Consider the following 57671-nt stretch of genomic DNA (forward strand, 5'->3'; position numbering starts at 1 on the left):
CCGTTCGCCACTAATCCCCTCCCGAAGGAGGTTCATCGTTCGACTTGCATGTGTTAAGCACGCCGCCAGCGTTCGTCCTGAGCCAGGATCAAACTCTCCGTGAATGCTTCCCCGTGATCGGGGCGAACACATCACGAGAGCGGAACCAGGAAGAGGAATAGTCTCCCCGGTTCACAGCGTCCTCGCTGTGTTTTTTCAAAGGAACCTCGACCATCCGTGCGGATGGACGGGGTATCAACATATCTGGCGTTGACTTTTGGCACGCTGTTGAGTTCTCAAGGAACGGACGCTTCCTTCGTACTCACCCGCAGAACATTCTCTGGGGCTTTCCTCCGGGCGCTTCCCTTCGGTGTTTCCAACCCTACCAGATCCGATTTCCGTTCCGTTCCCGGTTCGGAATTCATTTCCGGTGGCCGTTGGAGGGCCTTCCGCCTTTCGGCGCATCCGACTTTATCAGAGATTCTGAGTCGGATTTCCCGCTCCGTTGTGGAGACCTTTCGAGCACACATCGGTGCACCGGTATCCCTCGGGCGGAGACGCCAACCTACTGGAGCGGGGCGGCCCGATGCAAATCGAGGGCCTGCCCCGCTCCGGAGACAGCCGACGAGCCGTCAGACCTCCACGACCACCGGCAGGATCATCGGCCGGCGGCGGTAGGTGTCGGAGACCCACTTGCCGATCGTGCGACGGATGAGCTGCTGCAACTGGTGGGGTTCGGCGACTCCGTCGGCGGCGGACTTCTGGATGGCTTCCTCGATCTTGGGGATCACCGCGTCGAAGACGCCGTCCTCGATTCCGGAACCGCGGGAGTGGATGTTCGGTCCGCCCACGACCTTCCCGGTCGTCGAGTCGACGACGACGAAGACCGAGATGATGCCTTCCTCACCGAGGATGCGGCGGTCCTTCAGGGAGGCCTCGGTGACATCGCCGACGGAGAGGCCGTCGACGTACACGTATCCCGCCTGGACCTTGCCGCTGATCCTGGCCTTGCCGTCGACCAGGTCGACGACGACGCCGTCCTCGGCGATCACAATGCGGTCCTTGGGAATGCCGGTGAGGGCACCGAGCTCGGCGTTGGCGCGGAGGTGGCGCCACTCGCCGTGCACCGGCATGAGGTTCTTCGGCCTGCAGATGTTGTAGAAGTACAGCAGCTCGCCCGCCGAGGCGTGGCCGGAGACGTGGACCTTGGCGTTCCCCTTGTGGACGACGTTGGCGCCCCAGCGGCTGAGCCCGTTGATCACACGGTAGACCGCGTTCTCGTTGCCCGGGATCAGCGAGGACGCCAGGATCACCGTGTCGCCCTGCACGATCCGGATCTGATGGTCTCGGTTGGCCATGCGGGACAGTGCCGCCATCGGCTCGCCCTGCGAGCCCGTGCAGATCAGCACGACCTTGTCGTCGGGCAGGTCGTCGAGCGTCTTGACGTCCACGACGAGCCCGGACGGCACCTTGAGGTATCCGAGATCTCGGGCGATACCCATGTTGCGGACCATGGACCGGCCCACGAAGGCGACCTTGCGGCCGTACTCGTGGGCCGCGTCCAGGATCTGCTGCACACGATGGATGTGGCTGGCGAAGCTCGCGACGATGATGCGCTTCCGGGCGTTCGCGAAGACGCCGCGCAGCACGTTCGAGATGTCCCGCTCGGCGGGGACGAAGCCGGGGACCTCGGCGTTGGTGGAGTCGGAGAGCAGAAGGTCGATGCCCTCCTCGCTCAGGCGTGCGAAAGCGTGCAGGTCCGTCAGACGTCCGTCCATCGGGAGCTGGTCCATCTTGAAGTCGCCCGTGTGCACGACCATGCCCGCCGGGGTGCGGATGGCGACCGCGAGCGCGTCCGGGATGGAGTGGTTGACCGCGATGAACTCGCAGCCGAAGGGGCCGACGTGCTCATGCTGCCCCTCCGCGACCTCGAGGGTGTACGGACGGATGCGGTGCTCCTGGAGCTTGGCCTCGATCAGCGCGAGGGTCAGCTTGGAGCCGATCAGCGGGATGTCCGGCTTGAGGCGGAGCAGATAGGGCACACCGCCGATGTGGTCCTCGTGACCGTGCGTGAGCACGATTCCCTCGACGTCGTCCAGGCGGTCCACGAGGGTGGTGAAGTCCGGCAGGATCAGGTCCACGCCGGGCTGCTCCTCCTCGGGGAAGAGGACACCGCAGTCGACGATCAGGATCCGGCCGTCGTACTCGAAGACGGTCATGTTGCGGCCGATCTCGCCGAGACCGCCGAGTGGTGTGACCCGCAGGCCACCCTTGGGGAGCTTCGGCGGAGCGCCGAGTTCGGGATGCGGATGACTCAAAAGACTCTCCTCACGACGCGCGCCACGTACCGCTTGGGCACGTGGCGCGCATGACATTCGTGCACTTGCTGTTGTCGTCCGGTCGTTCGTATTCAGTTGGACGTATTCAGTTGTGAAGTCTGTGGTTACAGCTGTACCCCGCCGGCCGCGAGATCGATCTTCAGCTGGGCCGTCTCGGCCTCGCTGAGCTCGACGAGCGGGAGCCGCAGCGGGCCCGCGGGCAGGCCCTGGAGGGCGAGCGCGGCCTTCGTGGTGATGACGCCCTGGGTGCGGAACATGCCGGTGAAGACGGGGAGCAGCTTCTGGTGGATCTCGGTCGCCTTCTGCACGTCGCCGGCGGTGTAGGCGTCGACCAGGGCACGGAGTTCCGGGGTGACGACGTGGCCGACCACGGAGACGAAGCCGATGGCGCCGACGGACAGCAGCGGCAGGTTGAGCATGTCGTCGCCCGAGTACCAGGCGAGTCCGCTGCGGGCGATGGCCCAGCTGGCACGGCCGAGATCGCCCTTGGCGTCCTTGTTCGCGACGATCCGCGGGTGGTCGGCCAGGCGCACGATCGTTTCGGTGTCGATCGGGACGCCGCTGCGGCCTGGGATGTCGTACAGCATCACCGGGAGTCCGGTGCTGTCGGCGATGGCCGTGAAGTTCCGGTACAGGCCCTCCTGCGGGGGCTTGTTGTAGTAGGGGGTGACGGCCAGTAGGCCGTGCGCGCCTGCGCGCTCGGCGGCACGTGCCAGTTCGACGCTGTGTCGGGTGTCGTTGGTGCCGACCCCGGCGATCACGTGCGCCCGGTCGCCCACCGCCTCGAGGACGGCCCGGACGAGCTGGTCTTTCTCCGCGTTGCTTGTGGTCGGGGACTCACCGGTGGTGCCGTTGATGATCAGGCCGTCGTTGCCTGCGTCCACCAGGTGGGTGGCGAGCCGCTGCGCGCCGTCGAGGTCGAGCGCGCCGTCCGCCGTGAACGGCGTGACCATGGCGGTGAGGACCCGCCCGAAGGGGGTCTGCGGAGTCGAGATCGGTGCCATGGGTAACACGCTACTCGCTGCTCAGCGCGGAGGGTCCCCTTGGGGGACGTGACGTATTCCTGCTCAGTGGAGCCCGGCACTGCCTGCTCGGGGGTTCAAGCAGTGCCGGGTCCGTTTGATCAGCCTAGATGAACTTCTCGAAACGCCGCAATACGGACACCGAGTAAGGCTGACCGCACATCTGTGCCTTACGGGGCCACCCGACCATTGGCATTGAAGGCCGCGTAGGTCAGGGGCATGAGCTTGGCCCAGTGCTCCTCCATCCTCTCGCCGACCATCTCGATCTCGCGCTGCGGGAAGGACGGGACCTTGGCCATCTCGTGCTGGGTGCGCAGCCCCAGGAAGTGCATGAGCGAGCGGGCGTTGCAGGTCGCGTACATCGACGAGTAGAGGCCGACAGGCAGGACCGAACGGGCGACCTCGCGGGCCACACCCGCGTCGAGCATCTCCTGGTAGGCCTCGTACGCCTGGCGGTACGAGTCCTCCATCACCCGTCCGGTCAGCTCCTGCTGGGCCTGGGTGCCCTCCACGAAGACGTACTTGCCGGGACGGCCCTCCTGCACCAGTTTGCGCGACTCGTCCGGCACGTAGAAGACCGGCTGGAGCTCCCGGTACCTGCCGGACTCCTCGTTGTACGACCAGCCGACCCGGTGGCGCATGAACTCGCGGAAGACGAAGATCGGGGCGCTGATGAAGAAGGTCATCGAGTTGTGCTCGAAGGGGCTGCCGTGGCGGTCCCGCATCAGGTAGTTGATCAGCCCCTTCGACCGTTCCGGGTCCTTGGAGAGCTCGTCCAGCGACTGCTCGCCCGCGGTCGATACCCGGGCCGCCCACAGCACGTCGGAGTCGCCGGCGGTGTGCTTCACCAGCTCGACGGTGACATCGCTGCGGAAGCTGGGCTTGATGTCGTCGGGGTTCCGGGTCACCGGCGGGGGTCCTTCCAGTCGCGTCGCACGGGCGGCGACCATTCTCTACGGTCGCTCGTTACAACGACGAGCGGGGGCGGAGCGTCCCGGTTCCCGCCCCGGTCGATTCGCTGGATTCGGGCACCAAACTCCGGTTATACGCGTCTGTACCGGTAGCCGCGTTTCGTCACACACCCCGAGGGGGCTCCTCCATGTTCCGCCGGCGAGAAGCCGTTCCGTTCGCGTTCGTCGCCGAGGCCGACCGCTTCCGCAGCAACGTGGCCCCGCCACCCCGGCGGCGGCCCAGCGCATCCCAGCTCGTCGGCCGTTCGCTGATCGGTCTGACCGTGGTTGCCGGGCTGGTCGGGTCGCTGCTCTTCGGGCTGCCGGCGCTGGAGGCCCCGGTCTCCCCCAAGGCCCCGAGCCAGGCCAAGGACGAGGGGCGCTGACGCACCCACCCCGGCAGGCCCGCCGGGAAGCACCCTCATGGCCCCCCTGGAGTGGCCGGTCTCCGATTGCCTCGGTAGCCTCACCGGTCACAGCCCCGAAGTGGTGACGAGTGAGGACCAGCCGTGCCCCTGCCCTTTCTGACGGCGGACCGTGCCTTTGACGCCGCAGACCACGATGTCGCATTGCCGTTCGATGATCACGACCTGTGGCGACGTCCGTACCGTCCCGGCCCCTGGCGGGTCGGCGGGGCGGCGCTGCTCCTGCTGCTGGCCTCGTTCGTACTGTTCGCGGCCATGGTCATCGCCTTCGCCGGCGCACTGCCCGGAGCGGCGGTCTGCGTCGGCATCGCCGCGTTGCTCATCTGCGGCGCGCTGCGCATCCTGCGCATGGGTACGTGGGTGAGCCGGCACGGGCTGCGGCACGTTGCCGTGGTCTCGACCACCACGCTGCCGTGGGCGAGGGTGAAGACGCTGCGGACCGTGCAGCAGCCGGTGCGGTGGCTCGGGCTGCCGCGCACGGTCCAGGGCCAGGCGCTGGTGCTCGTGCGGGACGGGGACGAGCCGCTCACACTGCTCACCGATCACAACGGGGACTTCCTGTCGCGGGTCGAGGCCTTCGACCGCGCGGCCGACACCCTCGAGGCGTGGGGCTCGGAGTACGGCCCGCACCGCTGAGCCGGGCCCGCCTCCTGCTCACGAGCCCCCCTCGCACGAGCCCTCTTCGTACAGGACAGCGGCCCGGGACGCACCCGGGCCGCTGTCGTGTCCGAGCCCTCCCCGACCCGCCGACCGGAAGCAGCCAGGCGCCGCTGAGCAGGGGCGATCCGACGCCCCCTGCTCAGGTCGGTCACCCGGCGAACGGGCCCCTCAGGCCCGGACGACGTCGGAGGAGCCGTATCAGGCCCCGAACGGCCTGCCCTCGTGGAGCGCGATCGCGCGCTGCATCGCCTTGCGGGCCCGCGGGGTGTCCCTCGCGTCGTGGTAGGCGACCGCGAGCCTAAACCAGCAGCGCCAGTCGTCCGGCGAGTCCTCGGTCTCCGCACGGCGCTTGGCGAAGACGGCATCGGCGGAGTCTCGGTCGATACGCCCGCCGGGCGTACGGACCAGTTCGTCGACGGGCAGTCCGTCCTCGGCCTCGAGCTCCGCCGCCAGTGCGTTCGCCTTCCTGACGAACTGGGTGTTCTTCCAGAGGAACCACAGGCCGATCGCCGGCAGGATCAGCACCGCCACGCCGAAGGTCACGGTGAGCAGGGTGCCCTGCTCGATGAGCAGCAGGCCCCGGCTGCCGACCAGGACGAAGTAGACGACCAGAACGGCGGCCGTGACGAAGTACGTGATCTTGGCGCGCACCGGGATCCTCAGCCGAGGTCGAGGTAGTTCTCGAGGCCGACGGTCAGCCCGGGCGTGTCCACCACACGGCGCACCCCGAGCAGGACGCCCGGCATGAAGCTGCTGTGGTGCAGGGAGTCGTGGCGGATGGTGAGGGTCTCGCCCTCACCGCCGAGCAGCACCTCCTGATGGGCGAGCAGGCCGCGCAGCCGTACGGCGTGCACGGGCACCCCGTCGACGTCCGCGCCGCGCGCGCCGTCGAGGGCGGTCACGGTGGCGTCCGGCTGCGGGGCGCAGCCAGCCGCGGCGCGTGCCGCGGCGATCAGCTGCGCCGTGCGGGTGGCGGTGCCGGAGGGAGCGTCCGCCTTGTTCGGATGGTGCAGTTCCACGACCTCGACCGACTCGAACCAGCGGGCGGCCTGGACGGCGAACTTCATGGTGAGGACGGCGCCGATGGAGAAGTTGGGCGCGATCAGCACCCCGGTCTCCGGTGAGGCCGCCAGCGACGTGCGCAGATGCGTGAGGCGCTCGTCGGTCCAGCCGGTGGTGCCGACGACGGCGTGGATGCCGTGGCGCAGGCAGAAGTCGAGGTTGCCCATGACCGAGGCGGGGGTGGTCAGTTCGACGGCCACCTGGGCGCCGGCCTCGACGAGGGTCTCCAGCCTGTCGCCCCGGCCCAGCGCCGCGACGAGCTCCATGTCGTCGGCGGCTTCGACGGCTCGCACGGCCTCGGAACCGATGCGGCCCTTGGCGCCGAGGACGGCCACGCGCAGCTTGCTCATTGCTCTGCTCTCTCTACGGGACAACGGGACTACGAGACTGATGTGTGCAGGCGGTCAGCCTGCTTGTCCTTCAGCGGGCCGATGACCGACAGCGAGGGCCGCTGCCCCAGGACCTCCCTGGCGACCGCGCGGACGTCGTCGGGTGTGACCGCGGCTATGTTCGCCAGCATGTCGTCGACGGACATCTGGGCGCCCCAGCACAGCTCGCTCTTGCCGATGCGGTTCATGAGCGCGCCGGTGTCCTCCAGACCGAGGACGGTCGAGCCGGAGAGCTGGCCGATGGCGCGGTCGATCTCGTCGTCGGCCAGTCCTTCGCCGGCGACCCGGTCGAGCTCGTTGCGGCAGATCTTCAGCACGTCGTGCACCTGGTTGGGCCGACAGCCGGCGTAGACGCCGAAGAGCCCGCAGTCGGCGAAGCCCGAGGTGTACGAGTACACGCTGTACGCGAGGCCGCGCTTCTCCCGGACCTCCTGGAACAGTCGCGAGGACATACCTCCGCCGAGCGCGGTGTTCAGTACGCCGAGAGCCCAGCGCCGCTCGTCGGTACGGGCGAGGCCGGGCATGCCGAGGACGACGTGCGCCTGCTCCGTGCGGCGGTCGAGGACCTCCACGCGGCCCGCGGTCCGCAGCTTCCGCCGGCCGTCGCGCGGGGCGACCGGCCGGGCGTCCGTGCGGGTCAGGGCGCCGGCCTGTTCGAAGGCTTTGCGGACCTGGCGCACGACGGTCGCGTGGTCCACGTTTCCCGCCGCGGCGACGACCAGATGCGTCGGGTCGTAATGCTTGCGGTAGAAGCGGGTGATCTGCGAGCGGTTCAGCGCGTTGATCGTGTCGACGGTGCCGAGCACGGGACGGCCGAGGGGGGTGTCGCCGAACATGGTGCGCGCGAACAGGTCGTGCACGACGTCGCCGGCGTCGTCCTCGGTCATCGCGATCTCCTCGAGGATGACGCCGCGCTCGGCGTCCACGTCCTCATCGAGGATCAGCGAGCCGGTGAGCATGTCGCAGACGACGTCGATCGCCAGCGGCAGGTCCGTGTCGAGCACCCTCGCGTAGTAGCAGGTGTACTCCTTCGCCGTGAAGGCGTTCATCTCGCCGCCGACCGCGTCGACGGCCGCGGAGATGTCGAGGGCGGAGCGCCTGTGCGTGCCCTTGAAGAGGAGGTGCTCCAGATAGTGCGTGGCGCCGTTCAGCGAGGGGGTCTCGTCGCGCGAGCCGACATGGGCCCAGATACCGAAGGTCGCGGAGCGCACGGACGGCAGGGTCTCGGTGACGATGCGCAGCCCCCCGGGGAGGGTGGTCTTGCGGACCGTGCCGATGCCGTGCTCGCCCTGGAGAAGCGTTTGGGTACGGGCGACGGCCCGCGCCTCCGAGGAGGTGCGGGCCGTCGTCCTGGCACTACGGGACGTCACTTGTCGGTGTCGTCCTTCTTCTCGCCGTCGTCGCCGGCAGCGTCCTCGTCCGCGATCACGGGGATGAGGGAGAGCTTGCCGCGCTGGTCGATCTCGGCGATCTCGACCTGCACCTTGGAGCCGACCGCGAGCACGTCCTCGACGTTCTCCACGCGCTTGCCACCGGCGAGCTTGCGGATCTGCGAGATGTGCAGCAGGCCGTCCTTGCCCGGGAGCAGGGAGACGAACGCACCGAAGGTGGTGGTCTTGACGACCGTGCCCAGGTAGCGCTCGCCGACCTCCGGCATGGTCGGGTTGGCGATGCCGTTGATCGTGGCGCGGGCGGCCTCGGCGGCCGGTCCGTCGGCGGCACCGATGTAGATGGTGCCGTCGTCCTCGATCGTGATCTCGGCGCCGGTGTCCTCCTGGATCTGGTTGATCATCTTGCCCTTGGGGCCGATGACCTCGCCGATCTTGTCCACGGGGATCTTCACGGTGATGATCCGCGGGGCGTTCGGGGACATCTCGTCCGGGGTGTCGATCGCTTCCATCATCACGTCGAGGATGTGGAGGCGGGCGTCGCGGGCCTGCTTGAGGGCCGCGGCCAGGACGGAGGCCGGGATGCCGTCCAGCTTGGTGTCGAGCTGGAGGGCGGTGACGAACTCCTTCGTACCGGCGACCTTGAAGTCCATGTCACCGAAGGCGTCCTCGGCACCGAGGATGTCGGTGAGGGCGACGTAGTGCGTCTGGCCGTCGATCTCCTGGGAGATCAGACCCATGGCGATACCGGCGACCGGGGCCTTCAGCGGCACACCGGCGTTCAGCAGCGACATGGTGGAGGCGCAGACGGAGCCCATGGACGTCGAGCCGTTGGAGCCGAGGGCCTCGGACACCTGGCGGATCGCGTACGGGAACTCCTCGCGCGTCGGCAGCACCGGCACGATGGCGCGCTCGGCGAGGGCGCCGTGGCCGATCTCGCGGCGCTTCGGCGAACCGACGCGGCCGGTCTCACCGACGGAGTACGGCGGGAAGTTGTAGTTGTGCATGTAGCGCTTGCGGGTCACCGGGGAAAGGGTGTCCAGCTGCTGCTCCATACGGAGCATGTTGAGGGTGGTGACGCCCAGGATCTGGGTCTCACCGCGCTCGAACAGGGCCGAACCGTGCACGCGCGGGATGGCCTCGACCTCGGCGGCGAGCGTACGGATGTCCGTGACGCCACGGCCGTCGATGCGCTTCTTCTCCTTGATGACGCGCTCACGGACCAGCGACTTGGTCAGCGAGCGGTACGCGGCGGAGATCTCCTTCTCGCGGCCCTCGAACTCCGGCAGGAGCTTCTCCGCGGCCAGCGCCTTCACACGGTCGAGCTCGGCCTCACGCTCCTGCTTGCCGGCGATGGTGAGCGCCTGGGCGAGCTCGTTCCTCACCGCGGCGGTCAGGGCCTCCAGGACGTCGTCCTGGTGGTCGAGGAAGACCGGGAACTCGCCGGTCGGCTTGGCTGCCTTGGCGGCGAGGTCGGCCTGGGCCTTGCACAGGACCTTGATGAAGGGCTTCGCGGCCTCGAGGCCGGCGGCGACGATCTCCTCGGTCGGCGCCTCGGCGCCGCCCTTGACGAGCTCGACGGTCTTCTCGGTGGCCTCGGCCTCGACCATCATGATCGCGACGTCGCCGTCCTCGAGGACTCGACCCGCGACCACCATGTCGAACACGGCGTTCTCGAGCTCCGAGTGGGTGGGGAAGGCGACCCACTGGCCGTCGATCAGTGCGACGCGGGTGCCGCCGATCGGGCCGGAGAAGGGCAGGCCGGCCAGCTGCGTGGAGCAGGAGGCGGCGTTGATCGCGACCACGTCGTACAGGTGGTCGGGGTTGAGCGCCATGATCGTCTCGACGATCTGGATCTCGTTGCGCAGGCCCTTCTTGAAGGACGGGCGCAGCGGCCGGTCGATCAGGCGGCAGGTCAGGATCGCGTCCTCGGACGGCCGGCCCTCACGGCGGAAGAAGGAGCCGGGGATCTTGCCCGCGGCGTACATCCGCTCCTCGACGTCGACCGTCAGGGGGAAGAAGTCCAGCTGGTCCTTGGGGTTCTTGGACGCTGTGGTGGCCGACAGCACCATGGTGTCGTCGTCCAGGTACGCCACAGCCGAGCCGGCGGCCTGCTTGGCCAGGCGGCCCGTCTCGAAGCGGATGGTGCGGGTGCCGAAGGAACCGTTGTCGATGACGGCTTCGGCGTAGTGGGTCTCGTTCTCCACCAGCGATATCTCCTCGTCTGCGTCCTCCGGCCCGCGTGGCGGGAGGACGGTGGCGGAGAAGCGCGCCTTGCGTGCGGGCCGGTCTTCGATCGAAGCACCCGGTCGACATGGCTTCCGGGGGCCACTACCGAGGACCGGCGGCGGAGGGGCGCTCCTCCTCGTTCGGTATTCCGTTTTCGGTACTGCGTCGTGCGACCAGACTACAAAGCGTCTGTGACTCTCCGCACGTACAGCAAAGGGAGCGGCCCCCTGGAAGTGGGAACCGCTCCCTTCACATCGTCCTACTTGGCGCCCGCCGCACCGCGGCGGATGCCGAGGCGGTCGACCAGCGTACGGAAGCGCTGGATGTCCTTCTTGGCCAGGTACTGCAGCAGCCGGCGGCGCTGGCCGACCAGGATGAGCAGACCACGGCGGGAGTGGTGGTCGTGCTTGTGGGTCTTGAGGTGCTCGGTCAGGTCCGAGATGCGGCGGGAGAGCATCGCGACCTGGACCTCGGGGGAGCCGGTGTCGCCCTCCTTGGTGCCGAACTCGGACATGATCTGCTTCTTCGTGGCGGCGTCGAGAGACACTCGGTACTCCTCTTGGTGTTCGATGCGCCTGCGAGTGCCCCTGGTCTTGGTCTCAGGGGAGCTTCCGTGACTCGGAGGCGAAGGCGCGATGGACGCTGCACCCAGAGCCTGCGAGGCTCCGGGGGTCGCGTACACAAACGGCCGTCACACAGAGTACCAGTGTCACGAGCCGGTCAGGGACCGGGCCCGGTCGTAGACGTCCAGCACGGCCAGGCAGAGCGGAACCAGCGTGAGCAGCACCGCACTCTCCGTGAGATCGAGCAGTCGGCCCCAGAACGGCGAGAGGCCCTTCCTCGGGACGATCAGGCCGATGGCGGTCACGAGGGCGGCTCCGGCCGCGACAACTGTGCTCAGCCAGATGGTACGGGTGTCCAGACCGCTGCGGTCCCCATACACCAGGAGCTCCCTGACCAGGTCGGACGGCGGGTTCAGGGCCAGACCGAGGACCAGTAGGGCGATCGAGGAGATTCCCGCGACGAGGGCGCAGACGACCTGCGAGGTGTAGCGGAAGAGCCGGGCTCGCAGCAGCATCGCGAGGCCGGCGGAGAGGGCGAGGAGTTGGCCCCAGACATTGCCGGAGAAACCCAGGACGGCCGCGGAGCCGACAACGACCGCGGAACAGCCGCCGACCAATCCGAGCAGCATCTCGTGGCCACGGCGCGCCTGGGCGGCGATGCGCTCGGCGTCGACGGGCTGGGCCTCGGGGATGTCGTGGGGGTCGGTGTCAAAGTCGTCCGCGGTGGCCGTCCGAGGGGAGGCGTAGCCGATGGGGAGACGGGCGAAGCGTGCCGACAGGCCCGGCAGGAAGGCGACGAGGCCGACGGCCACCGGGACGCAGACCGCTGCGGCCGTGGTGGCGGAGGCCTCGGCCACGATCAGGACGAAGGTCGCCAGCGTGCCGACAGCGGCCAGGAAGGTCGCGGCGACGAACGAGGCATCCCCGCTCGGGGTGAGGACGACCAGGGTGACCGAGGCGACCAGGACCGTCACACAGCCGATCAGGAACTGCAGTCGGCCCGGGCCGTCTCCGGGGGGCTGACCGATGATCCCGGAGCCCGCGATCAGCAGCAGCGGGAGCGCGCCGAGGCCGAGGGCCACAGCCGTGGCCCTGTCGCCGTACACCCTGGCCCGCACGCCGGAGAACGCGGTGAGCAGGAGACCTGCCGCGCCCGCGATGACGCCGGGCAGACCGTGCATGTCGTGCCGTACGGGATCGGCGAACCAGAGGACGAAGCCCACGAGGACGAGCAGCAGCACCCCGCCGAACCGTCCGGCGCCTCGCAACAGGTCGTCGCTCCACAGATGACGGTCGCGGGTGACGGCGGCGGCGACGGCATCGGAGACGTCGTCGAAGACGGCGGGCGGCAGCGACTGGGCGAAGGGCCGCAGGCTGAGCACCTCGCCGTCGAGCACCTGCTGGGCGGCGAGTGTCCGGGCACCGTCCAGGACGGTGCCGTCGCGACGGACCAGGTGGTAGCCGGTGGGGGTGCCCGCGGACTGCGTCTGCCCGGTGAGCCGGAGGATCTCCGGGTAGACGTCGGCGGCGGCGATGTCCTCGGGGAGGGCGACGTCGATCCGGCTGTCCGGTGCCACGACAGTGACGCGGCAGAAGCCGGTCGCTGCGGTCGTACTCACGTGTGGGACCCCCTGATTCGCGGTTGCGCACGATGCGCGGACACCCTACCGGTACTTGGTGCGACCACCTGCAAGTAGGATCACCGTCGCGCGGAGGGAGTCCGCGAAGCAAAGGCAGTCAACGGGGGCGCCGGAGCGGTTCGTTGCCTCCGACTTCCGTCCGTACCGAGGGATTGATGTTCCGGTGAGCCAGATCGTCGTCAAACGACCGCCGAGGTCCCTTCCCCCTGAAGTACCCGCGGAGGAACTGAAGCTGGAGTCCCCTCCCGAACTGCCGCGCGGGCAGCAGGAGGGCATGTTGATGCAGGTCCTCCCGATGCTCGGCATGGGCTCCTCCGTCGTCTTCTTCTTCATGCCGGGCGCACATCCGTTCATGCGGGTCATGGGCATCCTGATGCTGGTGTCGACGGTTGCGATGGTGATCGCCCAGATCGTCAGGTTCAGGAAGGGTACGCAGGGGCAAATCGCCGATGTCCGGCGCGACTACCTCAAGTACCTCGCCCAGACGCGACGGACGGCCCGCAGGACCGCGCGCCGGCAGCGCGACGCACAGCTGTATCTGCACCCCTCGCCCGAGCAGCTCTGGTCGGTGGTGGCCGAGGGTTCACGGGTATGGGAACGACGTGTCGGCGACGAGGACTTCGGGCAGGTGCGGATCGGGCTCGGCGCACAACAGCTGTCGACACCGCTCATCGCGCCGGACACGGCTCCGGTGGACGAGCTGGAACCGCTGTGCGCGGGGGCCATGCAGCGATTCCTGGCGGTGCACGGTTCCCTCGACGGGCTGCCGATGGCCGTTTCGCTGCGGGCGTTCTACCACGTGACGGTGTCGGGCGAGCCGGAGTCGGCGCAGGCAGCGGCCCGTGCGCTGGTGTCGCAGCTGGTAACGCTGCACTCACCCGAGGACCTGATGGTCGCGGTGGTGGCGGCGCCCGGAGCGGTGGCGCACTGGGACTGGACGAAGTGGCTGCCGCACACCCAAGTCCCCGGGCAGCTCGACGGGGCTGGAACGAGGCGGCTCTTCGGCGACGACCTGGGCGAGCTGGAGCAGCTGCTGCGCAGCCGGCTCGACGGGCGGCCCCGGTTCAACCGCGACAGCCCGCCGGTTCTCGACCAGCCACACATCGTGGTGGTCCTGGACGGCGGCATGGTGCCGCCGGACTCGCTGTTCGCAGCGGCCGAGGGGCTACAGGGCGTCACCGTCGTCGAAGTGGTCTCCGGTGAACTAGACGAGCAGCGCGGCGGGCTCTCGGTGATCGTACGGCCCGGGCGGCTGCGTCTGGAGTCGGGAACCGGCTACGCGTACGAGGGCGTGCCGGACACCATGTCGCCGGAGTCCGCCGAGGCCCTGGCCCGGCAGCTGGCCCCCTTGCGGATCGGCGGGGGCGACGACGACGAGCCGCTGCTGGCCAACCTGGACTTCACGGACCTGCTGAACCTGGGCGACGCGGGGGCGGTGGACGTGGCCCGGACCTGGCGGCCGAGGTCGACGGCCGAGCGGTTGCGTGTGCCGATCGGTGTCGGCGAGGACGGCCTGCCGGTGATGCTGGACCTCAAGGAGGCCGCGCAGGAAGGCATGGGCCCGCACGGGCTGTGCGTGGGTGCGACCGGTTCCGGCAAGTCGGAGCTGCTGAGGACGCTGGTGCTGGGGCTGGCGGTGACGCACTCGTCGGAGACGCTGAACTTCGTCCTCGCCGACTTCAAGGGCGGTGCGACGTTCGCGGGCATGTCGCAGATGCCGCATGTGGCCGCGGTTATCACGAACCTGGCCGACGACCTTACGCTGGTCGACCGGATGGGCGACGCGATCCGCGGTGAGCTGCAGCGGCGACAGGAGTTGCTGCGCTCGGCGGGCAACTACGCCAACATCCACGACTACGAGAAGGCGCGCGCGGCCGGCGCACCGCTGGAGCCACTGGCGTCCCTGGTCCTGGTCATCGACGAGTTCTCCGAACTGCTCACCGCCAAGCCGGACTTCATCGACATGTTCATCCAGATCGGCCGTATCGGCCGATCGCTGGGTGTGCATCTGCTGCTCGCCTCGCAGCGCCTGGAGGAGGGCAAGCTGCGCGGTCTGGACACCTATCTCTCTTACCGGATCGGTCTGCGGACCTTCTCGGCGGCGGAGTCGCGCACGGCGCTCGGTGTGCCCGACGCCTACCATCTGCCGTCCGTTCCCGGCTCGGGCTACCTGAAGTTCGGTACGGACGAGATGACGCGCTTCAAGGCGGCGTACGTGTCGGGTACGTATCGGACGGGCGGACCGCAGCTGTCTGCGGACCAGCTTCCGATCGAGCGAAGGACCGCCGTCTTCACCGCGGCGCCGGTGCCGGTCGTGTATGCCACACCGGACCCGGCTCATCTCGCGGCGCCGCAGAAGACCGAGGACGACGCACTCGCGGACACGGTGCTGGACGTGGTCGTGCGCCGGCTGGAGGGGCAGGGCGTGCCCGCACACCAGGTGTGGCTGCCGCCGCTGGACCAGGCGCCATCCCTGGACCAGCTACTGCCGGGGCTCGCGCGGACCGCGGACCGCGGCCTGACCGCGACGGAGTACACCCGTCCAGGTGGTCTCGTCGTGCCGTTGGGTCTGATCGACAAGCCGTTCGAGCAGCGGCGTGAGGTGCTGTACCGGGACTTCTCCGGTGCCGCGGGCCACATGATGGTCGTCGGCGGTCCGCAGTCCGGCAAGTCGACGCTGATGCGCACGCTGATCTCGTCGTTCGCCCTCAGCCACACCCCGAGCGAAGTGCAGTTCTACGCACTGGACTTCGGGGGCGGAGGGCTGTCCTCACTCGCGGACCTGCCCCACGTCGGTGGTGTCGCGTCCCGTCTGGACCCGGAGCGGGTGCGGCGTACGGTCGCGGAGGTCATGGGCGTACTGAACCGCCGTGAGGAGTTCTTCCGCTCCCACAACATCGACTCCATCGCCACCTACCGCCGCAGGCGGGCGACGGGCGAACTACCCGGTGAGGCGTGGGGCGATGTATTCCTGATCATCGATGGCTGGGGCACCTTCAGGAACGACTTCGAGGGTCTGGAGTCGATGGTGACCGACATCGCGGCCCGCGGTCTCGGCTACGGCGTGCACATCGTGATCACCGCAGCCCGGTACATGGAGATCCGGGCAGCGATCAAGGACCAGATGCTGGGTCGGCTGGAACTGCGCCTCGGCGACGTGATGGACTCCGAGTTCGACCGGAAGGTCGCGACGAACGTCCCGACGGGGGTGCCGGGCCGGGGCCAGGTGCCCGAGAAGCTGCACTTCATGGGTGCGCTGCCGCGCATCGACGACTCGAGCAGCGCCAGTGACCTCGCGGAGGGCACGGCCGCGTTCGTACAGGCGGTACGGGCGAGCTGGACGGGACCGGGTGCGCCTGCGGTGCGGTTGCTGCCGCGCAAGTTCCCCGCCGATCGGCTGCCGAAGGGGCTCGAGTTCCCTCGGCACGGCGTCGCGATCGGTATCGACGAGACCAGCCTGGAGCCGGTGTTCGTCGACTTCGAGACCGACCCGTTCTTCCTGGTGTTCGGTGAGAGCGAGTCCGGCAAGACGAACCTGCTGAGGCTCATCGCGAAGCAGATCGCCGAGCGCTACACGCCCGATGAGGCGAAGCTCGTCGTCGGCGACTACCGGAGAGCGCTGCTCGGCGCGCTGCCGGAGAGTCATCTGCTGGAGTACGCGCCTATGGCGAGTTCCATGCAGATGCACATGGAGGCTCTGTCCGGCGTGTTCGCACGGCGCCAGCCGCCGACGGACGTGACGCCGCAGCAGCTGCGGGACCGGAGCTGGTGGACGGGCCCGCAGATCTTCATCATCATCGACGACTACGACCTGGTCTCCACCAGCTCCGGAAATCCGCTGTCGCCACTCGCGGACTACCTGCCGTTCGCCCGGGACACGGGTGTCCGCTTCATCATCGCCCGTAACACGGCGGGCGCGTCCCGCTCGATGTACGAGGCGTTCATGCAGCGCATCAAGGAACTGGGGGCCCAGGGCGTGGTCCTGTCGGGCGATCCCCAGGAAGGCGACCTGATCGGCAACGTCCGCCCGAGGCCGATGCCGCCGGGCCGCGGCTACTTCGCGTCTCGCAAGGGCGGAGTGTCGCTGGTGCAGTTGGGACAGATGCCGGAGCTGTGACGGAAGCCACGGGCGGGGAGACTCGGCCACTCCACCCGACGCACCTTCAATTGACAACAAGCAGTGGCCGCCCGGGGGCGGCACCGGACGGCATGAACGGGGAGAGAACATGGGATTCGAGCAGGAGTGGGCCGATCGGCGCACGGAGGCGACGCAGGCGGTCGACGCTCAGTCCTCCAGCATGCAGCTGAACCAACTGGCTCCGGACGGGGGCGGTTCGGCCACTCCCCCCAGCCCGCTGGCCCCAGGCGGCAGCTCCGGGACGTTCGGGTCGACGCCGGCACAGAAGAGAACCGCCGCGAGCAAGATCGAGAACGACCTGAAGCCCACCACTCAGTGGGCCTCCGACCTCGCCGACGAGTCGACGAACAACGCCATCACCGGCTTCGGCGGCTGGGACACCTGCGCAGGTCTGAAGAAGGTCAAGGAGACCTGGGAGACCCAGGCCAAGATGCTCCTCGGGCGGCTGGAGCGGGAGCAGAACGCACTGCTCGGCGCACGGAGCATGTTCCTGCGCAACGACGTCGCGACGTACGACGGCTTCGGGCCGCTGAACCGCAAGTCGGGCCTGGACGGCCTGGGCCGATGAGCATCGTCTGAGGCGATGACCAGGCACAGAGACAAGTCGGCCGGGAACTGAGCAGAACGGGGAACAGACAGTGCTCACATACAAGGAAGTCACCACCACCAAGTTCGGCCACCTCACCACGGCGGCCGACAAGTGGGACGAGGTGGCGCGCGAGTTCAAGAAGGTCGAGACCAGCTACGGCGACAGCGTCCAGAAGATCACGATGGGCCCGGACTGGACCGGCGTCACCGTGGGCACCGCCTACACGAACTTCGCCGCCACCCGCTACGAGTACGCGGCGGCACAGACGCAGGCGAAGGCGATAGCCAAGCTCCTGCGCGACGCCCACGAGCAGTTCACTGAGCTCAAAGGCCGACTGGACTCGGTCATCAAGGCCGCCCAGGAAGATCACATGCTGATCGACGAGAACGGCGTGGCCACGCGCGACCCCAAGTCCATCAGCCGCATGGAACAGAACGAACTGTCCCACGTCCCCGAGGCCCAAGCAGCCAAACGCAAGCGCGAAGAAGCCTGGACCAAGCGCATCAAGGACGCGGTTCAGGCGTTCGACGACGCCGACGGGGGCGTGAAGATCGCCCTGGAAGGAGTCGTCAAGGACGAGGGGTACGGCGGCAACGACGAGACGGCCGGCGTCGGCTTCAACGCCAAGGCGCAGGGCGACATCGAGGAGTACGAGGCGCGCCACTCGGCGGACATCGCCACCAGAATCAACAAGGGCGAAAGTGTACCCGCAGCCGATCTCGCGGAACTGAATCGATCGCTGCGCGACAACAGCAAGGACACGACCTTCTCGCAAACCTTCCTCAACGGTGTGGGGGCGGACGGGACCCTGAAGCTGGCCAACCGAATCGACTCACTCGCCTACGGCAAGGACAAAGAGAACAAGGGGACATACGAGTCGATCAAGGGCGGCATCGCCAACTCCATTGCCACCGCAGCCACAGACCCCAAGTTCCAGAAGCAGTGGCGCGATGACATGCGGAGCATCGGCGTCAAGGAGTTCGAGGGCCCTCTCGGCCCCGGCACTCCGGCCAAGGGGTCGGACGGGAAGGTTCTGGGCTACCAGGTCCTCATGGGCATCATGGAGCACGGCGACACGGGCAGGTACGACCCGAACTTCGTCAAGGGCCTGACCCAGGACATCTATGCAGCCGAGAAGGACAGCAAGGGCGATATCTGGGACATCAACCAGGCCTACAACGAAAAGAACGCCCCCTGGTTTGTCAACGACCCGTTGGACAGCGCGCTCGGTATCCTCGGCAAGCATCCTGACGCGGCAGCACAGTTCCTGGACCCGGGTTCCAAGACCGAGAGCTCGGCTCTCAATTACCTGCTGCGCGAACGGGACTGGAACGGCATCGTCCCGGAGTACTCGGAGTGGACGAAAGTAGAGACGTCCCGGATCGCCCATGGCGCACCGATAGAGGACGGCGACGCCCGAGTGGGGTTCGGCGCAGCCCTGGAAGCGGCTACCACCGGGCAACAGCCTGGAGCACCCGTCGGCACCCCAGGCCCGCACAGCGAAGTCCAAGCCCGCATCATGCACGAGACCATCGAACTCCTGGACCAGAAGAGCAAGGGCGACTCCATTCCGACGAACTTGAAGGTTCCCCTCGGTCGCGCCATGAACGATTATTCCGAGGATCTTTTCACCATCCTCAGCGGGCAGCCCTCCCACAGCCCGGGAGGCTTGCCCACTATCGAGGGCGAGGGCGATCAATTTCGGATTGCCAACGGCGAGCAAAGCCTGATCCGAGTGATGCGAGGCGTTTCGGACGGCGTACTCGGAAAGACCCCTGACGGGGATCCCATCCTTGTGTTCGACGCCCTCTACGAGGCCGAGAAGCGCATCGCAGCCGAGCACCTGGCATCCGCCAGGGATGCTCCAGAGCATCAGGTCAACAACGTCGTCGGCGACTGGAACACCAAGTCCCGCGAAGTCGCATCGGTGATGGGCACCATGACGGGGATCGGGTCGGACATGACGCTAGACGTTCGCGACGCACAGGTCGGAAAAATCAACGACGACGCCCGCTACAGCTACCACGTGGTAGGCGGGGTCTTCAATACGATTCCAGTGGTCGGCGATGCGGCGCAGCGGATGGTGGACGCCGTGACTTACGAGTGGTCCAAGGACGTCATCGCCGAGAAGAACGATATCGCGAGGGCCAAGGACAGTTCAGATTCAGCCAGCGGCCTGACCGGGACGAACATGCTTCTCCAAGGATGGGCTGAGCAGCGGGGCGTGGAGAACTCAGAAGCCTTCAAGAACGCCAGAGGGGAAGCGGATCAGAGCTACAAGAGCGGTCGCGAGGATGCATACACTGCTCTGCGAACCAGGAGCTAGGAATAAGCCATGCCTAAGAAAATTGCACGTGGCTGGAAAATCGCCGCACTGCTCTCCACCCTCACTGTGAGTGTGACCGGCCTCCACATCGCCCTGAATACCAACCTCCTGGGCTCGGATCAGCTCTGCGATGGACGCCTGTCTTCGAAGTCGGTCGAGGCGGCCTTCTCAAAATCGGGCAGGCTTCTGGGCCATGACGGCCCAACGAGCTCGAGCGAAGACACTCTGCTGTTCGACTGCACCATTGTAAGCAAGTCAGCCATTCCCGGCGCCGATGATCAAGAACTCTTCGTTTCAGCAACAAGGAACCGAGCGGACTTTCCGTTCACCGACAACGGCGGCCCCAAGCCTGCCACTATTGCGTTCTTCTCGGGCGAAGCGACCGGAGCGGTGGTGGACGACGACCGGGCCTGGGTATGGCTGCCCGCCTCTTGCGCGACGGATGAGGCAGCCGTTGTGAGAGGGGATATCCGGAGCGGGCAGGTCACCCAGACGAGTCGAATGGCGCTCGTCCGACTCCTGGTGGACACCGCCAACAGGCTGGCTGAACGTACAGGGTGCAGCGACAAGAGGTTGCAGGCGCCGACCGCGCTCGAACCCCCACCCGAGACACGCACCGCCGACCCTCGGAAACTCTGCGGCATCAAGGGGCTCTCACTTCCTGCCACCGCTACCGACCCAGGTGCGAAAATCCAGGAGACAGTACCCGAGGAGCCGAAGCCGATGTGGTCGTGCTCTGTGGTGCTGGATGAAGAAGCAGAGCCCTCTCCGAGTGAATCCGACTATCTCACCTACTCCGTGGTACAGGACCCCGTCATCCTGGCGGGCCTCAAAAAGTCGGACGAGTTTTCCGAAGCCTCTCCGATTCCGGGGTGGCAAGCTTCAGGAATCGATGACATGCATGTGGTCGCCGACTGTTCAGGCACGGAAACATACTTCGCCATGGGCTTGGGCCAGCAGTACTTCCAGTCCAGGGAGAAGCCTCAGTCACCAAAGTCGGCATCGCTCTTCAGGACCTTCACCGATAAGGTCGGTGCAGCGTTCGGATGCACAGCCATCACCGACTCTTAGGGAAAACGACCCATCTACCTCGGCTCTCTCGGCTGAAGGCCCAGCGCTCATGAACACGGAGAGACATGCCCGAAATCGCCCCGGCAGACACGGGACACGGACGAGCCGACCCGGCGGAGCCGGCACGGGCGCCCACCAGGAGATCGAGCCGTGAGTACCGGTGCCTGGGAAGTGGCACACGTCGCCGCTGGAATCCTCGAATAGACACCAATACATAGCGAAAGTGACAGATCAATGATTTTCCGTACCCGGCCGGTGTTTCGTTCCATCGCCGTCCTGGCGGTCGTCGCCGGGTTGGTGACCGGTTGCGCGAAGGGCGACAAAGGCACCACGCCTACCGACAGCGCTGCCCCGAGCAAGGACGTCGGCACTGGGGAGGCCGGTGGGTCGGGCGACGGGGCGGCGCAGATCGTCAAGAGCGCCAACACGGCGATGCGCGAGACCACTTTCCACTCCTCCGGCACGACCACCGCGTTCGGTGGCGGGAAGCAGGAGATGTGGTCGGACCCCGAGCAGGGGTTCCGTTTGGAGGCGTCGGGAGGCGGTACGTCCGGCGAGATGTACTGCAAAGACGGCACGACCTACACGAGCGCCCCGCTCTTCGCGGACGCGCTGAAGCAGCGCGGGCAGCAGATCACCGTGCCCGACGCCCTTACCGACGTCTTCGTGACCACCGAGTCCGGTCAGGGCTGCGACGTGTACTACACGATCTCCGAGACGGCAGAACTCGCACCGGAAAAGGACCGGAAGCTCGACGGCAAGCAGACCACAGCCGTCCGAGTCTCCGCCGGAGCGGCGGAGGACACCTACTTCATCGAGAACGGCGCCTCGCATCTGCTCCTGCTGGAGTCCTCGCGCGACGGGCGGACGAGCACGACGACGTACGACTCGTTCGGGGACAAGTTCCCGATCACCCTGCCACCGAAGGAGAAGACCATGTCCATGCCCGAGTTCCGCAGCCAAGTCATGGGCAGCTGACACACAGGGTAAGCCGAAGGGTCGTGCTCGTCGGCCGTTCTTACACCACGCCGTCTCGACCTGCGGATAATTGGACCCGCAACGCTGCACCACCGCCACCGGCACGAAGGGGAAGCGCCTGATGGGCACTCAGCAGGAGAAGGACGAGCTGTACGCGCTCGACATCAGTGAAGTGGAGTGGCAGGGCGCCCCAGGCACGAGCCCCGACGAGGAACGTGTGGAGATCGCGTACCTACCAGGGGGTGCCGTGGCGATGCGGTCGTCGCTGGACCCGGAGACCGTCCTGCGCTACACCGAGGCCGAGTGGCGCGCGTTCGTCTTGGGCGCCAGGGACGGGGAGTTCGACCTGCAGTGAGTTGAGCCGACTCGAGAAGGGGGCGGGGTCCGCCATGTGGAGTGTGCCCCTCTCCCTTCGCCCTGTCTACGGTCGGGCTGCCGAAGTACCCGTCCATAGACGGATCCGGAAGGGTGAGTTGGCCCCGCGCCGGTGAAGGGCCAGGAGGCCGGACAGGCAAAGGCGACGAGCTGGCAGACGGCGACGAGTCACAGATCCAGAACAGTCGGGGTAGCCTGCTGCGCCTGATGCGTGGCGTCTCCGACGTGCCCGAAGGTTCAACGGAAGCCAAGAACTTCGACCTGATCTACCAGGCGCAGCAGGGCTATATGGCCGAGCAACTGGCCGACGGCGACCTCTCCAACCCCAAGACACTGGAAGACCGCGCCCAGCGGATCGGTGAAGTCTTCGGAGCGATCACGGCGGTCGGCGGCGACCTCGATCTGGGACAGCGGGACGCCGCCAACTCCGAGGCCGGCGAGAAGCGCTTCTACGGCTACCACATATTGATCAGAAACTCATGGGGTTCTCGTTCAGGACGTAGCGGACGTGCGGGCCACCGAAGTAGCCGCGGACGATGTGCGGCTGGCGCTGGCGTCGGCGGAAGAAGCGGCGGGTTTCGGCGGCGAGTTCGGCTTGATCGCGGGCTCGGTGCTGGCGGGGCAGGCTGTGCTTGAGGTCGGCGTTGACCAGCTCGTCGGGGTTCAGCTCGGGCGAGTAGGCGGGGAGGAAGTGCAGCTCAACGTCGTCGAGGTGGGCGGTGAGCCAGTCGCGCACCTTCTTGGACCGGCGGGCGGAGTGTCCGTCGACGACGAGGTGGACCCTTTGGTCGAAGTGGCCGGCGAGCCGGTCCAGGAAGCGGCACATCACCTCCGCGGTGAAGCTCTCGGTGAAGACCATGAAGTGCATGCGGCCCTTGGTGCTGATCGCGGACATCGCGTTCACGGAGAACCGATTCCCGCTCCGCCGCACGATGGGCGTCTTCCCTTTCTCTCCCCAGGTGCGGCCGGTGACCTGGTCGGCGAAGAGGATCCCACCGCCGTCGGCCTTCGCCTTCGTGCGGATCTTCGGCCAGGTCTCCTGGTGCCAGCGGCGCACGGCCTCGGGGTCCTGTTCGACGGCCCGTTTGTCCGGGCGCTGGAACGACAGCCCCCACCGCTTCAGGTACTTGCCCACCCCCGGTTCGGTCAGCCGCACCCGGTACAGCTTCGCGATCAGGCCACCGATCAGCCGCCGCGTCCACAGCTGCCCGCTCAAGCCCACGTCACAGGGCCGGTGGTCGAGGACCGCCTGCCGCAGGGCGGCCTGCTCCGACTCCCCAAGCACCTGGTGCACCACCCCGACCGGCTTGCCCCGCGGCTGCATGACCAGCGCCTCTCGCCCGCCGGCCTGCCACTTCGCCCACCAGCTGTCGACGGCCTTCAGCGACACGCCGAAGACTGCCGCCACGTCTCCACGGTCCCGGCCCGCCACCAACACGGCCACCGCACGCAGCCGCAGGGCCTCCTGCGCCGACGGCGACAGACGCCGCGCGTCCCCCACCAGATCGCTCACACACCACCAACGACCCAGAACCCAAACCGTTTCGGATCAATAACAGCGCAGGAGCCAGGAAAGCCATGTCGCAGAAAACAACCAGCCCAGCCATACCCGCGAAGCCCTTGATCGTGCTCGGGGTCTGTCTTGCTCTGCTGGGCGGGATCGGGTCATGGCTCTTCTTCGGCCGTGAGACGGCTATTCCCTGCAACGGACTGCCCGACAACAAGCGCGTGCAGAAGTCCTTGGGAGCGGCCATGCAGCCCGGCATGAGCTGCACCGCAGTCGGCGACGCCATAGTGAAGGCGACCACGGGAAGCGAGCCCGGTCGCCACACCCAGCCGCAGACCCAAGCGCTGAAGGACGTGCTGTTCGCCCTAGGGTTGGCGGACTCGGACGACCTCACACTCGACCCCGCGCTCCGCGTCCCCCTCGCCACCGCCCTGGCCGACTACGCACCCGACGTTCACGAGATGCTCGCCGGCCTCGACTCTGACTACGTGATCAACGCGGACGAGACGGATCCACCGTGGGAGGAGGGAGGCACCTATCATCTTGCGGTCTACAACACGTTCTTCCGGGACATCGTGCGCGCGATTGCACAGGACCCGCAGGCCTACGCCACCCTGCGCATGGCCGAGACCCGGTACGGGGCGCAGCAGCTCGCGGCCGTCCCCACCGGCGCCTCGGGCTACTCGCTCTCCCTCCCACCAACGGCGAACGCCCGCGCGTTCGGCATCCTGGACGGCATCGCCGACGCGGTCTACCGCAGCCAGGACACACAGCAGGCTCAGAAGTGGCGCAGCACTGTGTGGGACCTCCTGCTAAACGAGCAGGCCGCCCCGCGCGCCTATCAGGACGACCCCGTCGGGCACCTCACCGCAACCTGGCTCCATGAGCTCCGGAACACCCCGAAGGATGACCGTCCGGATCGTCTGCGCACCCAGGGGGTCGACATGGCCCGCGCCTGGCTGCAGGCGAGGAACGCAGACGAGCAGACCCAGAAAGGCCTGCTTGCCAAGGTGGAACGCAGCGCCCTCAGCGCCTACCGGGAAATTAAGCCTTAAAGCCGCCTTGAAGCCTGCGTTTCACCGGATTCCTGCACACTCGGGGCTCCGCGTGGTGCCTCGACAGCCCGGAATCCCTGGCGCCGGCCACAGATCGCTCCGGAATGCTCGAACAAGCTCCACTACAATAGCGAAAGAGACAAATTAATGATTTCCCGTATCCGGCCTGTGTTTCGTTCCTTCGCCGTCCTGGCGGTCGTCGCCGGGTTGGTGACCGGTTGCGCGAAGGGCGACAAAGGCACCACGCCTACCGACAGCGCTGCCCCGAGCAAGGACGTCGGCACTGGGGAGGCCGGCGGGTCGGGCGACGGGGCGGCGCAGATCGTCAAGAGCGCCAACACGGCGATGCGCGAGACCACTTTCCACTCCTCCGGCACCACCACCGCGTTCGGTGGCGCGAAGCAGGAGATGTGGTCAGACCCCGAGCAGGGCTTCCGTTTGGAGGCGTCGGGAGGCGGTACGTCCGGCGAGATGTACTGCAAAGACGGCACGACCTACACGAGCGCCCCGCTCTTCGCGGACGCGCTGAAGCAGCGCGGGCAGCAGATCACCGTGCCCGACGCCCTTACCGACGTCTTCGTGACCACCGAGTCCGGTCAGGGCTGCGACGTGTACTACACGATCTCCGAGACGGCAGAACTCGCACCGGAAAAGGACCGGAAGCTCGACGGCAAGCAGACCACAGCCGTCCGAGTCTCCGCCGGAGCGGCGGAGGACACCTACTTCATCGAGAACGGCGCCTCGCATCTGCTCCTACTGGAGTCCTCGCGCGACGGGCGGACGAGCACGACGACGTACGACTCGTTCGGGGACAAGTTCCCGATCACCCTGCCGCCGAAGGAGAAGACCATGTCCATGTCCGAGTTCCGCAGCCAAGTCATGAGCAGCTGACACAGGGTAAGCCGGAGGGCGATGGCAGCGGGATGCCCTGGGCATCGGACAGCACGTGCAGCTTGCTGCCCTTCTTGCCGCGATCGACCGGGTTCGGCCCGGTCAGCGATCCCCCCTTTTGGCGCGAACGGAGGCCGCGTCGACGATCGCCGAGGTCAATACCACCTCGCCCCGGGCCCCGAGCTCGTCCAGCACCGCCCGGTGCAGCCGGCGCCACAGGCCGACCTCGGTCCATACCGTGAAGCGGCGATGCGCGGTGGCGGGCGACGTGCCGAACGTCGGCGACAGATGCCGCCAGGCACAGCCGCTGGTCAGGGCGTACACCACTGCCGTGAACACAGCCCGCTGGTCACACGGAGCGGTCCCACCACCTTGCGGACGAGCAGCGAACGACGGCAGAACGGGGCCGCCAGTTCCCAGAGTCCATCAGGAACCAGACGCTTCGATAGATCAGCACCCACGACCGGCATCATGCCGCACGAACATCACGTCACGTGAGGAAACCTCTACGCCTTGATTGGTGCGGCCGACCTGGCGGCCTGCTCGATCTTCGCGCGGTGGGCTGCACGGGCTTCCTCGTCGATCTGCTTCTCGTGTTCAGCGCGCAGCCCGGTCCGGCCGTCGAGACCCTCTCGCAGGATGTCGGCGTGCCCGGCATGCCGGATGGACTCACCGAGGACATGGACCATGATGGCGAAGAGGTTCGTGTTCTGATAGGGCTCCGGCCACCACGGGACGTGGCCGGGGGCGTCGAGGGGAAGCTCGTTGATCGTCGCGTCAGAGTGTTTCCAGGTGCGCCGGTAGAAGCCGATGATCTGATCGCGGGTCTCGTCCTTGGCCGCCCACAGGTCGCTGCCGTCGGAGTCCTGCCACCGGGGCAGCGGTTCCGGGGAAGGGCGCTCGAAGACCTCGCCGAAGTACCTGGCCTCGACGGTGGCCACGTGTTTGACCAGGCCGAGGAGATTGGTACCGGTCGCTGTCAAAGGTCGGCGGGCGTCGTATTCGGACAAGCCGTCGAGTTTCCAGAGCAGCGCCTCGCGGTCCCGCCGCAGTCTCCCGTGCAGATTGTCTTTCGCGAATTCATCGATCATGCGGCATGAGCCTGCCATGGGCTGTTCGTGGTCTCAAGATCCCGTACGTGGTCCGCAACGGCTGGCAGAGCCGAGACCTGGCCATGGCCGTCGCCCTGACCTGCTACAAGAAACTTGCGAAACTTGCCACGTGAGACACCCTCTTAATGATTTCCCGTGTCCGGCCTGTGTCTCGTTCCATCGCCGTCCTGGCGGTCGTCGCCGGGTTGGTGACCGGTTGCGCGAAGGGCGACAAAGGCACCACGCCTACCGAGTCCGGTCAGGGCTGCGACGTGTACTACACGATCTCCGAGACGGCAGAACTCGCACCGGAAAAGGACCGGAAGGTCGACGGCAAGCAGACCACAGCCGTCCGGGTCTCCGCCGGAGCGGCGGAGGACACCTACTTCATCGAGAACGGCGCCTCGCATCTGCTCCTGCTGGAGTCCTCGCGCGACGGGCGGACGAGCACGACGACATACGACTCGTTCGGGGACAAGTTCCCGATCACGCTGCCGCCGAAGGAGAAGACCATGTCCATGTCCGAGTTCCGCAGCCAGATCATGGGTGGCTGACGCACGGGCAGGCCGCGGCATCGTCCGTATCACTCGGTGTTCGGCCCTTCCCAGCCGCCGTACTCACCCTGGCTGGTACTACGCTTCTGCCCGGTCAGCCCCCACTTCACGAGGCGCCCCTGCCTCCGGCTCGGGGTTGGCACCACATCTTCCCCCGGGGACTCCCACCCCCAAGCAACCGCCCATGCTGGGCAAACTGCCAGAAGGGGCACGCTCCGGGTGGAGCGGGCCCCTTCTCGTACCCCCGTGGGGGTGTGTATCAGAAGGACTCGGTGAAGAGCCGCGAACCCTTGATGTCCGTTGCCCGGTAGCTGTCCTTGCCCCGTTCGACGATCTGGGCGACGAGTTCCAGACGGTCCCTCATGTCCTCAGCGCGCTTCTTGTACTTGCCCTGAAGGATCTCGTACTCGCGGTGCGCCTCACCGTCCCAGGTGCCGGTCACCACCTTGAGCGCCTGGTCCATCTCAACCAGGTCGTTGACGATGTTCTTCGAGACGGTGCGAATGCGGTTCGCCATCTCCTGGACGCTCTCATACCGGACCTTGGTGCCGATGTCGTCGGCCATGATGTTCTCCTCGCGGTGTTTCAGTGAACGTGGCGCGTCGGTATCGCTCAGACGTTGTTCAGAGCGGAATTGGCAGCGGCGAACGAAGCACGGACTTCGTCGTCGTTGGCGTTGCTGAGGTTCTTGGTCTCACCCACGGCGTTCAGCAGCACGTTGAGCAGCCGGCGGATCGTGTCGTGGTCCTCGTTGAGCAGGACCTGGGCCTTCTTGAATCCCGCGGCACCGACACCGGTCCAACCCGCGCTGCAGGTCTCGAGGATGTTGGCCAGCTCGCGAGCCTGCTTGCTCACCTCGGTGCCGGTCTCCATGATCTTGTTCTTCGCCTGGACGACCGGATCGTCGGCAAGTCCGAACCCGCCTGCGGGGCTGGTCATATGAAGCTCCTTGTTGTTGGAGTTGTCGTCATGCGCAGCTACGCTCTCCTGCTGCGTACGCTCACCGCCACGACGACGCCGATGATGACGACGCCCGCGGCGGCACTGGCGACGATGGCCCAGAGCGGTAGGCCGCCCCCATTGGACCCGGCCGCTGCCTCAGGCGCTTTGGACGGCGATTCCTGGGACGACTGGCCGTTGTCGCCTGCCCCCGTGCTCTCAGGAGAAGGGGAGGTCTGTGGTGCGGGTGACCGGCTCGACCGCGCGGCAAGCAGCGGGTTGACGTCTGGCGGGCCCGGGTCGCCCTTGCCCTCCAGGAGGACCTGGGCAGGGCGGATGGAGCCGTAGCCGATGTACTTGCTGGGGACGGGGCCGTTGTGGCCCGCGGTCTCCATCATCACGCGCAGGACCTGGTTGGCGGTCCAGTCGGGATGGGCGGACCAGATGAGCGCGGCGGAGGCGGAAGCGACGGCGGTGGCCTGGCTGGTGCCGAAGGTCTCGCAGTAGGTGTTCTTGTCGCTGGAGCAGCGGCCGGGCATGTCGTCACCGGGTGCGGCGAGCGCCACGTAGTCACCGTAGTTGGAGAACTTGGTGACTTTGCCCTTGCTGTCGAGGGCTCCGACCGCGACAACGCCGGGGGCCGACGCCGGATAACTGTCGGTGTCCAGGCCGTCGTTACCTGAAGCGGCGAAGAGCAGGGCTCCCTTCTTAAGGGCGTAATCCACTGCCTCCTGCCATCGCGCGATCTCGGCGTCCTCCTGCCTGTAGCCGCCGAAGGACATGTTGATGATCCGGGCGCCGTTGTCGACGGCGTACCGGATGCCCTCGGTCGCGGCTGTCGCGCCGCCGACGTCCACGGCTGAGCCTGTCTTCACGGGCAGGATTGTTACGTTGGGTGCGAGGCCCTTGATTCCACCGTTCGCCCCGTTGCCCGCGATGGTGATGGCCATGTTGGTGCCGTGCCGATCGGTGTCCTTGTTGTCCACACGGCCGGGGCCCTCGCCGTAGAAGTTGCGGCCCGGCAGCACCTTGACGCCGTGGAGTTCAGACACCGTTGAATCAACGCCAGTATCCAGGACTCCGACTGTGATCCCCTTGCCCGTGGACACCTTCCACAGTTCGTCGGCCTTCATGGCGTCCAGGTACCACTGACGCGACCGCATGTCGTCGGCCTGGGCAGCGGGAGCTGCCACGGTCCAGGAAGCGACGACCGCCGTCAGGGCGCCGAGAAGACCGAAGGCGCGCGTACGGAAGGGTCGGGCAAGGGGGGACATCGGTGGAGCTCCTAGTCGATGACGGGAGGAACGATCTTGCGCTGACCCATCGCCCACGTCTCTTCGTCCTCCGACAGGTAGTCGGGACGTGCGGCGGACGCCCTTCGATCTTCCTGGGACGAGGTGGTCGAGCCAGGCGGGCGGACCAGACCGGACCCGCCGGGAGTGAAAGCGCCACGCCCACTGATCCCGGACGCAGCAGAGGCACCGATGGTTCCACCGGGCTGGCTGGCCAGCCGACGGCCACCACCCGCACCAGTACCAACACCGGGTGCGCCCTGCATTCCGGCGCCGTACCCCGGCATCCCGGTCCCACGGCCGAACCCGGCGCGCTCCTCACCGACCACGGTTCCCATGGGGAGCCGAGGCCCGATGGAGCCGCTGGCCCGGCCCGACATCTGCTTCCCGCCGACGATGCCCTCACCGCCGCCGACGCGAGGCGGCAATGCGCCCAACGGACCGGTACCGCGCGGTCCCCCGATGCCACCCGGAACGGACGGCGCGCGAGACGGGCCACCGCCGGTCTGCGGGCCCACCACCGGTGCGACGGGCGGAAGCAGCGGACCAGGCGGAGTGCTCGGCCCACCCGCCATCGGCGGCACTGTCGGGACCTGCTGCCCAGGGCGGACAGCCGGCTCCGGGGGGAGCGTGCCAACCGAGTCGAGGCTCGTACCAACAGAGGCCTCCGGCGCCGAAGGCGGTGCGGACGGACGGATACCCTGCTCCGTAGCATGCCCTCGACTGGTCGAGCTTGCCGAGACAGCCTCGGTCGTCGAGTACTGGGCTCCTCCGTAGGAGGCTGCGCCGGAAGAGTAGGTTGAGCCCGCACCAACCCCTGTGCCGTACGCGCGCTCCCCGGAGCGCTGCGCCTCGAGCGGCTTGAACTCCGGCTCCGGCTCCGCCGCGATCCGGTCCTGCGTCGTCTGGTAGTACGACGACAGTCGCTCCAGCTGATGGATCGCCTCCTGGAGCTTCGGGCCCGTCTCCGCCTCGATACGGGCCTCTTCCTTCTCCGGGTCCGCGAAGCACATGCCGGCCGGCTTCGGGACGGCCTGCTTCGCCTCGCTCAGTGCCTGGCCCGCGCGCTGCATCTCGCTGGCCACGACCTGGGTGAAGTCGCCCAGCCTCAGGGTCTCGGAGACCATGTCGGCGCCCCAGACACGGAAGGCGTCACCGCCCTCGCCCTGCCACTTCACGTTGTCGATGTAGAGGCGCAGATCCGTGGCGATGTTGATGATCTCCGGCACTGCCGCTTCCAAGGCGTCGCCCACCGCGGTGAGTTCGCCCGGCTTGGCGGAGGCGATCATCGCGTACAGAGCGTCCAGGGACTTGCCCTCGAACTCGCTTCCTGCCATGTGTTCCTACTCCCCCGTCAGCTGAATCCGCCGGAATCGCCGGTGTCGGCGGGCTGCTTCGGCTTGGCCGCGTCCTTGCCCGCACCGTCCTGAGCGGTGTCAGGCTTGTAGAAGTCCTCGGTCCGCTTCTGGATCTCCGCGAAGCGGTCCCTTTCTTCCTGGTCGACGCCCGCGTAGCCCTTCTCGGCGATCTCGACGCGGATGCCCAGCGCCTCGATCGTCTCGCCGAACGTCCGCGACAGGCCCTCCAGGCGGGCGCGTACCTTCTCGTACGCGGCGTGGAGGTCCGTGGCCGCGCTGAAGCCCGTGCCGTAGGAGTCCGTGGTGACCTTCTGCTCACCGATCTTCTTGTGCTCCGCCGGCGACTCCGCCAGGGAGGTCAGAAGTTCGTCCATGCGGTTCCGGAACGTCTGGAGAGTTACCCCCTTGACATCCAGACCTTTGCCGCCCCCGATCGGCGCTTCCACCTCAGTTCCCCCTCGTCACACTCGCGAATCCGACCACCACTCTAGTCAATACCGCCTCACGACCCAACACGAGTTACGGGTCCGTCGTGAGAGCCAACTCACTTGGCCTGCACATACCTTCGGCGTCTGCGGCCGGTGTCCCGGACCACGATCGCCGTGCCCGCCACCACCGCGACCAGGACCCCGGCGACGCCCAGGGCGTACGTCGCGAGGCGTTCGTCGCGTTCCTGCGGGGTTTCCGTCATCGCCAGGTGCGCCGGTTCCGGCGCCGGGGGTTTGGGCGGGCCCGGGTCCGGGGTGGGTGCCTCGATGGGGCCGGCGGCTCCGTCCAGAGCTCGCACCGGGTCGACCACGCCCCAACCGACGTAGTTGTCACGGCCGTTGATGGAGCGCTCCGCCGTCTGCTCGATCTGCGCGACGACCTGGTGCGCCTTCCACTTCGGGTACTTCGCGCGCAGCAGCGCCGCGACGCCCGCGACGTACGGGGCCGAGAAGCTGGTGCCGTTGTCGACGCACTGCCCGCCGCCCGGAACGGTGGAGACGATGTCGACACCCGGTGCCGCGACCCCCACAAAGTCGCCGGCCTGCGAGAACGGGGCGCGTTCGTTGTTCCGGTCGGACGAGGCGACGGCGAGCACGCCGTCGAAGGCGGCCGGGTAGGTCTTCTTGAGTTCGCCCTTGATGCCGTCGTTGCCGGCCGAGGCGACCACGACGATGTCGTTCCCGATGGCACGCGCCACCGCCCTGCCCAGGTCCGACTGCGCAGTCAGCGGCTGCGTCGTGTCCTGGGAGATGTTGATGACGTCGGCTTCCTCGGCGATGGCGTGGTCGATGGCCTGCGCCATCGTGTTGGACTTGCCGCTGTTCCTCTCATCGTTCTGGCGGATCGGGATGATCGTGGCCTCGGGGGCGAGCCCGACGAAGCCGGTGCCGTTGCGAGGGCGGGCCGCGATGATGCCGGCGACCTTGGTGCCGTGGCCGACGTCGTCGACCGTGCCGTCGGTCTTCCCGCGCCCGGCGTCCCGGGAGTCCTTGTCGGGCTTCAGGAAGTCCTTACCGGCCGACGCGTCAACAGCCTGCTTGAGCTGCGGATTGACATCGTCGACGCCGGTGTCGATAACGGCGACCCTCACCCCCTTGCCCTTGGTGTCCTGCCACAGTTCGTCCAGGAGTACCCGTTGGAGCGGCCAGGGAGTGTCGGCGATCTGCTTCCTCATCGGGAAGGTGCACTCGCCGTTGCCGTTCAGCGCCGTTTCGGCGCCGACGGGGGGTTCGGCCGCGTGGGCGGCCGACGGCGGGGCGATCAGACCGGTGAGGGCGGCGGCCAGCAGGGCGGTCGTCCGGTACGTCACTGGCGCGCCCCTCACGAACCCTGCGGCTGACGGGCGCTGTTGGTGTCCAACCGCGGCCCCTTGGACAGGAACTCCGACCAGTTGATCGGTACGAGAGCGGGCGTGACCTTCTCGTAGCCGAGGCGGACCTGTGCCTGGCTGGGCTCGGGCCGGCCGTCCTGCTGCTTCTGCTGTTCGCCGGTGCCGATGCCGGAGCGGTCCGCGTCGCTGTCCCCGTTCGCCTGGACCGCGTACCGCAGGCCTGTGTCCGTTACCAGGAAGAGCGAGCCGTCGGGAGCGGTCTGCTTGCCCTGTACCTGGGTGTAGAGCAGGCCGCTGCCGGGGGTGACGTAGGTGCTCGTGCCGCTGGCGGTGATCTCCGCCGGGTACGCGGTACCGGCCCAGGTCGACAGGCTTGTACGTCCCTTGTCGTCAACCTTGCGCAGGACGCTGCAGACCGTGTCCCTGGCGCTGCCGCCGCCCGTGGAGTTGACCTGCTCGGCCCGCTTCGACGGCCAGCGGTACGTTGCGCCGAAGGTCTCCGACTCGGGTTCGAACGACGCCGCGTCCACAGTGGCGGCCTTGCCGTCCATGTCGAGGTCGTCGGTCTGCGGGGAGTTGATGAGCAGCCAGGCCGTGAAGTCGGAGACCGGCTGGACCTTTCCGGGCAGCACGACATAGTACTGCGGCCCGGAGCCGGTCTGCGCCCGCAGGACCATGCCGACCCGGTCCTCTCTCTCGTCGAGTCCGCCACCGATTCCCGCGCTCGTGCCGACGGTGCCTCGGATCTCCGGGAAGTCGACCGGGCTGCCCTCGTGCAGTGTGGCCAGCCAGTCGTCTGTGACTACCTGCGGCTGCTTGCTGCCGACCAGGGCACGGGTGAGGACGGCGGCGTCAGAACCCTTCGCACGCACCGGGTACTTGGTGCCGCCCGCGTCCACCAGATAGCGGGCGTCGTTACTGCCCTGCACGTAGAGCACCTGACCACCGGTCAGCTTCTCTCTGCCCTCCGTCCGGGACATGTCGCGTTCGGCGAGGACGAACGTGGCCTTCTGCACGTTCGCCCCCTTGCCTCCGCCCGGCTGTTCACAGACGGCCCAGCGCTTGGGCTTCGCCGCCTCCTTGTCGCTGGGCAGCCGGTCGGGGGCGTACGGAATACCGAGGATGGGCCCGCGCGGCGGATCGCCCGCATCGAGGATGTCGTCGCTGACCTGGATCACGGCGAACTGCTGCGGCGTGAGCAGCAGTCGTGCGGAGGCCAGATTGAGCACCGGGTGCAGCAGGGGCTTCCTGTCCTTGCCCTTGCCGGTGGTCAGCACCACGTAGCGGGTGGTGGACTCCTTGCCGACGATGACCTTGGTGCCGGGCCGGTCCCAGTCCTTGGGGGCTTTCGGCTTGAACATGCCCCAGGCACCGAAGCCGGCCAGGACCAGTGCTCCGACCATGAGACCCGGAACAACGGCACGCAGCGGGCGCGGCGCCCCCTCTTCGGTGCCTGTGGGCGAGGGTTGGAGGAATGCGGCCACCGTGCGCTTCTTCGCAAAGGTGTATGCGTTGAGCTCATCCCGCCGTGATGCCATGAGTCCCCATTGATCGAAACAGCCGCGGTCTCCGGCGCCCCGGTGGTGTGACGTTCCCCCCGGGCCAGTTGTCGGACCGACCCCCTACTATGCCTGTTGATCGAGAGCGCCCGGCAGGCGGGTAGGGTGATGCGGCCGCCAAAGCTCCGGCAGGCCAGGGCGATCGGGACGAACTGGGGGTTTCTCCATCATGGCTTCCACGACGCGCAGGCGGGCGGCCTCCGCCGCGCGGTCCTCCGCGCCTGCCGCAGCTGCGGCGCCCGGCTCCTCGTCGGCGCATTCGGTGCCGCAGGCGACTGTGGCGCCACGCCTGAAGGCACGTCAGGGTCGCGCCGGTTCGTTCCGGTTGCAACAGCTTGTGTTGATCGAGTGCGCCGCCTCGGTCCTCCTCGTCGCCTGGGTGCTCGAGCCGCTCTTGCTCGTACCCGCGGGGGCGGTGGCCGCGTTGCTGGTGCTGCTGGCAGTGGCCCGCAGGCACCACCGCTCGCTGCCCGAGTGGTTGTCCACCGTGCTCGCACTGCGTGCGCGGTCCCGCAGAGCGGCTTCGCTGGTTCTCCGGCCGGACACGGAGCCCGGACTCGCGCCTGCCGTCGAGTGCGACCCGGCCCTGCGGACGTACTCGTACAGCGACCGCGACCGGCGCCCGGTGGGGATGGTGGGCGACGGAACGTTCCTCACGGCACTGCTGCAGGTGGAACCGGAGGGAACAGCGTTTCGCCCGGACCGCGCCGCGCGTCCCCTGCCCGTGGGTCTCGTTCGGGATGTGATGGACGTCGACGGCATCCGGTTGGAGTCCGCGCAGATAGTTCAGCACACGCAGCCGGCACCGGCGCCGCATCTGCCGCCGCAGTCGGTGGCTGCTCGGAACTACACGCCGTTGCAGGCGCAGACGGGTTCGCCGGGAGTGCGGATCACCTGGATCGCGCTCAAGCTCGATCCTGAGCTGTGCCCGGAGGCCGTTGCCGCGCGCGGTGGAGGCCTGCGGGGAGCCCAGAAGTGTGTGGTACGGGCGGCGGACCAGTTGGCGAGCCGGCTGACCGGTGCGGGATTCGGCGCAACGGTGTTGACCGAGCAGGAACTCACCTCCGCGATCGCGACGTCCACGTGTGCCAACCCGATGGCGACTGCACAGGCGAGCCGCGCGGACGTGCCCGGGCGACGCACCCATGAGACTTCGCGTATTTGGCGCGTCGACGACCGCAAGCACACGACGTACTGGGTGGGCCGCTGGCCCCAGCTGGGCGGGCGCGGATCGGCTGGCGGCGCGTCGATGCCACAGCTCGTCGCGCTGCTCACCTCGCTGCCCGCGCTCGCCACGACGTTCAGTCTCACGCTCGGGCGTGGTGACCGGCAGGAGGTGACGGTCACCGGGCATGTCCGCATCACCGGACGCAGCGACGAGGAGTTGGTGAGCTCCCGTCATGCCCTGGAGCGTGCGGCGCGCGGCGTGAAGACCGGACTGGTCCGGCTCGACCACGAGCAGCTGCCGGGGATGCTCGCCACGCTGCCGCTCGGAGGTGCGCGCTGATGTCCGCGTTTTCCGTTCCATCTCAGTCTTCCTCCGTTTCGGCCGGGCAGTCCACCCGGGGGCCGCAGGCGCGCGGCGGCAAGCTGCGGACCGGGTTCGGTCTCATCGGTCCACGGCGTAACCGTCACGCAGTCCCGCTGGATCAACTGGAGGCCCTGGCCCTGCCGGTCGGTGACGACGGCATGGTGATCGGCGTGGACGCCGGAGGTCGCCCCGCGGTACTCGGCATCAACCGCCCGACGCCGTACGACATCACGCTGATCGGCGGGTTGTGGACAGCCCAGGTACTGGCGTTGCGTGCGGCCGCAACCGGTGCGCGCATCGCCGTGGAGACCGGTCGCGCGGCTGCCTGGACGGGCCTTGCGCAGGCGGCGGGCAGCGGGCAGCCGTGCATCACTCTGCACGATGTGGGCAGGGTGCCGCCGCAGGGGCCCTATGCCGGCAGCCCGGTGGTCGTCGTGCGTGACTGCGGGATGCGACCCCCCCGTGGCCGAGTGGCCTCCGCTCCCTGGCAGTCGGTCGTGACACTGCTTCCCTATCTCAGCCCTGTTGCTCCGCGGCTGCTGGAGAAGTCGGGACTGATCGGCATTCAGCGAGTGTCTCCGGACGAAGCCGCGCAACTCGCTCGCATCATGAACTTGCCGCACGCGGAGGCCGAAGCGCTCTCCACACTCGCCGACGGCGTGACCCTTTGGTGCACGGGAGGGGACCGGCAGTTCGTCATGACGACGGCTACGGACGCCGAGACCGGACTGCTGGGCAGCGCACGCCGTATGGACTGACGCGTTCGCGGGAGGATGCCCCGTTCGGCCCTCGCGCTCGGGTGTACCCATGTCACGCGTGGGTGAGTCGTCACGTGCGGGACTGTCGCCCAGGGCGGTCCGGCCTGCCGTACCGTCGGTGTTGGCGATTAGGGTGGGTCAGGGCGCAGCAAGAACCTGCGGACAGGTGCGCGGCGTCGTACGGGTAGAGCCGGGCGGACCGACACGGTCACGGTCGCCCCCACCCACCACGGCACGAGGGTGCTCGACCACAGGAGGCAAAGTGAACGGCGATCGGGACGAGATCCGCGAGGGCTGGAACACGCCCGTCGACGATCAGTCCGACGCGGAGCCCTCGGAGATGACGGGTGAGTTCACCATCGACTACACCCCGCCTGCCTGGTACACGCAGAACGCGTCGGGGAGCCCGGCGGGCGGTTCCCCCGCGCAGGGGGCGGCTCCCCCGCCGCCGTCCGGGGCTCCGGTCGCCGTGCCGGGTCTACCTCCGGGCAGTGGCTTCGAGCCGAACTGGCCTCCGTCGGCGCCCGCCCCGGCGCACCATCAGCCGCCCGCTCCGTCCGCCGGGCCGGCGCACCACCAGGCACCCGCGCCCCCGCACGAGCCGGCGCCCGGGTCCGGGCCGGCACCGGCCGCGGCTCAGGTCCCGGCTCACGATCCGGTCCAGGATCCGGCTCATGCGGCCGGAGGCGCACCGGGTGGTCCGGCGCCCGCCGATGCCTCCACCGATCCGGGAGACGCGGCGGCGCGGCCGTTCGGCGGTGGCGACGTGGAGAGCGGGGCGACGATGCGCTTCTCCCCCGCCGCGCTGAAGCGTGAGATCGCGGAACGCGACGCTGCGGCCGCCGCGGCGGCGCAGGAGGCCGGCGGGGTTGCCGACGGGGCTCCGTCACCTGCCCCGGAGGCCGACCGCCGGTACGACGACTCCGTCGCGGCCGAAGGCGAGGCGCCCGGCGAACGCGCCGAAGCTGACGGGGCCGAGGACGTCGACGGCAGCACGGCCACCGAGGGCGAGGCGGCCGAGGGCGGAAGCCCCGTCGATCAGCGGAGCGGCGACGGTGACGCGCCCCATGACGGACCCGCGGCTGAGGGCGAGCCCACGGACGCGGCCCAGGGCGAGTTCAAGGCGGCGGAGTCCGCCGATGCCGGGCCCCACGCAGACCGGGCCGACGCCGCGCACGACCGCCGGCCGGCCGACGCGGCTCCCGCCGACGGCACTCCTGCCGACAGCACGCCCGGCGACGCCGCGCCGCATCACGCGGTCCCCGGGCCCGCCACTCCGCACGACGCCGGCCCCGCGGTGACGCCGCGGGACGCCTCCCCGGCACCGGCATCCGCACAGCCGTGGGCTCCCGCTGCCGGCACCGCGCAGGCTGGCGGCGGCCTGCCCCCGCTGCCGCCGGCCTTCCCTCCCGCCGCGCCGACCGCCGCGCCACAGTGGCCCGTACAGCCGCAGTCGTCGGACCAGCCCGCGGCCGCCGCCTCCCGGCACCCGTCGCCCGTTCGGCCCGAGCAGCCGTCGCCCACCGCGGGGGCGCCCGGTCAGCCCGGGTACGGCTTCCCCCAGCCGGGCGCCCAGGACCAGAACCCCGCCGGCCCGCAGACCGGTTACGGCTTCCCCCAGCCGGCGCACCACCAGCCCCGGCAGGGCGCACAGAACCCCGACCCGGCGGCGCCGCAGACCGGTTACGGCTTCCCCCATCCGGCAAGCGGTCCGGGACTGCCCCCGGCGCAGCAGCCCGGAGCTCCGCTGCCGCCCGCCGCTCCGGGCCCCGACGCCCAGCCCCCGCAAGGCGGTTACGGCTTCCCGCAGGGGGGCCGGCAGCCCGGTGTCCCCGCCCAACTGCCGCACCAGGCGCCCCAGGGCGGGCAGCCGCCGCACCTCCCGGTGCCGACCGCTCCCCAGTCGCCGGCGCAGCAGCCACCGGAGCAGCAGGGCCGGGGGCCCGGACAACCGCATCCTCAGGGGCAGATACAGCAGCCCCCGCCGGGCCCGGTCGACCCGCGGGCCGGTGCGGCCTGGCCGCAGCCCGTCGCGCACGACCAGCGCGAGCGTTCCGTTCCGGGTGCTCCGCTGGGATACACCGCGGCGGTGGAGCTCTCGTCCGACCGCCTGCTGCGGAACACCAAGCCCAAGGCCAAGTCGAGCCGCAACCCTTCCTCGGCCCGGTTCAGGATCGGCGGCAAGAAGGAGGAGGCCGAGCGGCAGCGCAAGCTCGACCTGATCCGCACACCGGTGCTGTCCTGCTACCGGATCGCCGTCATCAGCCTCAAGGGCGGCGTCGGCAAGACGACGACCACCACCGCGCTGGGCGCCACCCTGGCCACCGAGCGGCAGGACAAGATCCTGGCGATCGACGCCAACCCGGACGCGGGCACGCTCGGGCGACGGGTGCGGCGCGAGACGGGCGCGACCATCCGCGACCTGGTCCAGGCGATCCCGTACCTCAACTCGTACATGGACATCCGCCGGTTCACCTCGCAGGCGCCCTCCGGCCTGGAGATCATCGCCAACGACGTGGACCCGGCGGTCTCGACCACGTTCAACGACGAGGACTACCGGCGCGCGATCGACGTGCTGGGCAAGCAGTACCCGATCATCCTCACCGACTCCGGGACCGGTCTGCTCTACAGCGCGATGCGCGGCGTGCTGGATCTCGCCGACCAGCTGATCATCATCTCCACCCCGTCCGTGGACGGCGCGAGCAGCGCGAGCACGACGCTCGACTGGCTCTCGGCGCACGGTTACGCGGAGCTGGTACAGCGCTCGATCACCGTCATCTCCGGTGTCCGCGAGACCGGAAAGATGATCAAGGTCGAGGACATCGTGCAGCACTTCGAGACCCGTTGCCGCGGTGTCGTGGTCGTGCCGTTCGACGAGCACCTCTCCGCGGGCGCCGAGGTCGACCTGGACATGATGCGCCCGAAGACGCGTGAGGCGTACTTCAACCTGTCCGCGATGGTCGCGGAGGACTTCGCCCGGGCCCAGCAGGCACAGGGCCTGTGGACCTCCGCCGGCCAGGGGCACCAGCCGCCGCACATGGCGCCGCCGATGCCCAACCAGCCGTACGGGGGCCAGCCGCAGCCGGGCCTCCCGTACGCGCCGGACCCCCAGCAGCCGCAGTACCCGGGGCAGCCTCCACAGCAACCCGGCCAGCCGCCCCAGCCCGGTGGTCCACAGCAACCCGGGCAGCCTCCGCAGGGCGGCCGGCCTCCGTTCGGGGGACAGGCTCCCCAAGGCGGTCAGCCGCCGTACGGCGGACCGATGCCGGGTGTCCAGCAGCCGTGGCAGCAGACGCCGCCCCAGGCGCAGTCCGTGCCGAACCCGGCCGGGCCGCCGCAGGCGCAGCCCGGAGCCGTCCCCACGCAACCTCCCCATCCGGGGCAACCGGTTCAGGACGGTCCCCAGGGACCGGTCCCACCCGGCGGTTACGGCTACGGCTACCCCGGGCAACAGCCGCCGCAGGCACCGCCGGCCTCTCATCAGTAGGGCGTCAGCGGTTCAGACCAATGAGGGCCCGCACCGTGCTCCACGGTGCGGGCCCTTCGGTGTTCGCGCAGCCACAAGGGCTCTGACGCGGCGTCACGGCATCGTTGACTCGTCTGGACCACGCTGATAGACCTTCGCATCACCAGTTGGCGCCCAGCAGATCCACGTACCTCCTCCATGCGAGTTACTACGCGAGGTCAACGTCCCATGATCACAACGGCTCCGCACCGCTCCCCCTGCCCGGTCCTCCCCTTCCGCTCGCGGACGGGCCGTCGCCCGCGTCGCCTGCTGCGGCTGCTGCTCGCCTCCGGAATCATGGCCTCCGCACTCTCCGCCGTACCTCCGCAGCCGGAGGCGCGGGCAGAGGCGCCGATCGGGGCGGCGCGTGCCGTGCACGGCACCGGGCAGCAGACGGGCGGCCGGACGAGCCAGGACGGCACCGGCGCGAATCAGGACGACGGCAAGGGCGACGACAAGGACGGGGCGGACAACGTGCTGACCGTGGCCGTCTCGCAGAGCGTCGACTCCCTCAGCCCGTTCCTCGCGCAGCGACTCGTCTCCACGAGCGTCCACCGGCTGATCTACGAGTACCTGACGAACTACGACCCCGGGGACGCGCGCCCGGTCCCCGGCCTGGCCACCTCCTGGAGCCCGTCCCCGGACAAGCTGACGTGGACGTATACGATCCGCAGGGACTCCGCCTGGTCCGACGGCAGACCCGTCACCGCCGAGGACGCGGCCTGGACCTTCAGCAAGATGATGAAGGACCCGAACGCCGCTACCGCCAACGGCAGTTTCACGGCCAACTTCGCCGAGGTCTCGGCTCCGGACCCCGCCACGCTCGTCATCCGGCTCAAGAAGCCCCAGGCCAACATGACGGCGCTGGACGTCCCGATCGTGCCGAAGCACATCTGGGAGAAGGTCGGCGACTTCTCGACGTTCAACAACGACACGGAATTCCCGATCGTGGGCAACGGACCGTTCGTCCTGACCGACTTCAAGGTCGACCGGTACATCCGACTCAAGCCCAACAAGGACTTCTGGCGCGGCGCACCGAAGTTCGACGAACTCGTCTTCCGGTACTACAAGGACGGTGACGCCGCGGTCGCCGCGCTGCGCAAGGGGGAGGTGTCCTTCGTCCCCAACCTCACCCCGGCGCAGGCCTCTTCCCTGGAGAACGCCGAGAACATCAAGGTCAACGACGCACCGGGGCGTCGCTTCTTCGCACTCGCCGCCAACCCGGGCGCGCGCGCGAAGAACGGCGGCCGGTTCGGCAGCGGTCACCCCGCACTGCTCGATCCGGTCGTGCGCAAGGCGCTGTTCCACGCCGTCGACCGGCGGACCATCGTCGACAAGGTGTTCCAGGGCCATGCCGTGGAGGGCGAGGGGTACATCCCGCCCCGTTTCGCCCCGTACTTCTGGAAGCCGGACGCCTCCCAGCGGATCGCGCACGACCCGGCGAAGGCCGCCGCCCTGCTCGACGCCGCCGGGTACCGGAAGAACGGCAGCGGCAAGCGGACGGACAAGGACGGCCGGCCGCTGGACTTCCGCATCCTGTGCCACGCCACCGACCCCAACGACAAGGCGGTCGGCAAGTACCTCCAGGAGTGGTGGGGGGACCTCGGCATCGGGCTGAAGGTCGACTGCCTCGACAACGTGTCCGATCCATGGCTCAAGGGCGACTACGACCTGGCGTTCGACGGCTGGTCGGTGAATCCCGATCCGGACTTCGTCCTGTCCATCCACACCTGCGCGGCCCTGCCCGCGACTCCGGGGGGCACGGGCGCCACGGACAACTTCATCTGCGACGAGCGTTTCGACCGGCTGTACGCGCAGCAGGCGATGGAGTACGACACGGCCAGGCGCGGGGACCTGGTCCGGCAGATGCAGTCCCGGCTGTACGACACCGGCCTCATGAACGTCATGGTGTACCCGAACGCGCTCGAGGCCTACCGCACCGACCAGATCGAGTCCATCACGACGATGCCCGAGGCCGCGGGCAACCTGTACGGGCAGGACGGCTACTGGAGCTGGTGGTCCGCCGAACCCGCCGCCGCGGGCCGGGCGGCCTCGGGCGGCGGCGGCTCGTCCGCCGCCGTGGCGATCGGCATCGGGATCTCGGTCGTCCTGGTCATAGCGGTCGGCGTCCTCACCAGTCGGCGCCGCCGTGCCACCGCCGACGACCGCGAGTAGCCGATGAGCAGCACCACGAACTCCTCCGGCTCCTCCCCCGACGCCCCGGACGCCCCGGCGGGCGCCGCCCCACCGGGCGCCTCCGGGGTCGAGATGAAGGTCGTGGCGACGTCGCCCGGCTCTCCCGGCGGCCGCGGCGCCCGGACGTCCGGCGCGAAGGCGGCCGCGTATCCGGCATACCTCGCCGGCAAACTCGGTGGCGCGGTCGTGTCGCTGTTCGCCGTCCTCGTGACCAGCTTCTTCCTCTTCCGGATCATCCCCGGCGACCCGGTCAAGGCGATGACGCGCGGCATGCCGACCAGTGCCGAGCAACTGGACACGCTGAGGCGGCAGTTCGGGCTCGATCTGCCCCTGTGGCGGCAGTTCACCGAGTATTGCTCCGGCGCGCTGACCGGCGACCTCGGCATGTCGTACCAGTTCCGTGCGCCGGTCGGGGAGCTCATCGCCCAGAAGCTCCCGGCGACGCTGCTGCTCACCGGTGTGGCGGTGGTGATCTACTCGGCGCTCGGCCTGTGGCTCGGTACACGCTCGGCGTGGCGGCACGGCGGGCTCGGTGACCGGCTGAACACCGGCGTGGCGCTGACGTTGTGGTCGGTGCCGTCGTTCTGGCTCGGGCTGCTGCTGATCATCACCTTCTCGGTGGGGATCGGGCCGGTGCCGGGTATGTTCCCGACCGGCGGGATGGAATCGGGCGGCACGTCCGGTGCCGCTTACGTTCTCGATGTCGCGCACCACATGGTGCTGCCGGTGCTGACGCTGGTGGCCGTCGGTTACGCGCAGACGCTGCTGGTGATGCGCTCCTCACTGCTCGACGAGATGGGCGGCGACTATCTGACGACGGCCCGGGCCAAGGGTTTGCGGGACGACGACGTGCGGCGGCGGCACGCGGTTCCCAACGCCCTGCTGCCGACGGTGACGATGGTGTTCATCAACCTCGGACATGTGGCGGCCGGGTCGATCCTCGTCGAGACGGTCTTCTCCTGGCCCGGGCTCGGCGGGCTGTTCTACCAGGCTCTCAGCGTCCCCGACCTGCCCCTGGTACAGGGGCTGTTCGTGGTCTTCGCGGGGGCGATGATCCTGATGAACCTGCTCGCCGACCTGCTCTATCCGCTGCTCGACCCGAGGGTGGGCCGATGACGAGGTCACTGCACCGGGCGCGCCGACGTGCCTCGGTCGCGCGCTTCTGGCGCCGGTACCGCACCCACCGGGCCGGGGTCGTGGGCCTCGCCGGTCTGGCACTGCTCGCCCTGATCGCCGTCGCCGCGCCGCTGCTGGTCGGCACCGACGTCCAGAGCGTGACCCACGCGCCCGGCAAGGCGCTGGAGTCGCCGAGCGGCGCCTTCCCCCTCGGCACGGACCGGTTCGGGCGCCCGCTGCTCGGGCTGCTCGTCTGGGGGGCCCGGATCTCGCTCACCGTGGGCCTGCTCGCCGCCGTGCTGTCGGTGGCCATCGGTACGCTCGTGGGCATCGTCGCGGGGCACTACGGCGGCTGGTTCTCCACGGTCGTCATGAGGATCACCGACTGGTTCCTCGTGATGCCGACCCTGGTTCTGGCGATCGTGCTGGCCACGGTGCTGTCGCGGAGCGTGTGGACGGTGGTCCTGGCCATCGGGGTCACGACCTGGCCGACGACGGCGCGGTTGGTGCGCGCACAGACGATCGCGGTCGAGTCGCGGCCGTACATCGAGCGCGCGAGAGCCCTGGGCGGCGGCCACCGGCACATCATGGCCCGCCATGTGCTGCCCAATGTGATGCCTCTGGTGCTGGCCCAGACGACGCTCGGCATCTCCACCGCCATCCTCACCGAGGCGACGCTGGCGTTCCTCGGGCTCGGCGACCCGTCGGTGGTGTCGTGGGGCGGCATGCTCCAGGACGCCCGGGAGGCGGGCGCGGTGTCGTCGGGCCACTGGTGGTACCTCGCTCCGCCCGGGATCGCCGTCGCGCTGGTGGCGCTGGCGTTCACCCTGTGCGGGCGGGCCGTCGAATCCGTCCTCAATCCCAGGCTGGGGGTGGCCCGTTGAGCCTGCTGGAGATCAGGGACCTGCGGGTGACGTACGGGTCCGGGACGTCTGCCGTCCCAGCCGTGCGCGGGGTCGACCTGACGCTCGCCGCCGGGCGGAAACTGGGGGTGGCGGGCGAGTCGGGCTGCGGGAAGTCGACGCTGGCCCTGGCGCTGCTGCGGCTGCTGCCGGGATCGGCCCGGCTGTCGGGCGAGATCCTGCTGGACGGCGAGGACGTGCTCACCATGAAGTGGGGCCGACTGCGGGCGGTGCGGTGGGCGGGGGCGTCCGTCGTCTTCCAGGGGGCCATGCACTCGCTGAACGCGGTGCACCGCATCGGGGACCAGATCGCGGAGCCGGTGCTCGTGCACGGCCGGGCGACGCAGGGGGCCGCGCGTCGGCGGGTCGGTGAGCTGCTGGAGCAGGTGGGGCTGCCCGCCTCGCGTGCGGCGGCGTACCCCCACGAGCTGTCCGGCGGGCAACGGCAGCGTGTGATGATCGCGATGGCACTGGCCTGCGACCCCCGGCTGCTGATCGCCGACGAGCCGACGACCGCGCTGGACGTGATGATCCAGGCGCAGGTCCTGCGGCTGATCGAACAGCTCGTGTCCGGGCAGGACATCGGACTGCTGATGATCAGTCACGATCTCGCGGTGCTGGCCGGCACCTGCGACCGCCTCGCCGTGATGTACGCGGGCCGGGTGGTGGAGGAGGGCCCGGCCCGCGCCGTGTACGACGCGGCGGAGCACCCTTACGGCCGGGCGCTGTCGGCGGCGTTCCCGCGGATCGGGGATCCCGCGTCGCGCCGGGCCCCGCGCGGGCTGCCGGGCGATCCGCCGGACCCGTCGGCGCTGCCCGGGGGCTGTACGTTCCATCCGCGCTGCCCCGTGGCTCTGGAGGTGTGCGGCCGGGACGAGCAGTCGCTGCGCAGGGCCGGGCCGGACAGGCTCGCGGCCTGTGTGCGCGTCGGTGTGCGGGAGGAAGCATGAGCGCTGTCGACGAGACCGGCACGGACCGGAGGGAGGCGCCCCCGGGCACCACCGCCGTCCCCCTGCTGTCGGCCTCCGGTGTCCGGGTGTCCTTCCCCGGCCGGCGCGGAGCCGCCGCGGCGCGCGCCGTCGACGGGGTCGATCTGGACATCGGCGCGGGGGAGATCGTCGCGCTGGTCGGCGAGTCCGGCTGCGGCAAGACGTCCCTGGCGCGGACGCTGCTCGGTCTCGTACGGCCGGAGGCGGGGCGGGTGTGCTTCGGGGGCGCGCCGCTCGCCCTCGACTCCCGGGCGCTGAAGGCGTACCGCAAGCGGGTGCAGCTGGTGCTGCAGGATCCGAGCGGATCGCTCAACCCCCGGCACACCGTGTACGAGGCGGTGTCGGAGGGGCTGCGGATCCACGGGTGCGAGGGCGGGGAGCGGGAGGCCGTCGCGGAGGCGCTCGCGCGCGCGGGTCTGCGGCCGCCGGAGCGGTTCTTCCTGCGCTACCCGCACGAGCTGTCCGGGGGGCAGCGCCAGCGCGTGGTGATCGCGGGCGCGCTGGCCCTTCGGCCCGAACTCATCGTGGCCGACGAGCCGGTGGCCTCCCTGGACGCCTCGGTACGCGGCGAGATCCTGGCGCTGCTTCTGCGCCTTCGCGATGAACTGGGCCTCTCCGCACTGGTGGTGACCCATGACCTGGGCCTGGCCTGGAACATCGCGGACCGGGTCGCGGTGATGTATCTGGGACGCATCGTGGAGACGGGAACGGTGGAGGAGGTACTGACACACCCTCAACATCCCTACACGCAGGCGATGTTGTCGGTGCTTCCGGAGACGGCGGTGGCGCCGGTGGTCCTCTCCGGCGAACCGCCGGACCCGTCGCGCGTACCGCCCGGCTGCCGCTTCCACCCCCGCTGCCAGGTCCTCGCCTCGGGAGCGGCCGACGCCGCCGGTGTCGGGGGCCGTTGCCGTACGGAGGATCTGCCGGTCCTCGCCGGGGACTCGACGGCTGCGGTGGCCTGCCACTGGGCGCTCTCGGCCGGCGCGGCGCCCGGAGGTGGCCTCGACGGAGGCAGGGCGGACCCGCCGGAGACGTGAGGCGGCTCGCGGAGAGGGCCGTGCCGGATCGCCGCCCGCCGGGTCGGTACGTACTGACGGGAGCACGGGCGGACGGGGCGAGGTGGCGCCCGGCCCGTTCGCGCCACGAGGCCCGCTCGGCGGCCCGGCCCCGGGCCGCGGTGCCCTACGCGTCGTACTCCGCGGTCAGTTCGCGCGCGCGCTTCACATCGTCGGCGATGGCGTCGAGAAGCGCCTCGATGGACTCGAACTTCGCCATGCCGCGTACGTAGGCGAGGAAGTCGACGGCCACGTGGAGCCCGTACAAGTCGAGGCCGACACGGTCGATCGCGTAGGCCTCCACGGTCCGCTCGGTGCCGTCGAACTGCGGGTTGGTGCCCACGGAGATCGCGGCGGGCATCCGCTCGCCGCCGGCGGTGAGCCAGCCCGCGTAGACGCCGTCGGCGGGGATCGCGGTGTGCGGCAGCGTCTCCACGTTGGCCGTCGGATAGCCGAGCTCACGGCCGCGCTGGGCCCCGCGGACGACGACGCCCTCCACCCGGTGCGAACGGCCCAGGATCTCCGCCGCCCCCTCGACGTCGCCCTCGGCGATCAGCCGCCGGGTCAGCGTGGACGAGAAGGGCTCGCCGCCGCCGGCCTCGCCCCGCACGAACAGGTCGACCACCTCGACCTCGTAGTCGTAGGTGCGACCGAGTTCGGCCAGGAAGTCGACGTTGCCGGCCGCCTTGTGGCCGAAGCGGAAGTTGGGCCCCTCGATGACCGCGCGGGCGCGGAGCTTGTCCACGAGCACCTTCACGATGAAGTCGGCGGGCGACAGCTTCGAGAACTCGGCGGTGAACGGCAGGATCAGCACCGCGTCCACACCGAGTTCCGCCATCAGCTCGGCACGCCGGTGGTGCGGAGCGAGCAGCGGCGGGTGGCTTCCGGGCCGGACGACCTCGCTCGGGTGCGGGTCGAACGTGACCACGACCGACGGCACGCTCAGCTCACGCGCCCGCTCCACGGCCCGCCCGATGATCAGCTGGTGGCCGCGGTGCACGCCGTCGTAGGAACCGATGGTGACGACGCTGCGCCCCCAGTCCTGGGGGATGTCCTCCAAGCCACGCCAGCGCTGCACTGTGACCGCTCCTCGCCCGAACCCGATGTATCGAACCTGTGTACGCAAGGATGACTTCTTACGCAGGTCTAAGACTGCCATGCCCGCGGATCGCCGTCGGCATCGGCACCTGACTGCCCAACGCCTCCAGCGTCCGGCGTGTGCTGGGTCCGATCACCACCGCCCACTCCCGCGGCGCCGCGGCCTGCCACGTCACCACCTCGGCGGCGAATCCGGGCACCTGGCGGGCCAGCTCGACCAGTCGGCGGTCGAAGCGGTTCGCGCCCTCCGGAGTGCGCACGAGGAGGAGACCGACGCGATGGACCAGTTCGCGGACACGGGGACCGGCCGGCCTCCTTCCCGGCGCGCACACGGCTGCCTGGAGCAGTGCGTCCAGGACCTCCGGGTCCCCGCCCGTGTACCGCTCGTGCTCCAGGAGGACGTCCAGCAGCTCGATGCGCAGCGGCTCGCCGGCCGGGCCCCCGGGTGTCCCGAGCACGGCGGCGACCGCGCACCGTACCTGCACGGGCCGGCCGCGCAGCAGGTCCACGACGAGCGGCAGGAGAACGGCTCGCGCCGACGCGCCCTGCCGCAGCCTGAGCCCGACGAAGGCCGCCGCGTCCGGGGCGCCCGCGGGCCGCAGGCCGACGTACTCGCTCACCAGCCCGGCGGCACGGCGGGCCAGCGCGGGCGTGCCGAGTGCCGCGAGCGCCCGCAGCACGTCGCCCGCACCGTCGCCCGGGCGGTGCAGAGCGGCGCGGAACGCGGCGAACACCGGCTCGGGGTGGGTCGTTGCGGCACTGACGAGAACGTCGGCGGGGACTCCGGGATCATGGTGGCGATACGCGTCCAGGGCCCGCGTGAGATAGCGGGGCCGGCTGCGCGGGTCGCGGACGAGGACGGCCAGCGCTGCGCCGTGCAGAGCGGAGTCGGCGGGCCGCGCGAGCAGCGCGAGCGCCGCGTATCTGAGCAGGTCCCGGTCGCCCTCGCCAGTGACGCGGGCCGCCACCAGGGGCGCGTACGTCGCCGCGGCGAGCCGGCGCACCGGGCGGGTGTCGTCGTGGGCCCAGCGGTCGACGGCCCGGCAGACGGCGGACGGCTCGTCCTCGGCGAGCGCGGCGAGCAACTCCCGGGCACGGGGGTGCACGGTGCTGACGAGCGCCTCGCAGAGATCGTCGACGGCCCGTCCCCGGTGGGTGTGGAGGAGCGCCTGGGCCGCCGCGGCGACGGTGGGCCGGATCGCGGCACCGGGCGCGGCGGGCAGCGGCCGGTCGTCGGTGAACCACCGGCAGAGCAGCGGCTGGACGGCCCGCGGCGACCGGGCCAGCCGTTCGGCGACCGCGTCCAGATAGCGGGGCGGCCGGACGGCGCCGGGTTCCTCGTGCCGCCGGCCGCCTGCCGCGGGACCGGTGCCGCTCGGTGAACCGGCCGGGCCCGTACCCCGACCCGACACCTCGCCCGCACCCGCCCCGGCCTCGTCCCGCGGCGAACCGGCCGGGCCGGTCTCGCCGTGGCCCGACGGCGCGCCGTCCACGGCGGCAGCGGTGCCCTGTGCCGCACCGCCCCGGCCGGCCCCGGCCCGCTCCGGGGGCCCGTCAGCCGGGACGAGACGGCGCAGCAGGTCGATGCGTTCGGCCTCGCCGATGTGCAGCGCCTGCCAGAACGAGGGGCCGAACTCGCCGGGTCCGGCCGGCCGGCGCGGACCGCCCCGCCGCAGCGAGCGCCGGGTGATGCGGTCCGCGAGGGTGCGCAGCACGCCGAGGTACCGGCGGGCACGCGGGACGCGCAGCAGCGTCTCCCGGAGCAGCCCGGCGGCCCACCAGCGCACGTCCGCGTCCGGCCCGGACCCCGGGTCCGTCCTGCCGTCGAAGCCGTCGGGCACGTCGAGGCTCTCCGGCACGTCGGATCCCGACGAGCCGTCCAGACCCTCGAGCACGTCGACCAGCGCCGCGAGCCGCGGTGCCAGTGCGGGCTCCCCGGATCGGCGGTCGAGCAGCAGCAGAGCCTGGACGACCGTGCCCTTCCGGTGCCGGGGCAGGGCGGGTGCGCCGCCGTCCGCGGCGGCGTGGTCCGTCGGGTCCGCGCGGCGCAGCAGCGGATGCAGGACCGTGTCCACGTCGAGGTGCGCCGCCTGCAGCCACTCGGCGACCTCCTCGTGGGCGAAGCGGTAGCCGCCGCCGGCGGGCACCAGCAGCCCCGTGGCGAGCACTGCGGACGCCCAGCCCGTACGCCAGGGGAAGAGGTCCCCGAAGGTCTCCCGGTCGAGTCCGCCCTCCCCCTGAGCGAGGCAGTGCCGCGCGGCCTCGTGTACCCGCCCGGCCACCCGGGCCGCCAGCCGGCGCACAGCGGCCGCGTCCGGCTCGGTCCCCGCGGCCCCGGCGATCCGCGTCGCGGCCCGCAGGCACATCAGGTCCGTGTGTGCCGAGAGAACGTCCTCACGCGACGGCTGCCCCGGTACGTCGCCGGGCAGTGCTTCCCGCACCTCCGCGAGGAGCGTCAGGGCCAGCGGATGGCGGGCGTCCGCGGCCGCCGGCGCAGCGGCCGGGAGTCCGAGGCGCGTCCTCGCCCGCACGGCCTCCTGCTCGGTCAGCGGCCCGAGGTGCAGGGCGGGCCGGATCACGCCGGCCGCCTGGTACAACGGGGCGGTCCTTTCCCAGTACTCGGGCCGGCAGGCGAGGACGAGCCGTACGCCGTGCCCGCGCAGCCAGCGGGTCGTCTCCACCGTCCAGTCGGGGAGCCGGGCCGCCAGGGCGGCGGGCATCTCCTCGGGGCCGTCGAGGAGGACGAACAGCGGCCTTCCGGCCTCCCGGGCGACCCGTGCCACGTGCTCCGGTGCGGCCTCGGCGCCGGCCGCGGGAACCGCCCGGGGACCGCTGCGATGGGCCGTGACACCGGCGACGACGCGACCGGAGCGCGCGAGCGCACGGGCGACGGCGTCCGCCACGCCGCGGTCGTCCGCCGAGAGGTCGGCGCCGCGCAGCCGGATCGAGACGGCCGGTTCGGTCCCGTGGGCACGACGGGTGGCGAGCGCGGCGAGTTCGGTGGTCCGCCCGCTGCCGGGGGCGCCGGTCAGGGCGAGGACGAGTGCCGGGGACGCCTCGAACTCGTCGAACTCCCGTACCACGCAGGGGCGTTCGACCGGTTCGGGGCCGGCTTCTCCGGCGCTGACCGGGCGGGCGGGGCCGAGGGACACCGCGGCGAGCCGTCGGGCGCCGGCGAGATTCAGGTCGGCCCCGAACCCGGCGACGGTCCGGGAGTTGTGCCGCAGCAGCGCGGCGAGCGGCCCGCCGGGGTCGCGCGCGGCGGCCGTGCGCAAGGGTACGGCGAGTCCCGCGACGGGGTGCCCCGTGGCGGATGCGGTACCCGCGAGGACGGCCACGACGGACCCGGTCCGGGTGTCCACCACCGGTCCGCCCGCGGCCGTTCCGCCGGGGCCCAGGGCGTCGCTCCCCTCGGTGCCGACGGCCAGTTCGAGTGCACCGTCGAGGGGGTGCGCACGGCCTGCCACGGTGTAGGTCGCCGGGATCTCCCCCAGGACGCGCGCCTCGCGCCAGCCACCGGCCGGGATGCGCACGTACGCCCCGTCCGGGGGCCGGTCCCGGACCGCGACGGGCAGGGGTCTCAGGCCGAGCCCCGCGGTGCGGACGAGTGCCAGATCCGCCTCCGGGAGCAAGGTGACGCCGGCGGCGACCCCGGCGCCGCCGCCGGGCACGCGCAGCACGATCCGGTCAAGTCCTTCGACGGCCTCATGGCTGGTGACGACCGTGCCCCGGTCGTCCACAGCGAAGCCGGTCCCGCACGGCCGGCCCGCCGGATCACAGATGCGCACCAGCGTCGCCAGGTCCCCGCGTCCCATGGTTCCGACGGTAGGCCGTTGTTGATCACCGGGAGAAGGTCACCGGACGAACGCGCCCCCGAGTGCACCCCCGATGCACTCCGAGCGCCTGCCCGTTGGGGTGAATCCCCGCTGCGGGACGGATAGACACCCTCCGAGGGGGATCGTGGAGCGGGCAGTGGCCCTGCCCGCTCCACGATGGAGTTCTCCCGGCGGCCCGGAGGGGCCTCCTCGGCCGTCAGCCGAAGACCGCGAGGCTCTTCGCCTTGCCCCGTTGCCACTCGACCAGCGCCAGGAACCGTTCCTCGGGTCCGAAGACGGCCACCGGGCCCTGCGTCGGGTACTCCGGCATGTCGAGGCGTACGCCGTTGAGCAGCAGCCGGCCTCGTTTGTCGTCGACGTCCCAGCGCGGGAACGCAGCCGCGGCGGCCTCGCCGATCGGCATGACCGTCAGCTCCTCCTGGAGCTGGTCGAGCGTCCTGGCCGCGTCGAGCTTGTACGGCCCGACGCGGGTGCGGCGGAGCGCGGTCAGGTGTCCGCCGACGCCGAGCCCGGCGCCGAGGTCGCGGGCGAGGGCCCTGACGTAGGTGCCGGAGGAGCAGACCACCGAGACGACGAGGTCGGTCACCGGGGTGCCGTCCTCGGCGACGGCATCGCGGACGTCGTGGACGGTGAACTGCGAGACGGTGACCGGACGCGCGGGGATGTCGAACTCCTCGCCGCCGCGCACCCGTGCGTAGGACCGCTTGCCGTCGATCTTGATGGCGCTGACCTTCGACGGCACCTGCATGATGTCGCCGGTCAGTTCGGCGACCCCCGCGTCGACGGCGTCCCGGGCGATACCCGAGGCGTCGGTGGACGAGGTGACCTCGCCCTCCGCGTCGTCGGTGACGGTGTTCTGGCCGAGCCGGATCGTCCCGAGGTACTCCTTCTCGGTCAGTGCCAGATGGCCGAGCAGCTTGGTGGCCCTCTGGACGCCCAGGACCAGCACGCCGGTCGCCATCGGGTCCAGTGTGCCCGCGTGCCCGACCCGGCGGGTGCGCGCGATGCCGCGCATCTTGGCGACGACGTCGTGGGAGGTGAAGCCGGCCGGCTTGTCGACGATGACGAGGCCGTCCCGGGTGACGCTCCCGGTGGCGGCGGGGGCGGTGTCGCTGTGCTGGCTCATTCGGAGGCCGCGTCCTCGTCCCTGTCCTCGTCCTCCGGCTTGCGGTAGGGGTCGGCCTCGCCCGCGTAGGTCTTGCCCGTGGACGCCTGACGGACCTCCGCGTCCTTGGCCCGTGCCTTGTCGAGCAGATCGTCGATGGTCCGGGCGTTGTCCGGGAGGGCGTCCGGGACGAACGTCAGGGTCGGCGTGAAGCGGACGCCGGTCTGCCGGCCCACCTCGGACCGCAGGACGCCCTTGGCGGACTCCAGCGCCGCGGCCGACGCCGCGCGCTCCTCGTCGTCCCCGTACACCGTGTAGAAGACCGTGGCCTCCCGCAGGTCGCCGGTGACCCGGGCGTCCGTGATCGTGACGAAGCCCAGCCGCGGATCCTTGATTCGCCGGTCCAGGGTCTCCGCGACCACGACCTGGATGCGATCGGCCAGCTTGCGGGCCCGCGCGTTGTCGGCCACCGGTCCTTCTCCTCTTTCGTGCGGTGGTCCGGGGTCACCCCCGGACGGTGCAGTCTCAATCATCGTCGCCGTGCAGCCGCCGTCGCACCGACAGCAGCTCCACTTCGGGCCGGGCGGCGACAAGGCGCTCGCACCGGTCCAGTACGTCTGTGAGGTGTCCCGGATCCCCGGACACCGCCGCGAGGCCGATCTCGGCCCTGCGGTGCAGGTTCTGTCCGCCCACCTCGGCCACGGCCACCGCGTACTTGCGCTGGAGCTCGGCCACGATCGGGCGGACGACGGAGCGTTTCTCCTTCAGCGAACGAACGTCGCCGAGGAGCAGGTCGAAGGACAGCGTCCCCACAAACATGTATGTCCGGATGTCCCGCCGGTACGGGTTCGGTCTGCGCCCTGCCCGCTCTTGGCAGGTACATCAAGAACCGTACACGCACGGCCGGGGCCGATCGACGGGATTACCTCCCGCCGACCGGCCCCGAGCACCGGTGTGCGTGTCAGCCCGCGCTGTGTCAGCCGCGGGGCTTCTCGCGCATCTCGTACGTCGCGATGACGTCGTCGACCTTGATGTCGTTGAAGTTTCCGAGGTTGATACCGCCCTCGAAGCCTTCGCGGATCTCGGTGACGTCGTCCTTGAAGCGACGCAGACCCTCGATGTTGAGGTTCTCCGCGACGACCTTGCCGTCGCGGATGAGGCGCGCCTTGGTGTTGCGCCGGACCTCGCCGGAGCGGATGAGAACACCCGCGATGTTGCCCAGCTTGGACGAGCGGAAGACCTCGCGGATCTCCGCCGTGCCGAGCTCGACCTCTTCGTACTCCGGCTTGAGCATGCCCTTGAGGGCCGCCTCGATCTCCTCGATCGCCTGGTAGATGACCGAGTAGTAGCGGACGTCCACACCCTCGCGCTCGGCCATCTGCGTGGCACGCCCGGCGGCGCGCACGTTGAAGCCGATCACGATGGCGTCGGAGCCGGTCGCCAGGTCGATGTCCGACTCGGTGACCGCGCCGACACCGCGGTGCAGCACGCGGATGTCGACCTCTTCGCCGACGTCCAGCTGGAGCAGCGAGGACTCGAGGGCCTCCACCGAACCGGACGCGTCGCCCTTGATGATGAGGTTGAGCTGCTGGACCTCGCCCGCCTTGAGCACCTTGTCGAGGTCCTCGAGGGACACCCGGCGGGTGCGCTTGGCGAAGGCGGCGTTGCGCTCACGGGCGGCGCGCTTCTCGGCGATCTGACGGGCCGTGCGGTCCTCGTCGACGACCAGGAAGTTGTCGCCGGCGCCCGGGACGTTGGTGAGACCCAGGACCAGGACGGGAGTCGACGGAGTCGCCTCCTCCACGTTGTTGCCCTTGTCGTCGAGCATCGCGCGGACACGGCCGTACGCGTCGCCGACGACCATGGTGTCGCCGATGCGCAGGGTGCCTCGCTGGACCAGGACGGTCGAGACGGCACCGCGGCCGCGGTCGAGGTGGGACTCGATCGCGATGCCCTGCGCGTCCTGCTCCGGGTTGGCCCGCAGGTCCAGGGCGGCGTCCGCCGTCAGGACCACGGCCTCCAGCAGGTTCTCGATGTTCAGACCCTGCTTGGCGGAGATGTCGACGAACATGGTGTCGCCGCCGTACTCCTCGGCGACCAGGCCGTACTCGGTCAGCTGACCGCGCACCTTCGTCGGGTCCGCACCCTCGACGTCGATCTTGTTGACCGCGACCACGATCGGCACGTCGGCCGCCTTGGCGTGGTTCAGCGCCTCGATCGTCTGGGGCATCACACCGTCGTTGGCCGCCACCACGAGGATCGCGATGTCGGTCGACTTGGCACCGCGGGCACGCATGGCGGTGAACGCCTCGTGACCCGGGGTGTCGATGAAGGTGATGCGGCGCTCTTCCTCGTTGACCTCGGTCGAGACCTGGTACGCACCGATGTGCTGCGTGATTCCACCGGCCTCGCCCGCGACGACGTTCGTCTTGCGGATCGCGTCCAGCAGCCGGGTCTTACCGTGGTCGACGTGACCCATGACGGTCACCACCGGCGGACGCGCGACCAGGAACTCCTCGCCGCCCTCGTCCTCGCCGAACTCGATGTCGAAGGACTCGAGCAGCTCGCGGTCCTCCTCCTCCGGGCTGACGATCTGGACCGTGTAGTTCATCTCGCCGGCCAGGATCTGCAGCGTCTCGTCGGAGACGGACTGCGTGGCCGTGACCATCTCACCGAGATTCATCATCACGGCGACGAGCGACGCCGGGTTGGCGTTGATCTTCTCCGCGAAGTCGGTGAGGGAGGCACCGCGCGACAGACGGACGGTCTCGCCGTTGCCGCGAGGCAGCATCACACCGCCGACCGACGGGGCCTGCATGGCCTCGTACTCCTGGCGCCTCTGCCGCTTCGACTTGCGGCCACGGCGCGCCGGACCGCCGGGACGGCCGAACGCACCCTGCGTGCCACCGCGGCCGCCGGGGCCACCCGGGCGTCCGCCGAAACCGGGACGGCCACCGCCGCCGCCGAAGCCGCCACCGCCGCCACCGGGACGCGGGCCGCCGAAGCCGCCACCGCCGCCACCGGGACGACCGCCGCCGCCACCGCCGCCACCGGGACGACCGGCGAAGCCGGGACGTCCGGCACCGCCGCCGCCACCGGGACGGCCGCCGGGACCACCGGGGCCACGGCCGCCGGGACCGGGACGCGGGCCGGCAGCGGGACGCTGCGGCATCATGCCCGGGTTGGGACGGTTACCGCCGGGGCCGCCGCCGGGGCCACCGGCTCCGCGAGGAGCCTGCGGACGCGGCATGCCGCCCGGAGTGGGACGGGAACCACCGGGAGCCTGCGGACGGGGACCGCCCTGGCCGCCGCCCTGCGGACGCGGGCCACCGGGGGCACCCTGACCGCCGGGACGCGGCGCGCCGCCGGGACGGGGCGCCTGCGGGCGCGCCATACCGGTCGAGCCACCGGAGGTGAAGGGGTTGTTGCCCGGACGCGGGCCCGCGGGACGGGCACCGGGACGCGGGGCCTGGCGCTCGCCACCGGGGCGCGGGGCACCGGAACGGGCACCGCCGCCCTGGCCCTGACCGGGACGGGCGGCCGGACGCGGGCCGGGAGTGGCACCGGGCCGGGGACCGGCAGCCGGGGCGGCCGGGGGCGCGGTGAACTCCGGCGCGGCCGGAGCGGCCGGAGCCGGCTTCGGGGCCGCCGCGGGCTTGGGACCCGGGGTCGGCCGCGGACCGGGGGTCGGGGCCGCGGGAGCACTCTTGGGAGCCTCGGCTGCGGCCGGCTTGGGGGCCGGTGCGCCGGGCTTGGGGGCTGCGGGACGCGCCGCCTGCGCCGGGGAGGGCGCGGCGGGCGTGGGGGCGCCACCCGCGCGGCTTGCCGCTGCGGGGGAGGGCGCGGACTTGCGCGGCGCCGCGGGCTTGCCGGCAGAGCGCTTCGCGGGGGCAGCCCCGGAACCCTGCTGGAAAGCATCAGTCAGTTTGCGTACAACCGGCGCCTCGATCGTCGAGGACGCCGAACGGACGAATTCACCGAGTTCTTGGAGCTTGGCCATGACGACCTTGCTCTCCACGCCGAACTCCTTGGCGAGTTCGTATACCCGGACCTTAGCCACTTCGCTCCTTTTAGGTCCGGGTTACCGCCGGACCGTCGCTACTTCATGGGCGTACTCATCGCGTACTCATCGAGTGCTCATCGCAATCTCGACCTACTTCCGACTCGCGAGGTACCTGACCGCACGGGGATCCGTGCGGTGCTGCTCTTTCTTCTTACGGTGCTGCCTGCACCGCCGTCGCCTCGATTTCCCGGCGGACGTCCGCGGTGTCGAGCGGCCCCTGGGCCTTGAGGGCCCTCGGGAACGCCCGGCGACGGACCGCCAGGTCGAGACAGACCGAGGCGGGGTGCACATAAGCACCCCGGCCGGGCAGCGTACCGCGATGATCGGGGACGCATACGCCCTCGACCGCCACGATGCGCAACAGATCGCGCTTGGCCGCTCGCTCCCGGCACCCCACGCAGGTTCGCTCAGGGCATGCGCGGACACGCGTCCGACCAGACACGTCCAAGTCTACCTCCCCGCGCCGACCTCACCCCTTTGGGGCAAGAATCGAACAATTGATGGCTCAAAACTCTTGGCGACCCTGCGGTCACGGAACGAGTCTGCGCCCGGATCCAGTCCCAGGCACCCCCCGGCCGGTGACGGAGCGCGACCCCCGCTCCGTCCCGCTCGTCCGGCCGGAAGCTGCTCCGCGGGCCGACCGGCGTCCGGTTCAGTCCTGCTCGGCGGGCTGCTCGGTGTCCGGCCGGATGTCGATCCGCCAGCCGGTGAGCCGCGCGGCGAGGCGGGCGTTCTGCCCCTCCTTGCCGATGGCCAGTGACAGCTGGTAGTCGGGGACCGTCACCCGGGCGGACCTGGCGCCGAGGTCGACGATCTCGACCTTGGACACCCGGGCCGGGGACAGCGCGTTCGCGACCATCTCCGCCGGGTCGTCCGACCAGTCCACGATGTCGATCTTCTCACCGTGCAGCTCCGCCATGACATTGCGCACCCGGCCGCCCATCGGGCCGATGCACGCGCCCTTGGCGTTCAGGCCGCTGCGCGTGGATCGCACGGCGATCTTGGTTCGGTGGCCGGCCTCACGGGCGATGGCCGCGATCTCGACGGAACCGTCAGCGATCTCCGGCACCTCGAGCGCGAAGAGTTTTTTCACCAGATTGGGGTGGGTCCTCGACAGGGTGACGGACGGGCCGCGCACCCCCTTCGCCACCCGTACGACGTAGGTGCGCAGCCGCAGCCCGTGCGAGTAGTCCTCGCCCGGCACCTGCTCCTGCACCGGCAGGATGGCCTCCAGCTTGTCGTCCAGCTTCACCAGAACGTTCTTGGGGTCCTTGCCCTGCTGGACCTGGCCGGCCACGATGTCGCCCTCTCGGCGGGCGTACTCGC

At 69.8% G+C, this 57671-nt stretch carries 48 protein-coding genes and 1 rRNA gene (2 of these 49 cut by a window edge); 20 read left to right on the forward strand and 29 right to left on the reverse strand.

Features of this window, described 5'->3' with window-relative positions:
- The 4 genes from FEF34_RS09465 to thyX all read right to left on the reverse strand — a co-directional run.
- Nucleotides 1-104: ribosomal RNA gene (locus FEF34_RS09465) — 16S ribosomal RNA — on the reverse strand (it extends 1414 nt beyond the left edge of the window).
- A gap of 507 nt (nt 105-611) precedes the next feature.
- Nucleotides 612-2297, reverse strand: a complete 1686-nt coding sequence (locus FEF34_RS09470) for a ribonuclease J (protein ID WP_138052759.1) — start codon at nt 2295-2297, stop codon at nt 612-614.
- 125 nt (nt 2298-2422) lie between these two features.
- On the reverse strand, nt 2423-3322 hold the full coding sequence (gene dapA / locus FEF34_RS09475; RefSeq protein WP_138052760.1) for a 4-hydroxy-tetrahydrodipicolinate synthase: 900 nt from the start codon (nt 3320-3322) through the stop codon (nt 2423-2425).
- A 188-nt stretch (nt 3323-3510) separates the two neighbouring features.
- Nucleotides 3511-4248, reverse strand: a complete 738-nt coding sequence (gene thyX / locus FEF34_RS09480) for an FAD-dependent thymidylate synthase (protein WP_138052761.1) — start codon at nt 4246-4248, stop codon at nt 3511-3513.
- Between the two features lie 191 nt (nt 4249-4439).
- Between thyX and FEF34_RS09485 the strand changes: the two genes are divergently transcribed.
- Nucleotides 4440-4676, forward strand: a complete 237-nt coding sequence (locus FEF34_RS09485; protein ID WP_138052762.1) for a hypothetical protein — start codon at nt 4440-4442, stop codon at nt 4674-4676.
- A gap of 123 nt (nt 4677-4799) precedes the next feature.
- Nucleotides 4800-5351: a hypothetical protein gene (locus FEF34_RS09490; RefSeq protein WP_138052763.1), complete on the forward strand. Its 552-nt coding sequence runs from the start codon at nt 4800-4802 to the stop codon at nt 5349-5351.
- Between the two features lie 222 nt (nt 5352-5573).
- Here FEF34_RS09490 and FEF34_RS09495 read toward each other — a convergent pair whose 3' ends face one another.
- From FEF34_RS09495 to eccD, 6 genes are all read right to left on the reverse strand, one after another.
- Nucleotides 5574-6026 (reverse strand): tetratricopeptide repeat protein, encoded by a 453-nt coding sequence (locus tag FEF34_RS09495; protein ID WP_138052764.1) that lies wholly within the window; start codon nt 6024-6026, stop codon nt 5574-5576.
- An 8-nt stretch (nt 6027-6034) separates the two neighbouring features.
- On the reverse strand, nt 6035-6787 hold the full coding sequence (gene dapB, locus FEF34_RS09500; RefSeq protein WP_138052765.1) for a 4-hydroxy-tetrahydrodipicolinate reductase: 753 nt from the start codon (nt 6785-6787) through the stop codon (nt 6035-6037).
- Nucleotides 6788-6816: 29 nt separating this feature from the next.
- Nucleotides 6817-8196 carry a M16 family metallopeptidase gene (locus FEF34_RS09505; RefSeq protein WP_138052766.1) on the reverse strand — a complete coding sequence of 460 codons (1380 nt, stop codon included), beginning with the start codon at nt 8194-8196 and terminating at the stop codon, nt 6817-6819.
- Nucleotides 8193-10421 (reverse strand): polyribonucleotide nucleotidyltransferase, encoded by a 2229-nt coding sequence (locus tag FEF34_RS09510; RefSeq protein ID WP_138052767.1) that lies wholly within the window; start codon nt 10419-10421, stop codon nt 8193-8195. The genes FEF34_RS09505 and FEF34_RS09510 overlap by 4 nt, the downstream gene beginning before the upstream one ends.
- Nucleotides 10422-10702: 281 nt before the next feature.
- A complete protein-coding gene (rpsO, locus tag FEF34_RS09515; RefSeq protein ID WP_138052768.1) occupies nt 10703-10990 on the reverse strand; it encodes a 30S ribosomal protein S15 in 288 nt (95 codons plus the stop codon).
- Between the two features lie 162 nt (nt 10991-11152).
- The gene (eccD, locus tag FEF34_RS09520) at nt 11153-12625 is read right to left on the reverse strand and encodes a type VII secretion integral membrane protein EccD (protein ID WP_138052769.1); all 1473 of its coding nucleotides are present in this window, start codon (nt 12623-12625) and stop codon (nt 11153-11155) included.
- 184 nt (nt 12626-12809) lie between these two features.
- Here eccD and eccCa point away from each other — a divergent pair, with 184 nt between their 5' ends.
- From eccCa to FEF34_RS09550, 6 genes are all read left to right on the forward strand, one after another.
- Nucleotides 12810-16763 carry a type VII secretion protein EccCa gene (gene eccCa, locus FEF34_RS09525; RefSeq protein ID WP_138052770.1) on the forward strand — a complete coding sequence of 1318 codons (3954 nt, stop codon included), beginning with the start codon at nt 12810-12812 and terminating at the stop codon, nt 16761-16763.
- A 109-nt stretch (nt 16764-16872) separates the two neighbouring features.
- Nucleotides 16873-17352, forward strand: coding sequence for a hypothetical protein (locus FEF34_RS09530; RefSeq protein ID WP_138052771.1), 480 nt, complete (start codon nt 16873-16875; stop codon nt 17350-17352).
- Between the two features lie 70 nt (nt 17353-17422).
- Complete coding sequence (locus FEF34_RS09535) at nt 17423-19699, forward strand: hypothetical protein (protein WP_138052772.1); 2277 nt, start codon at nt 17423-17425, stop codon at nt 19697-19699.
- 9 nt (nt 19700-19708) lie between these two features.
- Complete coding sequence (locus FEF34_RS09540; RefSeq protein WP_138052773.1) at nt 19709-20770, forward strand: hypothetical protein; 1062 nt, start codon at nt 19709-19711, stop codon at nt 20768-20770.
- Between the two features lie 234 nt (nt 20771-21004).
- A complete protein-coding gene (locus tag FEF34_RS09545) occupies nt 21005-21748 on the forward strand; it encodes a hypothetical protein (RefSeq protein ID WP_138052774.1) in 744 nt (247 codons plus the stop codon).
- A gap of 121 nt (nt 21749-21869) precedes the next feature.
- Complete coding sequence (locus FEF34_RS09550) at nt 21870-22103, forward strand: DUF397 domain-containing protein (protein WP_138052775.1); 234 nt, start codon at nt 21870-21872, stop codon at nt 22101-22103.
- Between the two features lie 257 nt (nt 22104-22360).
- Here FEF34_RS09550 and FEF34_RS09555 read toward each other — a convergent pair whose 3' ends face one another.
- The gene (locus tag FEF34_RS09555) at nt 22361-22585 is read right to left on the reverse strand and encodes a hypothetical protein (protein ID WP_138052776.1); all 225 of its coding nucleotides are present in this window, start codon (nt 22583-22585) and stop codon (nt 22361-22363) included.
- 7 nt (nt 22586-22592) lie between these two features.
- On the reverse strand, nt 22593-23636 hold the full coding sequence (locus FEF34_RS09560) for an IS630 family transposase (RefSeq protein WP_234042347.1): 1044 nt from the start codon (nt 23634-23636) through the stop codon (nt 22593-22595).
- A 65-nt stretch (nt 23637-23701) separates the two neighbouring features.
- Here FEF34_RS09560 and FEF34_RS09565 point away from each other — a divergent pair, with 65 nt between their 5' ends.
- Both FEF34_RS09565 and FEF34_RS09570 read left to right on the forward strand, forming a co-directional pair.
- Complete coding sequence (locus FEF34_RS09565) at nt 23702-24685, forward strand: hypothetical protein (protein WP_138052777.1); 984 nt, start codon at nt 23702-23704, stop codon at nt 24683-24685.
- Nucleotides 24686-24832: 147 nt separating this feature from the next.
- Nucleotides 24833-25576, forward strand: a complete 744-nt coding sequence (locus tag FEF34_RS09570) for a hypothetical protein (RefSeq protein WP_138052778.1) — start codon at nt 24833-24835, stop codon at nt 25574-25576.
- A gap of 102 nt (nt 25577-25678) precedes the next feature.
- On the opposite strand, the gene FEF34_RS09575 is transcribed toward FEF34_RS09570, so the two are convergent.
- Both FEF34_RS09575 and FEF34_RS09580 read right to left on the reverse strand, forming a co-directional pair.
- Complete coding sequence (locus FEF34_RS09575) at nt 25679-25996, reverse strand: transposase (protein WP_199800741.1); 318 nt, start codon at nt 25994-25996, stop codon at nt 25679-25681.
- An 86-nt stretch (nt 25997-26082) separates the two neighbouring features.
- A complete protein-coding gene (locus FEF34_RS09580; RefSeq protein ID WP_138052779.1) occupies nt 26083-26667 on the reverse strand; it encodes a DinB family protein in 585 nt (194 codons plus the stop codon).
- Between the two features lie 5 nt (nt 26668-26672).
- Between FEF34_RS09580 and FEF34_RS43640 the strand changes: the two genes are divergently transcribed.
- Nucleotides 26673-26801 carry a hypothetical protein gene (locus FEF34_RS43640; RefSeq protein WP_267905203.1) on the forward strand — a complete coding sequence of 43 codons (129 nt, stop codon included), beginning with the start codon at nt 26673-26675 and terminating at the stop codon, nt 26799-26801.
- Between the two features lie 33 nt (nt 26802-26834).
- On the forward strand, nt 26835-27221 hold the full coding sequence (locus tag FEF34_RS09585; protein WP_138052780.1) for a hypothetical protein: 387 nt from the start codon (nt 26835-26837) through the stop codon (nt 27219-27221).
- 259 nt (nt 27222-27480) lie between these two features.
- Here the strand turns inward: FEF34_RS09585 and FEF34_RS09590 are convergent, their stop codons facing one another.
- From FEF34_RS09590 to eccB, 7 genes are all read right to left on the reverse strand, one after another.
- Complete coding sequence (locus tag FEF34_RS09590; protein ID WP_138052781.1) at nt 27481-27786, reverse strand: WXG100 family type VII secretion target; 306 nt, start codon at nt 27784-27786, stop codon at nt 27481-27483.
- A gap of 47 nt (nt 27787-27833) precedes the next feature.
- Nucleotides 27834-28160 carry a hypothetical protein gene (locus FEF34_RS09595; RefSeq protein ID WP_138052782.1) on the reverse strand — a complete coding sequence of 109 codons (327 nt, stop codon included), beginning with the start codon at nt 28158-28160 and terminating at the stop codon, nt 27834-27836.
- 38 nt (nt 28161-28198) lie between these two features.
- The gene (locus FEF34_RS09600; RefSeq protein ID WP_138052783.1) at nt 28199-29434 is read right to left on the reverse strand and encodes a S8 family serine peptidase; all 1236 of its coding nucleotides are present in this window, start codon (nt 29432-29434) and stop codon (nt 28199-28201) included.
- Nucleotides 29435-29445: 11 nt separating this feature from the next.
- Nucleotides 29446-30789 carry a WXG100 family type VII secretion target gene (locus tag FEF34_RS09605; protein WP_138052784.1) on the reverse strand — a complete coding sequence of 448 codons (1344 nt, stop codon included), beginning with the start codon at nt 30787-30789 and terminating at the stop codon, nt 29446-29448.
- Nucleotides 30790-30806: 17 nt separating this feature from the next.
- Nucleotides 30807-31184 (reverse strand): hypothetical protein, encoded by a 378-nt coding sequence (locus FEF34_RS09610; protein WP_138052785.1) that lies wholly within the window; start codon nt 31182-31184, stop codon nt 30807-30809.
- Nucleotides 31185-31354: 170 nt separating this feature from the next.
- On the reverse strand, nt 31355-32608 hold the full coding sequence (gene mycP / locus FEF34_RS09615; protein ID WP_138052786.1) for a type VII secretion-associated serine protease mycosin: 1254 nt from the start codon (nt 32606-32608) through the stop codon (nt 31355-31357).
- An 11-nt stretch (nt 32609-32619) separates the two neighbouring features.
- Nucleotides 32620-34167: a type VII secretion protein EccB gene (gene eccB, locus FEF34_RS09620; RefSeq protein WP_138052787.1), complete on the reverse strand. Its 1548-nt coding sequence runs from the start codon at nt 34165-34167 to the stop codon at nt 32620-32622.
- A 190-nt stretch (nt 34168-34357) separates the two neighbouring features.
- On the opposite strand from eccB, the gene eccE reads away from it, so the two are divergent.
- The 8 genes from eccE (at nt 34358) to FEF34_RS09660 (ending at nt 46225) form a co-directional block, all read left to right on the forward strand.
- Complete coding sequence (gene eccE / locus FEF34_RS09625) at nt 34358-35695, forward strand: type VII secretion protein EccE (RefSeq protein WP_138052788.1); 1338 nt, start codon at nt 34358-34360, stop codon at nt 35693-35695.
- The gene (locus FEF34_RS09630) at nt 35695-36477 is read left to right on the forward strand and encodes a hypothetical protein (protein WP_234042348.1); all 783 of its coding nucleotides are present in this window, start codon (nt 35695-35697) and stop codon (nt 36475-36477) included. The genes eccE and FEF34_RS09630 overlap by 1 nt, the downstream gene beginning before the upstream one ends.
- A gap of 262 nt (nt 36478-36739) precedes the next feature.
- Nucleotides 36740-39964, forward strand: coding sequence for an SCO5717 family growth-regulating ATPase (locus FEF34_RS09635; protein WP_138052789.1), 3225 nt, complete (start codon nt 36740-36742; stop codon nt 39962-39964).
- A gap of 207 nt (nt 39965-40171) precedes the next feature.
- Entirely contained in the window at nt 40172-42157 is a 1986-nt protein-coding gene (locus FEF34_RS09640; protein ID WP_171052888.1) for an ABC transporter substrate-binding protein, read from the forward strand.
- A gap of 3 nt (nt 42158-42160) precedes the next feature.
- The gene (locus FEF34_RS09645) at nt 42161-43294 is read left to right on the forward strand and encodes an ABC transporter permease (protein ID WP_407698268.1); all 1134 of its coding nucleotides are present in this window, start codon (nt 42161-42163) and stop codon (nt 43292-43294) included.
- Complete coding sequence (locus tag FEF34_RS09650; RefSeq protein ID WP_138052790.1) at nt 43291-44178, forward strand: ABC transporter permease; 888 nt, start codon at nt 43291-43293, stop codon at nt 44176-44178. Before FEF34_RS09645 ends, FEF34_RS09650 begins: the two co-directional genes overlap by 4 nt.
- Entirely contained in the window at nt 44175-45146 is a 972-nt protein-coding gene (locus tag FEF34_RS09655) for an ABC transporter ATP-binding protein (protein WP_138052791.1), read from the forward strand. Before FEF34_RS09650 ends, FEF34_RS09655 begins: the two co-directional genes overlap by 4 nt.
- Entirely contained in the window at nt 45143-46225 is a 1083-nt protein-coding gene (locus FEF34_RS09660; RefSeq protein ID WP_138052792.1) for an oligopeptide/dipeptide ABC transporter ATP-binding protein, read from the forward strand. The genes FEF34_RS09655 and FEF34_RS09660 overlap by 4 nt, the downstream gene beginning before the upstream one ends.
- Nucleotides 46226-46370: 145 nt before the next feature.
- On the opposite strand, the gene FEF34_RS09665 is transcribed toward FEF34_RS09660, so the two are convergent.
- The 8 genes from FEF34_RS09665 to nusA form a co-directional block, all read right to left on the reverse strand.
- Nucleotides 46371-47321 carry a bifunctional riboflavin kinase/FAD synthetase gene (locus FEF34_RS09665; RefSeq protein WP_138052793.1) on the reverse strand — a complete coding sequence of 317 codons (951 nt, stop codon included), beginning with the start codon at nt 47319-47321 and terminating at the stop codon, nt 46371-46373.
- 58 nt (nt 47322-47379) lie between these two features.
- A complete protein-coding gene (locus FEF34_RS09670; RefSeq protein ID WP_138052794.1) occupies nt 47380-51156 on the reverse strand; it encodes a trypsin-like peptidase domain-containing protein in 3777 nt (1258 codons plus the stop codon).
- Nucleotides 51157-51373: 217 nt separating this feature from the next.
- Complete coding sequence (gene truB / locus FEF34_RS09675; protein WP_138052795.1) at nt 51374-52303, reverse strand: tRNA pseudouridine(55) synthase TruB; 930 nt, start codon at nt 52301-52303, stop codon at nt 51374-51376.
- Nucleotides 52300-52752, reverse strand: a complete 453-nt coding sequence (gene rbfA / locus FEF34_RS09680) for a 30S ribosome-binding factor RbfA (protein ID WP_138052796.1) — start codon at nt 52750-52752, stop codon at nt 52300-52302. Before rbfA ends, truB begins: the two co-directional genes overlap by 4 nt.
- A gap of 55 nt (nt 52753-52807) precedes the next feature.
- On the reverse strand, nt 52808-53101 hold the full coding sequence (locus FEF34_RS09685) for a DUF503 domain-containing protein (RefSeq protein ID WP_138052797.1): 294 nt from the start codon (nt 53099-53101) through the stop codon (nt 52808-52810).
- A 157-nt stretch (nt 53102-53258) separates the two neighbouring features.
- Nucleotides 53259-56342, reverse strand: a complete 3084-nt coding sequence (infB, locus tag FEF34_RS09690) for a translation initiation factor IF-2 (protein ID WP_138052798.1) — start codon at nt 56340-56342, stop codon at nt 53259-53261.
- Between the two features lie 154 nt (nt 56343-56496).
- Nucleotides 56497-56787 carry a YlxR family protein gene (locus tag FEF34_RS09695; protein WP_138057386.1) on the reverse strand — a complete coding sequence of 97 codons (291 nt, stop codon included), beginning with the start codon at nt 56785-56787 and terminating at the stop codon, nt 56497-56499.
- A 210-nt stretch (nt 56788-56997) separates the two neighbouring features.
- Nucleotides 56998-57671: the 3' portion of a transcription termination factor NusA gene (gene nusA / locus FEF34_RS09700; protein WP_138052799.1), read on the reverse strand. The gene runs 322 nt beyond the window's last position; the window shows 674 of its 996 coding nt (coding positions 323-996); its start codon lies beyond the right edge, outside the window — the gene reads right to left on this strand; the stop codon is at nt 56998-57000.

It is taken from the genome of Streptomyces marianii, from assembly GCF_005795905.1.
Taxonomy (GTDB): Bacteria; Actinomycetota; Actinomycetes; order Streptomycetales; family Streptomycetaceae; genus Streptomyces; species Streptomyces marianii.

Bases quoted from the DNA above. Each gene is read 5' to 3' on its own strand.
- dapA (WP_138052760.1), bottom strand. From the start codon at position 3,322: ATGGCACCGATCTCGACTCCGCAGACCCCCTTCGGGCGGGTCCTCACC.
- FEF34_RS09485 (WP_138052762.1), top strand. From the start codon at position 4,440: ATGTTCCGCCGGCGAGAAGCCGTTCCGTTCGCGTTCGTCGCCGAGGCC.
- dapB (WP_138052765.1), bottom strand. From the start codon at position 6,787: ATGAGCAAGCTGCGCGTGGCCGTCCTCGGCGCCAAGGGCCGCATCGGT.
- FEF34_RS09530 (WP_138052771.1), top strand. From the start codon at position 16,873: ATGGGATTCGAGCAGGAGTGGGCCGATCGGCGCACGGAGGCGACGCAG.
- FEF34_RS09540 (WP_138052773.1), top strand. From the start codon at position 19,709: ATGCCTAAGAAAATTGCACGTGGCTGGAAAATCGCCGCACTGCTCTCC.
- FEF34_RS09545 (WP_138052774.1), top strand. From the start codon at position 21,005: ATGATTTTCCGTACCCGGCCGGTGTTTCGTTCCATCGCCGTCCTGGCG.
- FEF34_RS09550 (WP_138052775.1), top strand. From the start codon at position 21,870: ATGGGCACTCAGCAGGAGAAGGACGAGCTGTACGCGCTCGACATCAGT.
- FEF34_RS09565 (WP_138052777.1), top strand. From the start codon at position 23,702: ATGTCGCAGAAAACAACCAGCCCAGCCATACCCGCGAAGCCCTTGATC.
- FEF34_RS09570 (WP_138052778.1), top strand. From the start codon at position 24,833: ATGATTTCCCGTATCCGGCCTGTGTTTCGTTCCTTCGCCGTCCTGGCG.
- FEF34_RS09580 (WP_138052779.1), bottom strand. From the start codon at position 26,667: ATGATCGATGAATTCGCGAAAGACAATCTGCACGGGAGACTGCGGCGG.
- FEF34_RS43640 (WP_267905203.1), top strand. From the start codon at position 26,673: ATGAGCCTGCCATGGGCTGTTCGTGGTCTCAAGATCCCGTACGTGGTC.
- FEF34_RS09590 (WP_138052781.1), bottom strand. From the start codon at position 27,786: ATGGCCGACGACATCGGCACCAAGGTCCGGTATGAGAGCGTCCAGGAG.
- FEF34_RS09595 (WP_138052782.1), bottom strand. From the start codon at position 28,160: ATGACCAGCCCCGCAGGCGGGTTCGGACTTGCCGACGATCCGGTCGTC.
- FEF34_RS09600 (WP_138052783.1), bottom strand. From the start codon at position 29,434: ATGTCCCCCCTTGCCCGACCCTTCCGTACGCGCGCCTTCGGTCTTCTC.
- FEF34_RS09605 (WP_138052784.1), bottom strand. From the start codon at position 30,789: ATGGCAGGAAGCGAGTTCGAGGGCAAGTCCCTGGACGCTCTGTACGCG.
- FEF34_RS09610 (WP_138052785.1), bottom strand. From the start codon at position 31,184: ATGGACGAACTTCTGACCTCCCTGGCGGAGTCGCCGGCGGAGCACAAG.
- eccB (WP_138052787.1), bottom strand. From the start codon at position 34,167: ATGGCATCACGGCGGGATGAGCTCAACGCATACACCTTTGCGAAGAAG.
- eccE (WP_138052788.1), top strand. From the start codon at position 34,358: ATGGCTTCCACGACGCGCAGGCGGGCGGCCTCCGCCGCGCGGTCCTCC.
- FEF34_RS09630 (WP_234042348.1), top strand. From the start codon at position 35,695: ATGTCCGCGTTTTCCGTTCCATCTCAGTCTTCCTCCGTTTCGGCCGGG.
- FEF34_RS09640 (WP_171052888.1), top strand. From the start codon at position 40,172: ATGATCACAACGGCTCCGCACCGCTCCCCCTGCCCGGTCCTCCCCTTC.
- FEF34_RS09645 (WP_407698268.1), top strand. From the start codon at position 42,161: ATGAGCAGCACCACGAACTCCTCCGGCTCCTCCCCCGACGCCCCGGAC.
- FEF34_RS09650 (WP_138052790.1), top strand. From the start codon at position 43,291: ATGACGAGGTCACTGCACCGGGCGCGCCGACGTGCCTCGGTCGCGCGC.
- FEF34_RS09660 (WP_138052792.1), top strand. From the start codon at position 45,143: ATGAGCGCTGTCGACGAGACCGGCACGGACCGGAGGGAGGCGCCCCCG.
- FEF34_RS09670 (WP_138052794.1), bottom strand. From the start codon at position 51,156: ATGGGACGCGGGGACCTGGCGACGCTGGTGCGCATCTGTGATCCGGCG.
- truB (WP_138052795.1), bottom strand. From the start codon at position 52,303: ATGAGCCAGCACAGCGACACCGCCCCCGCCGCCACCGGGAGCGTCACC.
- FEF34_RS09685 (WP_138052797.1), bottom strand. From the start codon at position 53,101: ATGTTTGTGGGGACGCTGTCCTTCGACCTGCTCCTCGGCGACGTTCGT.